The following is a 57,549-nucleotide window of genomic DNA, read 5'->3' on the forward strand; positions in this document are numbered from 1 at the left end:
CGGCGCGCGCCTCCGACGGCGACGGGCCTCAACGACGGCGACGCGTGCCGCGTGCCGCGTGCCGCGTGCCGCGTGCCAGCGCGCCGCGTGCCAGCGCGCCGCGTGCCAGCGCGCCGCGTGCCGGCGCGCCCCTCAGCCGCCGAAGCGACGCGACCGGAGTCCGAAGTCGCGGACGGCCCGGAGGAAGTCGACCTCGCGCAGGTCCGGGTAGAGCGCCTCGACGAAGTAGAACTCGCTGTGTGCGCTCTGCCACAGCATGAAGTCCGACAGCCGCTGCTCGCCCGAGGTCCGGATCACCAGGTCGGGGTCCGGCTGGCCCTGTGTGTACAGGTGGTCGCCGATGAGCTCGGGGGTCAGGACCTCGGCCAGGGTGTCGATCGTGCCGCCACCCGCGCCGTGCGCCTCGACGATGCTGCGCATGGCGTCGGCGATCTCGCGTCGCCCGCCGTACCCGACCGCGAGGTTGATGTGCAGGCCCGTCCGTCCGGCGGTGCGTTCCTCGGCCTGCTCGAGCGCGGAGACCAGCGAGGCCGGCAGCCCCTCGTTCGACCCGACGTGCTGCACGCGCCAGTCACGGTTGTCGGCGAGGACCCCGGCGAGGTCGGCGATGATCCCGACGAGCTCCTCGAGCTCCTCGCCCCCGCGACCCGTCAGGTTGTCGGCGGAGAGCAGGTAGAGCGTCACGACCTCGATGCCGAGCTCGTCGCACCACGTCAGGAACTCGGGGATCTTCGCGGCGCCGGCGCGGTGGCCGTGCGCGGCGGACTCGAGCCCGAGCTGCTTGGCCCAGCGGCGGTTGCCGTCCACGATCATGGCGACGTGCTTCGGCTTCGCTGCGCCCTCGATCTGGCGGCGGATCCGGCTCTGGTAGGCGCGGTAGAGGATCCCTCGTCCTGCCCATCCCACCCTGCCGGTCACGCACCGAGCGTAGTGCACCGTCCATCCGAGGCGCCCGAACGTGCTTCCCCCAGAACTCGTGGCATCCGTTCGGCCGCGGGGCTTATGGTCGGGGGCATGCAGGACGAGCACGAGACCGACACCCTCCCCCACGTCCCGTTCACCGAAGAGGCCGCGACGAGCACCCCGGAACCCCGCCCGGCCTGGCGCGGCTGGATCCACCTCGGCGCGTTCCCGTTCGCCGTCGCGATGGGCATCGTGCTCATCGCGCTGTCGGACAGCACCGCGGCGAAGGTCGGCAGCGCCGTGTTCATGGCGACGTCGCTGGCGATGTTCGGCGTCTCGGCGACGTACCACCGGTTCCCGTGGGGGCCGACGGTGAAGGCCGTGCTGAAGCGCATCGACCACACGAACATCCTGCTGCTCATCGCGGGGACGTACACGCCGATCGCGATCTGCGCGTTGCCACACACGCTCATGGTCGTCGTGCTCTGGGTGATGTGGTCGGGCGCTGCGCTCGGCATCGCGTTCCGGGTGCTGTGGATCGGCGCCCCGCGGTGGCTCTACGTGCCGATCTACCTGGTCCTCGGGTGCGCTGCGCTCGGGCTGCTGCCGCAGTTCTTCGAGGCGAGCGTGCCGATGACGGTCCTGATCCTCTCCGGCGGCGTCGCGTACATCGTCGGTGCGCTGGTCTACGGCTTCAAGCGTCCGAACCCGATCCCGACGCAGTTCGGGTTCCACGAGGTGTTCCACGCCCTGACGGTCGTCGCCTTCGGCGCGCAGTGGGTGGGCGTGCTCATCGTCGCCTTGGACCCCGTGCGCTGACCGGCCCGACGCGCGGTGCGCGGTACGGGCCCGAGGACGCGATGCGTCGACGGCCGGGAGGCGCGGTGCCAGCCGGCACCGCGCCTCCCGGCCCTCAGCAGGTCACGTCAACCGCGTTCGGTGTCGTCCCCGACGTCGGCTCGGCCGTCCTCGGCCGCCCGCCGCTGCGGCTCGTCCGTCGCCGGAGGGTCGACCGCCGTGCCGTTCGCCTCTGCCTCGAGACGCTCGCGGATCTCGGACCGGTACCGGGTCCGGCGGATGCGACGGGTCATGTCGATGACCAGGAAGATCGTCGCGATGGCCACGAGCGCGATCGCGATGAAGCCGACGACCCCGGGGGTGACGTCGACGTCCGGGACGACCGAGGGGCTGGGACTGGGGGTGGCGGCGAGTGCCGCCGCGATGGTGCTCACGCGGTGGGTTCCTTGTCGGCAGGGATCCCGGCGAACAGATCGGTCTCCGGGAGCTCGGTCGGCACGCGGGCCTCCACGAGCTGGTAGTCCTCGGTCGGCCAGACCGTCGCGAGGAGGTCGTTCGGCCAGTAGAAGAAGGGGCTGTCCGGCGGCACCTGACTGGCGTGCGCGCGGAGTGCGGCGTCGCGGTGGTCGAAGTACTCGTGCACGTCGACGTGGGTGGTCGCGAGGTCCGGCCGGTCGGCGAACCGCTCGACCCACTCGCGCAGCTGCTCGACGAGCGGGCTGTCGGCGTCGCGCTCGCGCAGGGCGTCGTAGAAGGCACGGAACCGACGGGGGTTCATGGTGCGCTCGTAGTAGAGCTTCGCGATCGACCACGGGGCACCGGCGTCCGGGTACGCGTCCGGGTCGGCGGCGGCTGACCACGCGGCGACGGACACCTCGTGCGTACGGATGTGGTCGGGGTGCGGGTAGCCGCCGTTCTCGTCGTAGGTGACGAGCACGTGCGGACGGAACCGGCGGATCACCCGGACGAGTGCCTCGGTGCTGTACTCCAGCGGCACGGTCGAGAAGGTGCCAGGGCGGACCGTCTCGCCCTTCTCGGCGTCGGGCAGACCGGAGTCGTGGTAGCCGAGCCACACGTGGTCGATGCCGAGGGCTGCCTGCGCGGCGGCCATCTCGGTGCGGCGGTACCCGGCCATGTCACGGTGCGCACGGCTCGTCGCCGGCTCGCCGAGGTGGTCGTTGAGGATGTCGCCGGCCTCGCCGCCGGTGCAGGAGACGACCAGCACCTCGTTGCCGTCGGCCACGTACTTCGCCGCGGTCGCCGCCCCCTTGCTCGACTCGTCGTCGGGGTGGGCATGGACTGCCAGCAGACGGTACGGCACGTGGGGTTCCTCACTGCGGGTGAGCGGCGTCGGACGCGGGCAGCACACAGCCTCGCGTGAACTACCCTGGGATCAGGATATCCACCCCGGGAGCCCCGAACTGTCCGAACAGCACCACACCGCCACCCTCGACGACCGGTACGGCCGCACGCCGGGCCGAGCGCGCCGCAGCCGCTTCATCGCGATCACCGCCGCGATCGCGGTCGTCGTGGTCTTCGCCGCCTGGGTGATCTGGGCCGGACTCGACCAGTCCGACCGGGGACTCTCCACGGACGACGTCGGCTACCAGGTGCTCTCCGCGCACAGCACCGTGGTGCACTCGCAGGTCTCCGTCGACCCCGGCAACCGGGCGAAGTGCGCCGTGCAGGTCCTCGACAAGAGCTACTCGATCGTCGGCTGGAAGGAGATCACGTTGGCCGCGTCCGAGCAGCGCACCCGCAGCGTGAGCACCGAGGTGACGACGACGACCCGTGGTGTGACCGGCTTGATCCACGACTGCTGGGTTCCCTAGACTGTTGTGATTCGCCTTTCGAGACCGACCACTCGGCCGGTCTCGTTTTTTCATGGTCGAAGGGACAGAACATGAGCAACGACACGCAGGTCACCTGGCTGACCCAAGAGGCGCACGACCGCCTCAAGGCGGAGCTCGACGAGCTGAGCGGCGAGGGCCGTGCCGAGATCGCGCGCCGCATCGAGGCCGCGCGCGAAGAGGGCGACCTCAAGGAGAACGGCGGCTACCACGCCGCGAAGGACGAGCAGGGCAAGATCGAGGCCCGCATCCGCGTCCTCACCGAGCTCCTGAAGCACGCCACCGTCAGCGAAGCGGTGTTCGACGGCACGGTCGAGCCCGGCACGGTCGTCACCGCGGTCATCGCGGGTGACGAGTCGACCTTCCTGGTCGGCAGCCGCGAGATCGTCGCCGAGGGCTCGGACCTCACGGTCTACAGCCCGGTCAGCCCCGTCGGTGCTGCGATCGTCGGGCTCAAGGCCGGCGACAAGGCCACCTACACGGCCCCGAACGGCAAGGAGATCGCGGTCGAGGTCGTCAAGATCGAGCGCTACGAGCCGTAGGCACGGCAGCACTGCAGTCGGACGGGAGGCCCGTGGCGAGTTCGCCGCGGGCCTCCCGTCCGTCGTGGGTGTGTGGGCGCGTGCGTGCGTCGCCCCCGCGGCGACACGAGGTTTCCGACAGTGCACGCGTCGAACGACTCGTGGATCGTCGCAACCGACGTGGGACGACATGTCCGACGTCGTACGACAGCGACGGGGTCGCGTCAGCCGTCGGCGCCAGCCCGGCGCGACCACCTGACGGCCTGGAGGCCCGTGGCGGCCCCGCCCCGCGCCTCCCGGCCGGCGCGCGCCACGTCACGCACGCCGTTTCCGACAGTCCACGCGTCGAACGACTCGTGGGTCGTCGCAACCGACGTGGGACGACATGTCCGACGTCGTACGACAGCGACGGGGTCGCTCCCCCGCGGCGACACGAGGTCTCCGACAGTCCACGCGTCGAACGACTCGTGGATCGTCGCAACCGGCGTGGCTAGTTCTCGAGGAGCTCCGGGCGGAAGCCGACCTCGTGCAGGCGCTGGATGACCTCTTGCGCGTGCTCGGGGCCGCGGGCCTCGATCGACAGGTCGAGCGCGACCTCGTTGATGACGAGTCCCTGGCCGTGCCGGGTGTGCAGGACCTCGACCACGTTCGCGCCGGCGTCGGAGATGACCTGCGCGACGCGGGCCAGCTGCCCGGGACGGTCCGGCAGCATGATGCGGATGCCGATGTACCGCGAGGCGGCGACGAGGCCCCGTGTGATCACGCGCTCCATCATGAGCGGGTCGATGTTGCCGCCGCTGAGCAGGACCACGGTGCGGCCGGTGTCGCGGACGGCGCCGGACATGATCGCGGCGACCCCGACGGCGCCGGCGGCCTCGACCACGAGCTTCGCGCGCTCGAGCAGGACCAGCAGGGCGCGGGCGGTGTCGTCGTCGGAGACCGTGACGATGTCGTCGACGAGGTCGCGGATGATCGGGAAGTTCAGGTCACCGGGACGGGCGACCGCGATGCCGTCGGCGATCGTCGGCGTGGTCGTGATCGTGACCGGCTCACCGGCACGGATCGAGGACGGGTAGGCGGCGGCGTTCTCGGCCTGCACGCCGATCACCTTGATGGGGCGTCCGAGTCGCTCGGCCATGCCCTTCACGGCGAGGGCGATGCCGGCGATCACACCGCCGCCGCCGATCGGCACGATGACGGTCTCGACGTCGGGGACCTGGTCGATGATCTCGAGGCCGAGGGTGCCCTGGCCGGCGATCACGGCCGGGTGGTCGAACGGCGGGATGAACACGGCGCCGGTGTGCGCGGCGAAGTCCTTCGCGGCACTCAGGGCCTCTTCGACGGAGTGGCCGCGCAGGACGACGTCGGCACCGTAGTGGCGCGTGGCCTGGAGCTTCGGCAGGGCCACCCCGACGGGCGTGAAGATGGTGGCGGGGATGCCGAGCTCGCGAGCGGCGAGGGCGACCCCCTGCGCGTGGTTGCCGGCGCTGGCCGCGACGACACCCTTGGCGCGCTGCTCCTCGGACAGGGTCGACAGGCGGTTGTACGCGCCGCGGACCTTGTAGGCGCCGGTGCGCTGCAGGTTCTCGCACTTCAGGTGCACCGGCGAGCCGAGCAGCTCGGCCAGGAACTGCGACGTCTCCATCGGGGTGACCCGGGCGACACCGGAGATGGTCTCGCGAGCCCGCTCGATGTCGTCGAGGGTCGGGATCGTCGGTGCGGTGGTGTCGGTCACGGTCCCATCATCGTCGGTCCGGAGCCTCCTGACGAACCCGTGACGCTCAGTTCGTGCTGGCGGTGCCCTCGGCCGCGGCGGGACCCGGCTTCGTGCCCGGTGCGGGGACGTCGTCCCCGACCTTGTGGCGACGACGACGGAGGAGCTGGATCTGCCCGTGCTGCCCGTGCTTCGGGGTCGCCTCGAGCACGTGGTCGGAGTCGAGTCCACGCCAGCGGCCGCTCGCGATGGTGGTGACCATGGCGTTCAGCGTGGCGATCAGCGGGACGGCGAAGAAGGCACCGGCGATGCCGGCGAGCCCGGACGCCGCGGTGACACCGAGGACCACGGCGAGCGGGTGCACCTTGACGGCGTTGCCCATCACCAGGGGCTGCAGGATGTGGCCCTCGATCTGCTGGACGAGCAGGACGACGCCGAGGACGAGGACGGCGGCGAGGGGCCCGTTGAAGATCAGGGCGACGAAGACCGCCAGGAACCCGGTCACGATCGCACCGACGACCGGGATGAAGGCGCCGAGGAAGACGAACGCCGCGATCGGGATGACCAGCGGCATGCCGCCGAAGAAGAGTCCGACGATGTACGCGCCGAGACCGATGCCCACCGCGTCCACGAACGCGACGAAGATCTGCACCCGGATGAAGCTCGTCAGGGTGATCCAGCCGGCGACCCCTGCACCGTCGACCGCGGCACGCGCCTTGCGCGGGAAGAGCCGGACGGACCAGCGCCAGACGTTCTTGCCGTCGACCAGCAGGAAGATCGTGGTGAACAGGATGATGAAGAGCGCCTCGAAGATGTGGGTGGCACCCGAACCGGCGACGGCGACACCGGAGACGATCGACCCGGAGTTGTCCTGCAGCCACTTGGTGCCGTCGTCGAGCCAGCCGTTGACGTCACCCTGGGTGATGCCGAGGCCGGAGTTCAGGACGAGGTCCTTGATGTTGGCGTACTGGTCCACCGTGCGGTCGCGCAGCGACGGGTAGGACGCGATGATCTGGTCGACGACGAGCCAGATCAGGCCGCCGAGCGCCGCGAGTCCGCCGAGCAGGCTGATGACGATTGCGGCCCACTTCGGCACGTGGTGGCGCTGCATCCAGTTCGAGATCGGGACGAGGAGCGCGGAGATCACGATGCCGATGAGGAACGGGATCAGGATCTGGCTGAACACCGTCATCAGCCAGATGAACACCGCGACCACGCCGACGACGACGAGCGCACGCCAGGACCACGCCCCGGCGATGCGCATGCCCATCGGAACCGAGTCCTCGACCACGGGGTCGGGATGAGTCTGCTTTCTGCCCCATGCCATGGGCCGAGCATATCGATGTGCTTCCCGTCAGGTTCCAGATACGGCATACACCGGGGTACGACGGTGTCGGCGGCGCTCGGTAGGTTCGACCGCATGGTCAGGACGACGCTCTCCGCGGCAGAGGCACGACGGGTCGCACTGGCCGCACAGGGCTTCGGGCGGACGCCCGCCGACGTGGTCTCGACGCGTGCGCTGAACGCCGCGTTCGGCCGACTCGGGCTGCTGCAGATCGACTCCGTCAACGTGTTCGAGCGCAGCCACTACCTGCCGTTGTTCGCCCGTCTCGGCGCGTACGACCGCACCGTCCTCGACCGGCTGACCCTCGGCCGGTCCGGCCCGTACACCGAGTACTGGGCGCACGAGGCGGCGTTCATCCCCCGCGAGGACCTCCGGCTGTTCCGGTGGCGGATGGACGCCCTGCGCGAGCGCGACGCCGGCCCGACCCGCATCGACGGCGTCACGCGGACCGCGGCCGTGCGACGGGAGCTGCACGCACTCCTCCGAGCCGAGGGGCCGATGCCCGCCAGCGCCGTCGAGCACGAGGCGAACGTACGTCGGGGACCGTGGTGGGGCTGGAGCGACGTCAAGCTCGGGCTCGAGCAGATGTTCCGGTGGGGCGAGGCCGTGACCGCCGGTCGTTCCGGGTTCGAGCGTGTCTACGCCCTGCCGGAACAGGTACTGCCCGCCGGCTTCCTCGAGACCGCTCCCCCGCGGTCAGTGGCCGTGCGCGACCTCGTCCGGCACGCCACCCGAGCGCTCGGGGTCGGTACGCGGGCGGACATCGCCGACTACTACCGGCTGCGCACCGACGACACGGCCCTCGCGATCGCGGAGCTCACGGCCGCCGGTGAACTGCTGCCCGTCCGGGTCGAGGGATGGGCGGAGCGCGCTTGGCTCCACCCGGAAGCGCGGGTCCCCCGACAGCTGACCGCCGACGCCGTGCTCAGTCCGTTCGACCCCGTCGTGTGGTTCCGGCGGCGGGCCGAGCGGATGTACGGGTTCCACTACCGGATCGAGATCTACACGCCGGCCCCGAAGCGGGTGTTCGGCTACTACGTCCTGCCCGTGCTGCAGGATGACCGGCTCGTCGGTCGGATCGACCTGAAGAGCGACCGGCAGCGCGGTGTCCTGATGGTCCGGACGGCGTGGCAGGAGCCCGGCGAGCACCTCGACGCCGAACGGCTGGCTGCGACGCTCCGGCGGACGGCGGCGTGGCAGGGGCTCGGTGCGATCGAGGTCACCGACCGGGGGACGGCTGCGGCCGCCGTGGCTGCCGCGCTCGGCGGGAGCGCGACGCTCGGCTAGAACTGGACGCGCGGGGGTTCGGCGATCGCGGCCGGTTCGGCCGTCTCGAAGAACGTCGCCTCGGTGAAACCGCGGTTCTTCGCGAAGGCCGAGTTCGGGAAGACCCTGATCTTCGTGTTCAGCTCGCGGACACCACCGTTGTAGGAGCGCCGAGCGGACTGGATCTTGTCCTCGGTGTCGACGAGCTCCGACTGGAGTTGCAGGAAGCCCTGGCTCGACTGCAGCTGCGGGTAGCCCTCGGCGACGGAGAACACGCTCTTGAGCGCCTTCTGCATGTGTCCCTCAGCAGCAGAGGCCGATCCGGCGTCACCCGCGGTGAGGGTCTCGGCGCGGGCCTTCGTGACGGCCTCGAACACCGATTTCTCGTGAGTGGCGTACCCCTGCACCGTGTCGACGATGGTGGGGATGAGCTCGGCGCGACGCTCGAGCTGGCGGGAGATGTCGCCCCAGGCGTCGTCGACGCGGGTCTTCAGCGTGACGAGGGACTTGTACGTCACCCAGAGGTAGATCCCGATGATCACCAGGACGACCACCACCACTCCGACGACGATGAGCGTCGTGACGAGTCCGGTGTCCATGTGGGCGTACTCCTTTGCGCGTCGGGATCCGCGGTGCTGCTGGTGGCCGAGACGGCCGTCGTGCAGTCTACCGAGGCGGCGGGGGTGCTCTCGTCCGGGGGCAGGGTTCACGGGCGATTCCCGAGTCATGCACACCGGGCGTTCGGGATCCCGCGTCGGATCGCCCCGATGTCGGCAGATCATCCGCGCGGTGTATTGACCAGGGGGCCTCGATCCCGTGGGATGGAGCCGGTGAGCACACGCGGGGTGAACGTGGACGAGCGGGCCGTCGGGGGTGACGGCCCCGTTCGACGTCCCCGCTCCGCCGTCCTCGCAGCGGTCGCGGTGGCCCTCGCGGCCGGGCTCCTGACGACGATCGCGGCACCGGCCGCCGCGGCCACCGGCGCAGCCCCGACGGCACTCGCGGCCACCAGTGTCACCCCGCCGCCCGCCGAGTCGATCGCCCCGCCCACCTCCGGTCGTCCCGGCGCACCGACGCCGACCCCGAGCAACCAGCCCGTCACCGCCCCGACGATCGCCGACCCCGGGGACGTCACGAGCAGCACCGCCCGCTTCCACGGCACCGGCACCGCGCGCCACGTCGTCCGGGTGACCGGTCCGGCGAGCACGGGTTCCGCCGGGTGCACCGCCGTCGTGCAGCCGAACGGCACCTGGTCGTGCCTCGGTACCGTCCGATCGGGGCCCCAGCAGGTCTTCTCCGTGCGGGACACCACCACGCCGTCGCTGCCAGCAGCGAGCGCCCCCGCGTCGGACGTCATCGTCCCGCCGTCGATCGCGTCCGGTGGCACGACGAGCGGGACGGTCGCCGGGTCCGGGTTCCGCGGCTCGACGGTGGTCCTCTCCGTCTCCGGGTCCGCTGCCCAGCAGACCGCGCGGGTGGGCCTGGACGGGCGGTGGGTGGCGACGCTCCCGGCGCGGGCGGACGGCCCGGTCACGGTCACCGCCTCGCAGACCGCCAGCACGGCGGACGGCTACCGCTCCGACCTGCGGAGCGCGTCGTCTGCACCGGTCACGGTCACCGTGGACCGCACCGCCCCCGCAGCGCCGCGCATCACGAGTCCGGGCGCCGGCGAGCGGGTCCGGGCCGGGGCCGTGGTGGCCCGCGGCACCGGCGAGCCCGGTGCCGGCGTGACGGTCTACGTCGACCGTGCTCCGGTCTGCCGCGCCGAGGTCGGAACCAGCGGGGCGTGGTCGTGCTCGAGCGCCGGGTCGACGCTCCGCACGGGGCCGCACGAACTCACCGCGACGCAGCACGACGCCGCGGGGAACTACTCGAAGTCGTCGACGGGCGTACGGGTCCTGGTCGCGACGTCCGGCTCCGGGACGACGGGACAGCCGGGCGACACCGGCACCACGGGCGCCACCGGCAGCCCCGCACCGGGGACGCCAGGAGACGACGGAACCGTCGACGGATCGACGAGCGGCACGGACGACCCGACCCACACCGGCACCGCCGCGGCGGGTGGTGGCGGTGGCACCGGCACCGACGGGCCGGGGAGCAGCACGGAGCCGGACGGCGGCACCACCGACGGCAGCAGCGGCACGCCCGCCGCGGTCGCCGGTGGACACGGCGACTGGTCCGGACCCGCCGGCGACTGGACCGCGGCCACCGCCTACGACGGCACCGTCCCGACGATCCAGACCGCGTTCTCCTGGCGCACGGTGCTCGTCGCCACCGCCGTCGCCGCCGGGTTCCTCGTGCTGATCGCGGCCCCGCTCGCCCTCGTCGCCGCCGTGGCCCGCGGCAGGATCCGCTCGCCGTTCGCCGGACTCCTCGGCCGGAACCGAGCGCGGACCGACCGGACGACGAACGACGACGTCCTGCCGAGTTGGGTGTCGATCGGGCTCGCGGTCACCGTCGCCACGCTCTGCACGCTCCTCGGGGTCGGTGTCGCGCTCGAGGCCCGGTACGTCCGGCTCGCGATCGCGGTGCTGCTCGGCACCGCCGTCCTCACCGCCGCCGTCGTGTTCGCGACGCGCTGGGCCGCGGGCAGCGACCACCGGACCGTCGGCTTCCGGGTCTCGCCGTGGCTGGTCCTGGCGGCGCTCGTCGCGTGCGGCATCACCCGCGCTGCGGACCTCTCCCCTGCGCTCATCGTCGGCGTGGTGCTCGTGCCCTCCGGCCGGCCCGACCTCGGCACCGGTCCGCTCCGGCTCGGATCGGGGATCGCCGCCGGTGCCCGCAGCGCGACCTGGCGGACGATCGGGCTGCTCGGCCTCGCCGCCGTGGGGTGGGTGGTGCACAGCCTGACCACCGGTGACGGCTTCTGGACGTCACTCGTGTCCGAGTTCGCGATCACGCTCTGCCTCGGCGGGGTCGGCGCCGCGGTCGCATCGCTGCTGCCGCTCGCCGGGTCGGCCGGGTCCGCTGTGCTCGCCGCGTCCCGGGGGCGCTACGTCGCGCTCGCGGTGGTGGCCGTCGCGCTGACCGCGGCGGTGTACTCCGGGTCGACGGGGACGCACGCGTCGCCGGTCCTGCTCGGTGCGGTGGCCGGCGGCTGCGTCGCGGCCGCAGCCGGGGTGTGGATCTGGGCGCGCACCACGCGACGGGACGCACCCGCCTGAGCTGCACCGTGCCTCCCGGCCGCCGCACCGCACCACGCGACCGCCGCGCAGCACGCGATCACCGCGCACCGCGCGACACCACCGCACCACGCGACCGCCGCGCACCGCGCGACACCACCGCACCACGCGACCGCCGCGCACCGCGCGACACCACCGCACCACGCGACCGCCGCGCACCGCGCGACGCCCCAGCACCACGCGACCGGACCGCCGGATAAGGTGACGAGCGGTGCCGCACGCACGCCGACCGGCGGTGCGCGACCCACCGCCACGCGTCCCAGGGAGCGACGATGACCGAGAGCCGATCCGACTACGACCCGACACGGTTCCGCGACGTGTTCGAGGGCAGTTACACGTACGCGAACGGCTTCGCCCGGAACACCCATCGCTTCGCCGACCGGCCGGCGCTCCGCGAGCCCGAGACCGACCGCTCGTGGACCTACGCCGAGCTCGGGGACGCCGTCGACCGCATCGGCGGCTGGCTCGTCCGGCACGGTGCAGGGCACGGGTCCGTCGTCATGGTCGAGCTCCTCAACTCCCCCGAGTTCGCGATGCTGTACCTGGCGTGCCACCGGATCGGCGCCGTTTTCTCGCCGACGAACTTCCGGCTCGCCCCCGACGAGGTCGCGTTCATCATCGAGGACTCCGCTCCGGTGGTGATCGTCCACGACGTCGCCCGACGTGGCGAGATGGCAGCGGCGCTCGAGACCGCAGCGCACGCTCCCGAGCACGTGGTCACGGTCGGCGGCGAACGCGACGCAGCCCACGACCAAGGCCAAGCCCAAGACCACGACCGCGACCGCGACCACGACCGCGACCACGAACAAGGCCACGACCACGACCGAGACGCCGCCGCAGCTGCCCCCTCCTTCGCGGACCTGCTCGCCGCAGACCCCGTCACCGCCGACGAACTCGCAGCCACCGAACCGCGCAGCACGTACGACGAGACCACCCGGCTGTACACGTCCGGCACGACGGGACGGCCGAAGCCGGTGCCGCTCCCGAGCCTCGTCGAGGTGCTCAGCGCACACGACGTGATCATGCACTTCCCGCTCAGCCCGTTCGACAAGACGCTCAACATGTCGCCGCTGTTCCACCGTGGCGGCCTGTACTCCGGCGGCCCGAACCCGGTGTTCTACGTCGGCGCGGAGCTCACCACGCTGCGGCACTTCGACGCCGACGTCGTGCTGGACCTGGTCGAGTCCGAGCGGCTGACGTTCCTGATCGGTGCGCCGCCGAACCTCGTGCAGCTCGCGAACGCCCAGGAGCGCCGGCCCCGCGACCTGTCGTCGCTGCACGGCATCGTGACGATGGGGGCACCGCTCGACCGTGCCGCCGCACTCCGGTACCAGGAGCTGCTCTCGCCGCGGATCTTCAACGGCTACGGCACCACGGAGACGTTCTGGAACACGTTCCTCCGACCCGAGGACTTCCCCGACGGTGCCGGCTCGACGGGTCGGGCGTCGACCGACGACGACGTCGCCGTGGTCCGCGTGTACGAGGACCGGCTCGCCGAGCCCACCGACACCGTGCCGAAGGACGGCTCCGAGATCGGCGAGTTCGCGGTCCGGACCGTGAAGTCGGGCTACTCGTACCGGAACCCCGGGCTCGAGGCGGAGAAGTTCGCGAACGGCTGGTTCTACCCGGGCGACCTCGCCACGTGGGACGAGCACGAGCGGGTGACGATCGTGGGCCGCAAGGACGACATGATCATCTCCGGCGGCGAGAACGTGCACCCCGTGCAGGTCGAGGCGGTGCTGCAGGAGCACCCGGGCGTCGCCGACTCGATCGTGGTCGGGGTGCCGGACGAGCGGTGGGGCGAGGTCGTCTCGGCGTACGTGATCCGGGCGCCCGAACGGTTGCCGGAGGACGACGTCGCCGCGGCGGCGGTCCTCGAGGAGTGGACCGGATCGCACCCGGGTCTCGCGCGGTACAAGCGGCCGCGGCGCTACCGCTTCGTGGACGAGCTGCCGTACAACGCGACCGGCAAGAAGGTGCACTACCTGGCGAACGCGACGGCAGCCGAGGACCAGGCGGCCGGCCGGTTCATCGAGGCGTAGCGACCGACAGGCGTAGCGGCCGACAGGCGTCGCGCCAGCAGCGTCGCGACAGCGACATCACGCCGGCGACGTCGCGCCCGGCAGGCGGGACACACCTGCCTGGAGGCCCGTGGCGCCGCCGCCACGCGCCAACCGCCCGTCAGCTGGTCGCGTCCACCCCGCGGCGCGGCGCGTTCCGGGCGAACAGGCCCGGCAGCAGCCCACCGATCTTCGTCCCGATGCACAGGCTGACGAAGGTCGCGAGCGGCGTCGCGAGGGACTCCGGGTCGAAGGTCGCGACCGCCACGAGCCCGACCGTCCCCGGTACGAGCAGCAGGAACGCCGGGAAGAACGACACGGTCGCCGGGATCGCCGGCACGAGCCGTTCGAGCAACCGCGTCGCGACGAACAGCAGCGCGGCCGCGGCGCCGGTCGCGACGACGCTCCCCCACAGCGGCGTCGTCCCACTGACCAGGGCGTAGGCGGTGACCATGACCGCCACCGACACGAGCGTCAGCCGCCACCCGGACCGGAAGACCAAGCCGAGCCCGATCGCCAGGACCACCACGGCGACCCACGACACCCAGTAGGACGGCACCGACTCCCACCCGGCCAGGTCCGTGCCGACGCCGGCGACCTCGCCGACGAGCGCCGCCGAGGACGGGTCGACGTGCAGCCCGGTCAGCGCACTGCCCGAGGCGATGCCGGCGGCCATGAACCCGAGCATGATGAGCCCCTGCACGAGCCGCGAGGAACCGGTGACGATGTCGGCCGCCGTGAGCTCGAGCAGCGCGTTCGTGATGAGCGCTCCGGGGACGAACACCGCGACGGGGGCGCACACCGCGAAGAGCGGGACCTGCTCGAAGCCGGTGCTCGCCGCGACCAGCCCGACGATCGTCGTCGATGCGAAGGCCGCCAGGAACGGGATGATCGCGACGGCCTCGCGGAAGCGTCGGAGCACCAGCCCGATGACGCCGACGAGCGCCCCGACGACGAGTGCGACGAGGATCGCCCACCACGGGCACCGGAACACGACGGCGAGCCCGGCGGAGGTCAGCGCGTTGCCGAGGATCCACGGCAGCGCTGGCGGCGGGACGGTGCCGGCACGGATGGCCCGGACCCGCGCGGGGATCTCGGCGAGGGCGATGGAACCGCTCTCCAACCCGAGCACGACCCGGTTCGCACGGGCGGCCTGCCGGGAGGACAGCTCGACACCCTCGGCGTTCACGATCGTGGCGGCCCCGGTCGAGACCTCGCTCACCATCACGAGCGCCGGCAGCACGCCGATGGCCAGCGTCGGACCGACCCCGGCGGCGTCCCGCGCCTTCTCGAGCGCCGAGCGGACGTCGGTGACGGAGCTGCCGGCGTCGAGCAGCAGCGCGCCGAGCGTGCCGAGGAGCATGCCCACCGGGACGGTCTCGCCGTCGACGACCTCGACGTGGGCCTCGGGCCGACGGAGGGCGTTCTGCAGGTTGGCGAGTGCGCTTCCGAGTCCGACCACGCAGGCGATGTTAGCGATCGAGCGTGGCTTCGATGACCACGTTGTCGACCGATGCGGAGCCGTCGGGTCGTTGCAGGCACGTGATGAGCAGGAGCCGACCGGGCTCGTCCGCCCAGACGTCCGCGTCCGCCGCGACGGTCGCCTTGGTGATCCGCTCCGAGCCGGTCACCGTCCACCGGGCGTCGCCGATCCGGACGCTGCTGCCGACGGCGACCTCGGAACGCTGACCGTCGACGTCGATGAGCAGGTTCCCCGGGCCGATCGCGCCGTTCCGCAGCGAGTGCATCACGACGAACACGGTGCCGTCTGCGCGGTCCGCGAGGCCGACGCCCGTGTTCCGCACGCGGTATGCCTCGCTGAACCCCGGCGGGGTGATCTGTCCGTCGACCGCGTCGAGTTCGCCGAGCGGGACGTCGAGTCCGACGGACGGGACCTCGAGCCGGTCGCCGGTGTCCGTGACCGCGTTCGAGGCCGTTGCCGCTCCACCGGACTCCCCAGGGTCGAGCGTGACGTGCTTGCCGTCGAGGGACGTCCCGGTGATCGCCGTCGGCGACGCGGATCCGGTCGTCGCGGTCACGACGCCCACCACGCCGACGACGAGCGCGGTGACCGCGACGGTGGCGACGCTCCAGAGCAGCGCACCGCCGCGACGGCGGCGGTCGCTGCGCGACGTGGTGGGTGGCGTGCTCATGGTGCGTTGGTCCTCATGGTGCGTGGGTGCTCATCGTGCGTGGGTGCTCATGGTGCGTTTCCGGGGTGGTGACCGATGTGTCGGACGGGAGGCGCGCCTCCCGTCCGACACGAGCGGTACGGGGTCCGCGGGGCGGGCTGCACCGCCCTGCGGACCCCGGTGGGTCAGTGCTGCTGGGTGACGCGGCGGCGGTACGCGACGAACGCGACCGAGCCGAGGGCGATGACGCCGAAGGCCGACAGCCCGATCCACGGCAGCGCCGAGGTGCTGCTGGCGACGGTGCCGCCGGTGTTCACGGCCGCGCCGGTGGTGACGGCGGTCGTGGTGTCGACCGGGTCGATGACGACGACGCCGTCAGCGGTGACCGTGATGGCGAGCGAGACGACCGCGGTGCCGTCGGAGGACTCCACCGCGATGGTGTGCGTGCCGGCCGGGGTCGCCGTGGGGATGACGACCGAGGTCGCGAACGCACCGTCTGCGTCCGTGGTGACCGAGCCGAGGACGACCGGGTCACTGTGCAGCACGATCGAGTACCCGGTGTCGGCAGGCAGGCCCGCGGCGCGCAGCGGCACGGCGTCGCCGACCGTGAAGGTCGTGGTGCCGCCGGTGCTCAGCGACGGGGCCGGCGCGGGTGCCGGGGTCGTCGGGTCGGTCGTCGGGGTCGTGCCGGGCTCGCTGGGCTCGGTCGTCGGCTCCGGGTCCGTGGTGGGCTCGGGATCCGTGGTGGGCTCGGGATCCGTGGTGGGCTCCGGCGCGGTGGTGGGCTCCGGGTCCGTCGTCGGCTCCGGCGTCGTGGTCGGCTCCGGGGTGGCTGGCTCCGTCGTCACGGGCGTCGTCGGCTCCGGGGTGGGCTCCTCGGCTGCCGTGTACGTGATCGCGATCGGCTGCGGCTTCTTGGACGCGGCGTCGTTCGCACCCGAGCTGTACCAGTACGAGCTCTGCCCGGTCTCGTTCTGGAAGTCGATGAAGTCGGCGGGCCACGAGCCCCAGTCGGCGTTCGTCTTGTTGATGGTCGTCGCCGAAGCGGGCTCGACGCCCTTCCAGTCGGGGCTCACGGTGATGCCCGTGCTCGTGACGTCCACGTCGGTCAGGGTCGCGAGGTGCACCGTGCGCGGGGTCAGCGGCGCCCAGGAGCCACCGTCGCGCGAGGCCGCGTAGCCGGAGGCCGTCGCGGTGAGCTCGCCGGTGCCGTCCGCGGCGACGTGCAGCTGCGGGTCCTCCGCCGACCAGTACGTCATGCCACCGTAGAACGCGACCGTGAAGCCGCCGTCCCAGGCGATGTCCGCAGTGCCGGCCGCGGCGTCGACGGTGCCCGTGCCGTCGGCCAGGGTCAGCACGCCACGCGTGGTCGTCGCCGGGGTGACGGTGGTGCCGTCGCCCGTCTGGCACTTCGTGGCGAAGGTCGGGGTCGTCGTGCCGCCCGCGCTCGTCGGGTAGGCGATGGAGACGTTGCCGGCCGACGCGGCGTACCCGGGCGACGGGTTCGTCGCGGTCCACGGGGCGGAGGCACCCGAGTTCCCAGCGACCCCGGCGGACAGGAAGTTGCAGCCGCCGAAGTAGGCGCCGGCGTTCGCCTCGTTGCTGAGGCTCCAGGACAGGGACGCGTCGGTGACGTCGGCGGAGGCGGCGTTCGCCGGGGCGGCGCCGATCGCGGCGGCTGCGGCGATCGTCGCGCCGAGGGCGACGGCGGTCGCGCCGGCGGCCAGACGCCGGGCGCGCGGTGTGGACAGGTGCATTCGGGTGGTCTCCAAGTTTGGGTAGCCTTACCTAACCCCCTGAGCATATGGACAGAAGTAAGGTAAGGCAAACCTAATCTCGACACAGTCGGGCATGCGAGTGCGCCCTGGTCGCTCTCGCGAGACGCGTGCTGGTACCCCCGGAGGGACTCGAACCCTCAACTCAGCGATTTTAAGTCGCGTGCCTCTACCGATTGGGCCACGGGGGCGGGCCGCAACAGCCTACCGACGCACGAGAGGCGGCCACCCACGAAGGGTGACCGCCTCTGATGCGAGCGAGACTGCTACTTGACGTCGGCCTTCACCGGCTCGGCGTCGTTGGAGACGTCCTTCGCGGGCTCGCCGTACGCGGGACCAGCGGCACCGGCGGGCTTGCCCTCTTCAGGAGCAGTCGTGGGCTTCGCAGCCTCGACCGGAGCGGCAGGCGCCTCGGCAGCGGGCTTCGGACGGGACGCGAACGCCTCGAACGCGGCACGGGGGGTCTCACGGTCGTCGAGCGACGCGATGTCGCGGCCGAGGAAGAAGCCGCCGACCCAGTCGCCGATGACGCGCCACTTGCGCTCCCACGAGGGCATCGCCATGCCGTGGTAGCCGCGGTGCGCGCCCCAGGCCAGGAAGCCCTTCATGGCGAACTTTCCGGACTGGAACACACCGATACCGAGACCGAGGCCCGCGACGGCGCCGAGGTTCTCGTGCTTGTAGTCGATCGTCGCCTCGCCACGGAGGGTCGCGACGACGTTCTTCGCGAGCTGCTTCGCCTGACGGACGGCGTGCTGGGCGTTCGGCACGCAGAAGCCGCCGACGCCACCACCCGTGAGGTCCGGCACGGCCGCGACGTCGCCGCAGGCCCATGCGTCCGCGATCACGCCGTTGTCGTCCACGACGCGGAGGTCGGGCTGGACACGGATGCGGCCGCGCTGCTCGAGCGGGAAGTCGGTGCCCTTGACCATCGGGTTCGCCATGACGCCAGCGGTCCAGATGATGAGGTCGGACGGGATCGTCTCGATCGCGCCGTCGCTGGTCTTCAGCTCGCAGATGCCGCCGACGGCCGAGGCCAGCTGCGTCTCGAGGTGCACGTTCGCACCGCGCTGCGCCAGGTTCTTGAGCACCCAGTGCGAGGTCTCCAGCGAGACCTCGGGCATGATGCGGCCCATCGCCTCGACCAGGTGGAAGTGCGTGTCGTCGAAGGACAGCTGCGGGTAGCTCTTCAGCAGGTCGGTGACGAATGAACGGAGCTCGGCGAAGACCTCGATGCCGGCGAAGCCACCACCGACGACGACGACGGTCAGCAGGCGGTCACGCTCGGGACCGGCCGGCAGGTTCGCCGCCTTGTGGAAGTTCGTGAGGATCTTGTCGCGGATGGCCGCGGCTTCCTCGATGGTCTTGAGGCCGATCGCCTCGTCCGCGACGCCCGGGATCGGGAACGTGCGCGACACCGCACCGGCGGTCATGACGATCTGGTCGTAGGACTCCTCCCACGCCTCACCCTCGGACGGGGTGATCGTCGCCGTCTTCGTGGCGTGGTCGACCTTGGTGACCTTCGCCGTGACGACGCGGGTGTGCTTGAGGTGGCGTCGGTGCGACACGACCGCGTGACGCGGCTCGATCGAACCGGCAGCGACCTCGGGCAGGAAGGGCTGGTACGTCATGTACGGCAGCGGGTCCACCATGACGACCTCGGCTTCGCCCTGGCGAAGGTGCTTCTCGAGCTTCCATGCGGTGTAGAAGCCGGCGTAACCGCCGCCGACGACGAGGATCTTGGGCACGGGGGATGATCTCCTTGGGTGGGGGTTTCGGAGTCGAGTCAGACTTCGCCGCCACCCGCCCCGACTCCAGCGTCTGCACCGTCATCATACGCCCGGCACTCACACCGGGAGGGCGACCAGTCCGCGCGCTCGAGCGCGAGGTCGCCGATGGGGTTGACGCCGGGTCCGGCGGCGAGGGCGTGACCGACGAGCGCGTGCAGGCACTTCACGCGGGTGGGCATCCCACCAGCGCTGATGCCGACGATCTCGTCGACGTGTTCGATCGACTCGCGATCGGCCAGGTAGGCCTCGTGGGCCGCGAGGTACGCGGCCGCGGTGGTGTCGTCCTCGAGCAGGGCTGCCAGCTCGGGCATCACCTGGTTGGCCTCGAGGGTGCTGACCGCAGCGGTGGCCGCGGGGTGGCACAGGTAGTAGAACGTCGGGAACGGGGTGCCGTTCGACAGCCGGGGCTTCGTGGAGACGACCGTGGGGTTGCCACAGACGCAGCGTGCCGCGATCCCGATGACGTCGCGCGCCGGTCGGCCGAGCTGCGCCGACACGACCTGGACGTCGCGGTCGGAGGGCGGGTCGAAGGGAGGGGTCGTCACGGGAACGTGAGCCTACCGGAGTCGCGGCGCCCCTCGCACCGTCGCGCTGGACGGCTTACTTGCTCTCGCCCGTGCCGGACACGTCGGGGGCGACGAGGTCCGCCGCGGTCTCGTCGGTCAGACCGGACTGCAGCACAGAGGACAGCATCGCCTGCACCCAGTCGACCTTCGGCGTCTGCACCGTGCTGCTGACCGGGGTCCCGGAGTCGGTGGTCGGCGTGGCCTCGGCCTTCCGGTTCTCGGTCCCCATCACGAGGTAACTCTCCTCGCCCGGGTACACGTAGAGCAGCCGGTCACGGGCCTGCGCCTCGATGTAGGCCGGGTCGTCCCAGCGTGCGACGTCCTTCTTCTTCTGCGTGACGTCGGCCTTCTGGCTGGCGACCTCGCGCTGCTGCTGAGCGATCTGCTCCTGCTGCTGGATGAGCGTCCGGAGGGACGGGGCGAGCACCACGACGAAGAGCACGATGATCGCGAGCATGAGCAGGCTGAAGCCGGAGAAGTGGATCGAGCGGTACCAGGGCTGCGCGGACGTGCCGCCATCGGGCATCGCCACGGGGACGCGGCGGACGCGGGGCTTCTGGTTCGGCACGTTCCGACGATAACCCGGCGGTGGCGGTCGGCGCGCCACCGACGCGGCCGTTCGGCGCCCTCTCAGCGTCGCGCGGCGTCCGGTCGAGGCAGCCGGGAGGCGCGGCTCCGACCCGCCCGTCCGTCCCGCACCTGGAGTGGTCACCACACACCGCCCGGCGCACGTCCGGTGGTCACGTCCTGTCGGCCGGGCCCGGGCCAACCGACGACTCGTGACCACTCGACGCAGCGCGCGCGGCACGTCCTGACCGCTCGGCACCTCGGGGCCGCACACACGACGAGACGCCGCCCTCCCGGAGGAGGACGGCGTCTCGGTGCTGCTGCGGGTACTGCTGGCCGGGCTGGTTACAGCGCGGCGGCGCGGGGGAAGGCCGAGCGACCCGCGTAGACCGCGGCGTCGCCGAGCTCTTCCTCGATGCGGAGGAGCTGGTTGTACTTCGCGACACGGTCCGAACGAGCCGGGGCGCCGGTCTTGATCTGGCCACCGTCGACCGCGACCGCGATGTCCGCGATCGTGGTGTCCTCGGTCTCACCCGAGCGGTGCGACAGGATCGAGGTCAGGCCGTGGCGGTGCGCCAGCGAGACCGCGTCGAGGGTCTCGGTGAGCGTGCCGATCTGGTTCACCTTGACGAGGATCGAGTTCGCGGCCTTCTCGTCGATGCCCCGCTGCAGACGCTTCGGGTTCGTGACGAACAGGTCGTCGCCGACGATCTGGACCTTGTCGCCGAGCTCGGCGGTCAGGTGCGACCAGCCCGCCCAGTCGTCCTCGGCCAGCGGGTCCTCGATCGTGACGAGCGGGTAGTTCGCGACGAGGTCGGCGAAGTACGCGGTGAACTCCTGGCTCGAGAGCTGCTTGCCCTCGAACGAGTACTTGCCGTCGTGGAAGAACTCGGTCGAGGCGACGTCGAGGCCGACGGCGATGTCCTTGCCCGGCGTGTAGCCGGCCTTCTCGATCGCGGTCAGCAGGAAGTCGAGCGCCGCGCGGTTCGACGCGAGCTCCGGCGCGAAGCCGCCCTCGTCGCCGAGGCCGGTCGCGAGGCCCTGCTTCTTCAGCTCGCCCTTGAGGGCGTGGTAGGTCTCGACACCCCAGCGGAGCGCCTCGGAGAAGCTCTCGGCGCCATAGGGCACGAGGAAGAACTCCTGGATGTCGACGTTGGTGTCCGCGTGGGCACCACCGTTGACGACGTTCATGAGCGGAACGGGCAGCGTGTGCGCGTTCGGGCCGCCGAGGTACCGGAAGAGCGGCAGGTCGGCAGAGTCGGCGGCGGCACGGGCCACGGCGAGCGACGCGCCGAGGATCGAGTTCGCGCCGAGGCGGGACTTGTTCTCGGTTCCGTCGAGCTCGATGAGCGCGGCGTCGACGAGGCGCTGGTCGGTGGCGTCGAAGCCCTCGAGCGCCGGGCCGATCTCGTCCAGGACGGCGTCGACGGCCTTGAGCACGCCCTTGCCGCCGTACCGCGAGGCGTCGCCGTCGCGGAGCTCGTACGCCTCGAAGGCGCCGGTGGAGGCGCCGGAGGGGACCAGGGCGCGGGACACGACGCCGTCGTCGAGGAGGACCTCGACCTCGACCGTCGGGTTGCCTCGGGAATCGAGGACTTCGCGTGCGCCTACGGCATCGATCAGGGCCACGGGGTACTCCCTACACATTGGTTGTGGTGATTGCGGAACCGATCCTAGCGAGCCGCGGTGGACACGACGTCGACGATGACGTGACGCTGTGGAGAACTCAATCGAGCGGGCGGAACTCCACACCCTCGAGCGACGCCGTGTCCGCACCGATGGTCGCGAAGGCCGAGAACCCCTGCGTGGCGAGGCCGGCGAGCAGGTTCTTGGTGTTCTTGGTCCGACGTTCGAGCCGTACCCGCCGGTGCACCGCGAGCGCCTCGGTCTTCAAGGCGGCGAGCCGGACCGGGTCCACGTCCTTGTCGTACACGAGCACGACCGCGTCGGACTCGGCGGACTCCGGGAGCGTCACGAGGTCGACGAGCCGCTCGAAGCCGAGCGAGAAGCCGACGGCCGGGACTTCCTGTCCGAGGAACCGGCCGATCATCCCGTCGTAGCGACCGCCACCACCGAGGCTGTAGCCGAAGTCGGGGTGCGCGACCTCGAAGATCGTCCCGGTGTAGTACCCCATGCCGCGCACGAGCGTCGGGTCGAAACGGAGGTCCACCCCCGGGAGTGCCGCGCGCAGCCGGAGCAGGTCGGCGAACGCGTCGGCGTCGAGCCAGTCGGCACCGTCCACCGAGGACCAGTCGGCGGCCTCGAGCGCCCGGATGGTGTCCTCGAGCCCGGGGAGCTCGACCCCGACGGAGGCACGGAGTTCCGCCGCCACCCCGCCCGGACCGATCTTGTCGAGCTTGTCGATCGTGATGAGCGCGCGGTCCGCCGCGGTCGGGTCGGTGATCCCCCAGGAGGCCAGGAGCGCGAGGAGGATCCGTCGGTCGTTGATCCGGATCGTCGTCCCGGTCACCCCGAGCGCGTCGAGCGCGGCCGTCGTCGCGCGGATGAGCTCGATCTCGGCGAGCTGCCCGGGCTCACCGAGGATGTCGATGTCGCACTGCACGAACTGCCGGTACCGGCCCTTCTGCGGGCGCTCGGCACGCCAGACCGGCGCGATCTGCACGGAGCGGAAGACGCTCGGGAGCTCAGCGCGGTGCGAGGCGTAGAAGCGCGCGAGCGGCACGGTGAGGTCGAAGCGCAGCCCGAGGTCCGCGAGGTCGAGCGGCGCCTCGGCTGACCGCAGGTCCTCGGTGCTGAGTCCGCGCTTCATCACGGCGAACGCGAGCTTCTCGTTGTCCCCGCCCAGTCCGGAGTGGAGCCGCGCGGCGTCCTCGACCACCGGGGTCTCGATCTCGTCGAACCCGTGGCGGGAGTACACGTCACGGACGACACCGAGCACGTGTTCGCGCCGGGCCTTGTCCGCCGGGAGGAAGTCACGCATGCCACGGGGTGCCGTCACGGTCGTCGCCATGCGGTCAATTCTGGCAGACGGCGAAGTCAGGGTTGCGCGTGGTCCGACCCACTGATACATTGAATGCAGAACCTCGGTCCAGAGAGTGCCTGATCCACTCTCCAGATCGATCGCGTGGGCACCGTGCTGCAGTGTGCCCCGCGGTTCGAGTGGGCTCTTGTCGACACCTCTTCCCTGGTGGTGCCGCTGCCCACTCACGGGCGTCCTCCTTTTTTCGGGTTAGGAGGGCGCCCGTTCTCCGTTCCCGGAGGGTCTCCAGTCCTGGAGGCTCTCCGTTTCCTGGACCCTCGCGACTCGACCGCCAGTCACTCCGCCGCCGGTCACTCCGCCGCGCGACCCGCTGCCTCGAGCGCGGTGACCGCAGCCCGCAGACTCGCGACCGGATCGATCCCGTCGCCGACCGCCGCGGCGACCGAAGCCAGCATCGCGGTCCCCCACGCGGGGTCGACGGTCCCCACCCCGTCGACCGCAGCCGACGCTCCGGACGCAGCACGGGCCTCCCGGCCGGCGCCCGACCCGACGACCGACGCGACCACCGCGTCGACGTCCCCACGCTCCTGCAGCCGTTCCAGCAGCTTCACCGTCCGCTCCAGTGGGGGCATCGCCCGCGGCACTCCGTCGAAGGCGCTCCGGCGCGCGGACTTCTCGGCGGACTTCGCGGCGCGCCACACGCGGACGACCTCGTCGACGGTGTCCGCGGTCTCCTCGCCGAAGACGTGCGGGTGCCGCCGGGTCATCTTGTCGCGGACCCCGGCGGCGACGTCCTCGAGGGTGAAGTCCCCCGCGCGTTCGGCGATCCCGGCGTGCAACACCACCTGGTAGAGCACGTCGCCGAGTTCCTCACGGACGTCGTCCGGGGTGCCGTCGTCGATCGCGTCGACGAGTTCGTACGACTCCTCGACGGCGTACCGGGCCAACGAGGCGTGGGTCTGCGCACGGTTCCAGACGCAACCACCGTCCTCGGCGAGCAGGCGGTCGACGACGGTGACGAGGTCCGAGACGGCGGTCATCGCGCCATCGTGTCACGCTGCACCCCCGACCGGTCGGTGTCGGTGGACGGCCGGTATGCTGTACGTGGCGTGTCGGGAAGTCTGGTCGACGGACCATCACCCGACCCATCGAGACGGAGTTCCATGTCGTCAGTCATCCGTTCCCCTCGGTTCAGCGCCGTCGCCCTCCTCACCGCAGCGGTGCTCGGCCTCGTCGTCGCGAACACCGCGCTCGGCCCCGGACTCGAGCGGCTCCTCGATGCGCACCTGCCGCTCGGCGCCGTCGGCCTCGACCTCTCGATCGCGCACTGGATCAGCGACGGGCTGCTCGCGGTGTTCTTCCTGCTGGTCGCGGTCGAGCTGAAGCACGAGCTCGTCGCCGGTGAGCTGTCGAACCCGAAGACCGCGATCGTGCCGGCGATCGCCGCGGTCGGTGGCGTGCTCGTCCCCGCCGGGATCTTCCTGCTCGTGACGGCCGGCACGCCCTTCACGCACGGTTGGCCGATCCCGACGGCGACGGACATCGCGTTCGCGCTCGGGGTCCTCGCCATGTTCGGTCGCGGCCTGCCGTCGGGCATTCGCGTGTTCCTGCTCGCGTTGGCCGTGCTCGACGACCTCATCGCGATCCTCATCATCGCCGTCGTGTTCGCGCACGACACGGACTTCCTGGCCTTGGTCGGCGCCGCGGTCGCCCTCGTGCTGTTCTGGCTGCTCGGCCGGATGCTCCGTCCGGGCCGTGCCGGTCAGACGTGGATCATCGTCGCGATGGTCGTGCTCGGCATCGCGACGTGGTGGTTCGTCTACCACTCGGGTGTGCACGCGACGATCGCCGGCGTTGCGCTGGGGCTCGTGCTCCCCCGCCGTCCGGGACACACCCTGCACGAGAACGTCGAGCCCTGGTCGAACGCGATCGTGCTGCCGGTGTTCGCGTTCGCGTCGGCCGCGGTGATCATCCCGTCCGTGGGTCTCGGCGAGCTCTCCCCCACCTTCTGGGCCGTCGTCATCGCGCTGCCGGTCGGCAAGGTGATCGGCATCACGCTCTTCGGCGCCGTCGCCGCCAGGCTGTTCCGGACGCCCGGTCGGTCGTCGCTGTCGTTCTTCTCGATCATCACGGTCGGGGTGCTGGGCGGCATCGGGTTCACGGTGTCCCTGCTCATGAACGAGTTGGCGTTCGCCCGCAACGAGGAAGTCCTCGACGAGGGTGTGCTCGCCGTCCTGGTCGGCTCCGGGATCGCGATGGTGGCGTCGGCCGTCGTGGTGACCCTGCGCGCGCGGGCGTACCGCGGTCGGCGCGAGCTGTCCGAGGCCGAGGCGACGGAGTAACGCGGGCCGCCGCGGCGCGGCGCGCTGGCGCTGGCGCACACCCGCTTTGCGACAGAACACGCGTCGATCGCGTCGTGCTTCGTCGCGAACCGCGTGTACGTCGCGCACGCACCACGCACCACGCACGCGCCCCACTACCGGACTGGAGGCGCGGTGCGGGCCCGCCCCGCGCCTCCAGGCCGGCAGCGACTCGCGTCTACGCGGCCGGGGCCTCTGCCGGGGTCGTCGCGCCGTACACGGCGGTCAGGATGCTCTCGACCCACTGGATGAGTGCGTCGTCCGGCAGCGCCTGGTCGTTCGGCCGGGGCAGCGGGATGCTCGCCGCGTTCTGCTGCGGGAACCACCGTGCGCCCGGGAACATCCGCTTGAGCCGCACCTGTGACGAGTCGGCGAGCTCCTTGCCCGCGACGCGCAGGTTGGAGCCCATCACGACGACGTCGGACAGGCCGACCTGCTGCGCCATCCGACGCAGACGAGACACCTCGACCAGCGTCTGCACGGCCTGCGGCGGCTGTCCGTAGCGGTCGGTGAGCTCGTCGAGCACCATGTCGATGGCGTCCCGCTGCGCCGTCGGGGCCGAGGCCGCCGAGAGCTTCTGGTACGCCTCGAGGCGGAGCCGCTCGGACTCGACGTAGTCCTCCGGGATGTGCGCGTCGACGGGGATCTCGAGCCGGAGCTCGGTCTGCCCCTCGGCCACGTCCCCGCGGAACTGCGACACCGCCTCGCCGATCATCCGGAGGTACAGGTCGAACCCGACGCCCGCGATGTGGCCGGACTGCTCGCCACCGAGCAGGTTGCCGGCGCCGCGGATCTCGAGGTCCTTCATGGCGACCTGCATGCCAGCGCCGAGCTCGTTGTTCGCGGCGATCGTCTCGAGGCGGTCCTGTGCGGTCTCGGACAGGGGCTTCTCGGAGTCGTAGAGGAAGTACGCGTACCCACGCTCGCGGCCACGACCCACACGGCCGCGGAGCTGGTGGAGCTGCGACAGGCCGTACTTGTCGGCCTTGTCGATGATGAGGGTGTTCGCGTTCGCGATGTCCAGGCCGGTCTCGATGATCGTCGTCGACACGAGGACGTCGAACCGACGTTCCCAGAAGTCGACCATGACCTGCTCGAGGGTGCTCTCGGACATCTGCCCGTGCGCCACGGCGATGCGGGCGTCCGGGACGATCTCGGCGAGGTGCGCCGCGACGCCCTGGATGTCCTTCACGCGGTTGTGCACGTAGAACACCTGGCCCTCGCGGAGGAGCTCACGGCGGATCGCTGCGGCCACCTGCAGGTCGGACTGCGGCCCGACGAACGTCAGGATCGGGTGCCGGTCCTCTGGTGGGGTCGCCAGGGTCGACATCTCGCGGATGCCCGTGACCGCCATCTCGAGCGACCGCGGGATCGGGGTGGCCGACATCGCGAGGACGTCGACGTTCGTCTTGAACTTCTTCAGCTGGTCCTTGTGCTCGACGCCGAACCGCTGTTCCTCGTCGATGATGACGAGCCCGACTTCCTTGAAGGTGATGCCCTGCGACAGGATCCGGTGGGTCGCGATGACGATGTCGACGGTGCCGTCGGCGAGCCCGGCGATGGTCTCCTTCGATTCCTTCTCGGACTGGAACCGGCTGAGGGCGCGGAGGTGCACGGGGAACCCGGCGAACCGCTCCTGGAAGGTCTCCATGTGCTGGCGGACGAGCAGGGTCGTCGGCACGAGCATGACGACCTGCTTGCCGTCCTGCACCGCCTTGAACGCGGCACGGATCGCGACCTCGGTCTTGCCGTAGCCGACGTCGCCGGACAGCAGGCGGTCCATCGGGATCGGCCGCTCCATGTCGCGCTTGATCTCGTCGATCGTGGTGAGCTGGTCAGCGGTCTCGGCGAACGGGAACGCCTCTTCCAGCTCGCGCTGCCACGGGGTGTCCGGGCCGAACGCGTGCCCCTTCGACGCCATCCGCGCCGAGTACAGCTTCACCAGGTCGACGGCGATGTCGCGGACGGCCTTGCGGGCCTTCGACTTGGCGGCGGACCAGTCCGAGCCTCCCATCTTGGACAGGGTCGGGGACTCACCACCGACGTAGCGGGACAGCTGGTCGAGCTGGTCGGTCGGCACGAAGAGCTTGTCGCCCGGGTAGTTCCGCTTCGACGGCGCGTACTCGAGCACGAGGTACTCGCGCTGCGTCTTCACGGCGTTGCGCCCACCGGAGCTGACCTCGCGGCTCACCAGCTCGACGAACTTCCCGATGCCGTGCGTGGCGTGCACCACGACGTCGCCCGGCTTGAGCTGCAGCGGGTCGACGACGTTCTTGCGTCGGCTCGCGAGCTTCTTGACCGTGCGGGCGCCCTGCTGGACGCTCCGGCCGTAGAACTCCGCTTCGCTGAGGACCGCGATGCGCGGATCCGGGGTGGCGAAGCCGTGCTCGACGGTCGCGGTCGTGACGATGGCCACACCCGGCTCGGGAGGCGCGGTGAGGGCTTCGGCACGGGCTGCGACGCCGGCGTCGGCGAGGACCTGCACCGCCCGCTCGACCAGACCCTGCCCCTGAGCGGTCACCACGACCGCCCACCCGTCATCGGTGAGCGCCTTGACGTGCGCGATCGCGCCGTCGGCGCTGCCCGCGAAGCTCGGCACGGCCTCGGCGCGGACGCGGATGTACTCCCCCGCCTCGGCTGCCGCCTCGGCGTCGGTGAGGACGCGCGCGGTGTCGCCCTCGTCGAGCCCGGAGTCGAACGGGGACACCGTCCACCAGGTCCGCTGCCCGCGGGTGTTCTTGAGCTGCTGCACGGTGAGGAAGTTGCCGGCGTCGAGGTCGATCGGCGCCTGGGCCCCGGCGACCGCTGCGCTCCACGCGGCCTGCAGGAACTCGGTGTTCGTCTCCGCCAGGCTGTTCGCCCGGCCGTTCACCCGCTCGGGCGAGAACACCGCGATCGTGGCGTCCTCGGGCAGGTACGACGTCATCGGCACGAGGTCCTGCACGAGCGCGGGGGCGAGGGACTCCATGCCCTCGACCGGGATGCCCTCGGCGATCTTCGCGAGCATCTGGGACAGGTTCGGGAACTCGTGCAGCATCTCGCGCGCCCGCTGTCGGACGTCGTCGCTGAGCAGGAGTTCGCGCGAGGCGGTGAGCTCGACCGAGCCGAGGTCGTCCTCGGTCGTGCGCTGGTCGGCGACCGAGAACGCCTTGATGGCCTCGATCTCGTCGCCGAAGAAGTCGACACGCACGGGGTGGTCCGCGGTCGGCGGGAAGACGTCGAGGATGCCGCCGCGCACCGCGAACTCCCCGCGTCGGGTGACGAGGTCGACCCGCGCGTACGCCATGTCGACGAGCTTCGCGGCGATGGCGGCCAGGTCGTTGCCGCGCGAGTCGGTGCGGAGCAGCACCGGCGCGAGCGAGGTGAGGTTGGCGGCGATCGGCTGCAGCGCTGCGCGGACGCTCGCGACGACGATGGTGGTGCGGCGATCGGCAGCGTCGGCCGCCGACCACGCTGCGAGCCGCCGCAGCGTCGCGATCCGGGTGCCCACCGTCTGGGCGCTCGGGCTGAGACGCTCGTGCGGCAGGGTCTCCCACGCCGGGAACTCGAGGACGTCGGCTTCGGGGACGTAGCTGCCGAGGGCGTCGCGGACCGCCTCGGCCTCACGCCCCGTGGCGGTGATGACGAGGACGCACTGCGGGCCGTTCCGCTCGGCGATCAGGGCCCCGAGGAGCGGGACCCGCAGACCGTCGACGACCGAGAAGTCGGCGTCGCGAGGCGCGGCGCGGAGCACGCGATCGAACGCGGAGGCGCGCGAGAGCGCAGGGATGATGCCCGAGATCGTCACTCAGGAGATGGTACCGGCCACGACCGACAGTGCTCGCGACGGACTCAGTACTGGCCGGGTTCGAGGTCATCCGGCGGGGACGTCGGCGCGGCGTCGCCGTCCCGCCGCGCGGCGCCGCCGTTCCGCCGCGCGTCGTCGCTGTTCTGCCGCGCGTCGTCGCTGTTCTGCCGGATGACCCGACGCGTCAGGATGCGCGCGGTGATCGCGAACGTCAGCCCGATCACGGCCACGATGATGACGGCCACGTGCTGCACCGGACCGGTCGTCGCCAGGACCACAGAGCCCACGCCGTGCATCAGGACGGGGCGTGCACGCGCTGCTGGGCGGCGAGGAGTCCGACCTCCGCGATCGCCTCGACGGCGTCGGCCGCGTCGGACAGCAGGTTCGGCAGCGTCTTCTTCTCGGCTGCGGCGAAGTCACGCAGCACGTAGTCGGCGGGGTCCTGACGACCGGGGGGACGACCGATCCCGACCCGCACCCGCATGAACTCGTTCGTGCCGGTGGCCTTGATGATGTCGCGCAGCCCGTTGTGCCCGCCGTGACCCCCGCTGCCCTTGAGGCGGACGGTGTCGAACGGCAAGTCGAGCTCGTCGTGCACGACCACGAGGTCGGCCGGCGTCGCGCTGTAGAACCCGAGCACCGAGGAGACCGGCCCACCCGAGGTGTTCATGAACGACCCGGGCTTCGCGAGCACGAGTCGTGTGCCGCCGGGCACCAGGCGTCCCTCGGCGACGTGGTTCGGCGTCTTGTGCTTCTTGAACGTCGCGCCCATGCGGGCAGCGAGTTCGTCGAGGACCATCTGGCCGACGTTGTGGCGGTTGCCGGCGTAGCCGGGCCCGGGGTTCCCGAGCCCGACCACCACGAGCGTGTTGCCCGTCATCAGCACTCCGCCATCAGCGTCGACCAGATGTCCAGCGACTGGTGCTTACTCGGAGTCCGCGGCGCCCTCGGCACCCGACTCGGCGCCGGCCTCGGCCGAGGCCTCGTCGGCGGCGTCGTCGTCAGCGGTGCCACGCGGGGTGACGATCGCGACGACGAGTGCCTCGGCGTCGGTCTCGAGCTCGGCGCCCTCGGGGAGCTCGAGCTGGGCGGCGTGGATCTGCACGCCGTCCTCGAGGCCCTCGACGTTGACGACGACGTGCTCCGGGATGTCGGTCGCGAGGACGAGCAGCGAGACCGTGTTCAGGTCCTGCACGTGGATCGTGCCGGAGAAGGACTCGCCCTCGATGACGACGGGCACGTCGACCGTGACCTTCTCGCCGCGGCGCAGCACCACGAGGTCGATGTGCTCGATGATCTGGCGCACCGGGTCACGCTGGACGTCCTTGACGAGGGCGAGCTGGGCAGCACCCTCGATGTCGAGGTCGACGACCGCGTTGGCGGTACGGACGAGCAGCATGGTCTCGTGACCGGGCAGCGAGATGTGCTGCGGCTCGGTGCCGTGGCCGTAGACCACTGCGGGGATCTTGTCGGCGGCGCGGAGCTTGCGCGCTGCACCCTTGCCGAACTTGGTGCGGACGTCCGCTGCGAGCTTCGTGTAGTCGGCCATGGTGCCTCCTGGTCTCGGGGGTCGACACCGGCGGTCCGGCGTCGTGGGGGTCTGTGGTGTTGCAACTCGAACGCGTGCACGCGTGAGGAACGTTCCCTGGACTGGGCCGGGTCTCCCACCGCGTCGATCACGGCTGCGCGTGCGCAGCCCTCGCCGAAGTCAGTCACCGAGTCTAGCAGGGTCGTTCCGGGCGTGTCGTACCGTCAGCGGCCGAGGCTCCGACGGTGCTTCTGAGCCGCCGCCAGGAGTTCCCGCGCCTCGTTGCTCGCCGCTTCGGCATCGTCGCGCGCCCGTTCGGCCCGCTCGACGTCGGCCTCGGCCTGCTCGAGTTGTCGCTGGAGGTCTGCCCGGTGGTCCTCGGCCTGCTCGAGGGCGGTCTCAGCGGCGTCGAGTGCGGCGTCGGCGTCACGGGACTCGGCTCGCGCCGTCGTCTCGGCCTGGCGTGCGGCCTTCCGGTCGGCGGCCGGGTCGCGCTTCGGCTCTGGTTCGGCTTCCGGCTCGGGTTCGTCCTGTGGTCGCGTCCCCGTCGGCCTGGAGGCGCGGCTCGCCTTCCGCGCACCCCTCGCCTCCGAGATGGGGATGGGTGGGGCATCGCTGCCGGACCAGGCGTCCGGCACCGCGTCGGGATCCGCGAGCGCCCCGTCCAGGTCGACCTCGTCGAACCCCACGCTCTCCAACGGCGTCACGAGCAGCCCCGACCGCACGGCCGCGCCCGCGTGTGGGTCCGCCATCGCCGCCTCGATCGTCGCGCGCACCTGGTCGAGCACGGCAGGGGTCACCGGGTGTCCGGCGTCGGAAGCCAGGTCCGCCCCGGCCTGCGCGAGGGCGTCGACCACGCCCGAGCGCTGCTGCCGGAGCTTCCGGATCTCGCCGGGGTCGGCATCCTGCTGGGCCTTCCGCAGGGCCGGCCCGAGATCGACTGCCTCGTCGAGGGCGCCCTCGTGCGCGAGCAGGTCGATCACCCACGCCGCGGGCGCCGGCTTCCGGAGCTTCCCGATCGCCGTCGCCAGGTCGCGGTCGTCCTTCCGCGCGGCCCGTTGCCGTGCCGTGCGCTCGGCGACGAAGTCCCCCGGCGCGACGAGCAGCAGCTCCCTGGCGACGTCCTCGAACTCCATGCCCTCCAGCTTGCCCGCTACCAGTCGTGGACGGTGCCGTCGGCCAGGCGGTTGAACGGCAGGTAGGCCTGCTCGTAGGGGTACTTGCCGGCCTCGTCGACGTCGAGGCTGACCCCGAGGCCCGGCTCGTCACCGGGGTGCAGGTAGCCGTCGGTGAAGGTGAACGTCTGCCGGAACACCTGGTTCGTCTGCGGGCCGTGCTGCATGTACTCCTGGATGCCGAAGTTGTGGATCGCCATGCCGAGGTGCATCTGCGCCGCGAGGCCCACCGGCGAGATGTCGGTCGGCCCGTGGAACCCGGACTTGATCTGGTACATCGCGGCGTAGTCCATCGTCTTCTTCAGCGGGGAGATGCCGCCCATGTGCGTGACGGCGCCGCGGACGTAGTCGATGAGCTGGTCGCGGATGATGTCCTTGAAGTCCCAGATCGTGTTGAAGACCTCGCCGATCGCGAGCGGCGTCGTGGTGTGCTGCCGGACGAGCTTCAGTGCCTCCTGGTTCTCGGCGGGGGTGCAGTCCTCGAGCCAGAACAGGTCGTACGGCTCGAGCGACTTGCCGAGCTTCGCGGCCTGCAGCGGCGTCATCCGGTGGTGGCCGTCGTGCAGCAGCGGCAGTTCGGGTCCGAACTCGTTGCGGACGGCCTCGAACACGGTGGGGACGTGGCGCAGGTAGGCGCGGGTGTCCCAGTCCTCCATGGCGGGGAAGGCTCCGCGCTGGGCCGGTTCGAAGTCGTAGCGGACGCCGCTGTTGCCCTCGGTGGTCTTGTTCGACGCGATGCCGTAGATGCTCTCGAGGCCGGGGACGCCGGTCTGCACGCGGATCGAGCGGTAGCCCTCTTCCTGGTGCTCGCGGATCGAGTCGAACAGCTCGGGCAGCTCCTTGCCGGAGGCGTGCCCGTACGCCATGAGCCCGGTGCGGGATGCCCCGCCGAGCAGCTGGTAGAGCGGCATCCCGGCGACCTTGGCCTTGATGTCCCAGAGCGCCATGTCGACCGACGCGATCGCGGCCATCGTGACGGGACCGCGACGCCAGTACGACGAGCGGTACAGGAACTGCCAGGCATCCTCGATGCGGCTGGCGTCGCGGCCGATCAGCAGCGGGACGACGTGCTCGGACAGGTACGCGGCGACACCGAGCTCGCGGCCGTTCAGCGTCGCGTCGCCGAGGCCCGTGACACCGTCGGCCGTCGTGATCTTGAGCGTCACGAAGTTCCGGTTCGGGCTGGTGACGATGACCTCGGCACGCTCGATGAGCTGGCCGCGATCGGCCGACGCCCACGTGTCCGGACGCCCGGAGGTCGCCCCGGTCGCAGCGCCGGTGTCGGTGGCGCCCGGCACCGGTGCCGCGGGGTTCGTGGTCGTGTCGGTCATGCGTGGACTCCTTCGTCGGTGCTGGTGGTGGTGCGTGCGGCGGTGCCCGCCGCCCGGATGTCGTCGGCGGCCGCGATGATGGCGGCGACCACGGGGGTGGTGTCGAGGTCGGGGCCGATGACGCGCAGCACGTCGTGCACGTCGTGCACGTCGTGCACGTCCGAGTCTGCCCCGGGTGCTCCGTCGTCGTCCACGAGGTCCGGCTGCGTCGTGACGTGGAGCCACCACGCCGCGATCGCGGTCGCGGCGCCGGGCCCGATGCCGGCGGAGGGGTCCCGCTCGAGTCGGTGCCGCACGACGTCGACCACCCGGACGGGCAGCTTCTGCGACCCGCCGGAGGCGATCTGCCGCAGGGTGTGCCGGATGCGGGGGTTCGCGAACCGCTCGACCAGGGCGCCCCGGGCTTCCACGACCTCGGCAGCGGGCAACGGCAGTTCGAGGGCGGCTTCGTCCCACAGCTGCTCGACGGCGGCGCGGCACACCGGGTCGTCCATCGCCTCGGCGACGGTCTCGTGCCCGAGCAGCGGGCCGAGGTACGCGAGCAGCGAGTGCGACCCGTTCAGCAGCCAGAGCTTCCGTTGCTCGTACGGGGTGACGTCCTCGACGATGCGTACCCCGGCGGTCTCCCACGCGGGGCGGTCGATCCCGTCGAAGGCGTCCTCGAGCACCCACTCCGCGAAGGGCTCGGTGACGACGGGCACCCGGTCCCCGGCGAGGGCACCGGGCAACGCCGCGAGGTCCGCGACGTCGGCGTCGGTGGTGGCCGGCGTGATCCGGTCCACCATCGAGGACGGGAACGAGACGTGCTCCTCGATCCACGAGCGCAGGTCGGTGTCGGTGGCGGCACCGAGCACGGCCTCGCGGAGCACCGACCCGTTGTGCGTCAGGTTGTCCAAGCTGACCAGCGCGATGCGCCCAGCCCCGGCGGCACGCCGGGCGTCGAGCCCCGCGACCAACCGAGCTGGGACGTCGGAACCGGACCGGTAGCCCTGCTCGGTGACCGTCAGCGTGACGATGGTCGTTCCCGGGGACGCGACCACGTGCCTCCAGGCCGTGTCGTCGCTGCCCGGGTGGGCGGCCACGATCGTGTCGACCACCTCGGCGTCGTCGCCTGCTGCGCCACGCGTGATGAGCGTGTACCGGCAGTCCTGCGCGGCCAGCGCGTCCGCCGCCGCTGGCGACCGACCGGTGAAGGCGGTGATGCCCCACGGCTCCCCCGACGCGTGCGCCGTATACCAGGCGAGGTGGGCGCGCGCGAACGCGCCCACTCCCACATGGACGATGCCCGGTCGGCGATCGGTCATGCCGACACCGGCACGAGGGACCGCAGGTACGCCAGGTTGTCGGCGGTGCGGGCCTCGAGCGGCAGGTCGGTGGAGAAGTCCTCGATGGTGACCCAGCCGTCGTAGCCGACCTGGCGGAGCGCGTCGAGGTACTCGGAGACCGACGCCTGCCCGGTGCGCAGCGGCGCCCACTCGTTCTGCCAGATCGTGCTGCCGTCGGCGCGGGTGTCGCCGGTGTCGACCCAGCGGGCGTTCTTCACGTGGGCGTGCGCGAGGTACGGGCCGAGGAGCTCGAACGCGGCGAGGTGGTCCTCCTGCCCCTCGATGACCAGGTTGCCGAGGTCGTGGATGACGCCGATGTGCTCCGGGTCGAGGCCGTCGACGAGCCGCAGCGCTGCCGAGGCGGAGGGCGTGATCGTCATGTGGTGCAGCTCGACGAGCGCCTTGACGCCGAGCTCGGTGGCCCGGGTCACCGCCCACTCGAGGTCGGCGCGGGTGCGGTCGAAGATCTGCCCGTACGTCTCGCCGGTGCGTTCCTTCTCCTGCCGGTACATCGGCATCGAGACCCGGACCTGCCGGGCGCCGAGTTCGCTCGTGACCCGGAGCATCGTGTCGACGCCCTCGTGGTCCGACGCCTGCTGGTACCCGCCGATGCCGGAGTACTCGAGGCCGGCGCCGTCGGTGATCCGGGCGATCTCGCCGACCTGGTCCTGGATGCCGGTGAACTGCCACGTGGAGTTGTTGCCGGCCCAGAACGAGCGAGCAGCGGGGACGGTCTCGCCGGATGCCGGGCGGTCGTCGACGATGCGCCACTCGATGCCGTCCCAGCCCTGTTCGGCCAGGGTCTCGGCGGCTTCGGCAGGGGTCCAGTCGGGGGTGGAGGCGGTGAACACGGAGAACTTCATCGGGTGGCTCCTTCAGTTGCGGTGGCGGTGTCCGACGTTGTTGCGACGCCGACGACCGGCACCACCTCGTCGTACTTGCCCTCGATCACGTCGTCGATCCGGACGGGCTGCCCGAGCGTCGCGCTGACGTACAGCCCACGGACGGTGGCGAGCGACACGAGGGCTGCGTCGACGGTGACGCCTGGCTCACGGCCCTCGCGGATCGCGGCCACGATGTCGGTGTACTGCCGACCGTGCCCTGCGGCGAAGTGGTCGGGTTCGGCCGGACCGCCGACGACGTGCTCCGGCGGGACGACGTCGTCCTTCTGGTCGACGGCGCCCGCGACCGCCGAGGCGTTCGAGGTGGTCGACGCGGACTCGAGGGTCGCGGCGTCGGGTGCGATGTGGAAGTAGGCCAGGCGGTCGTCGTCGACGATCGCGGACCCGTGCGTGCCGTAGACGGCGTAGCGAGCGGAGAGCCCCGGGTACGCGGCGGTCGTGCAGTGGATGACGCCGAGGGCACCGCCGGCGAACCGGACGGTGGCGACGGCGGTGTCCTCGACCTCGATGCGGTCGTGCGCGAGCAGTCCGGTCTGGGCCGAGATCTCGACCGGACGGCCGAGCGCCCAGACGAGCAGGTCGACGGTGTGCACGCCCTGGTTCATCACGGCGCCACCGCCGTCGAGTGCCCAGGTGCCGCGCCAGTCGCCGGAGTCGTAGTAGCCCTGCGACCGGTACCAGGCGACGCTCGCGAGGCCCGAGGTCACGGTGCCGAACCCGCCGTCGTGGGCGGCTGCGGCGACGGCGGCCGAGGCCGGGTCGAAGCGGTGCTGGCTGATGACGCTCGTGACGAGTCCACGCTCGCGCGCCGATGCGGCGAGCGCCGCGATCTGCCGAGCCCTGGGCATCGTGGTGTCGAGCGGCTTCTCGATGACGACGTGCTTGCCGGCGGCCAGGGCGGCCTCGGCGAGCTGCACGTGCATGCCGGACGGCGAGCAGATCGCGACGACGTCGATGTCGGTCTGCGCGATCGCCTCCTCGATGGTCTCGGTGGTGATCGGGCGGTCGACGCCCATCGCCTCGACCTCGTCGGCGGCGCTCGTGGCGGCGGCGGGGATCGCGTCGACGAGGGCGACGACCTGCAGGTCCGGGTGGTGGACGGCGACCTTGGCGTGGTGGCGTCCGATGACGCCGGCGCCGACGACTGCCAACTTCAGTGGGGTGGTCATCGCAGGGTGACTCCGATCTGGTCGGTGAGGGTGCGGAGGGCACGGCCGGCGCGCCCGAAGGCCGCGGGGCCGGAGAACCCGCCGAGGGAGGTGAAGTCGCTGAGGTGCGGCTCGAGGGAGGCGTAGCCGGAGTACCCGGCGTCGCGGAGGGCGGTGAGGGTCTGGAGGAGTTCGCCGTCGCCCTCGCCCGCGGGGACCACCGACGAGTCGGCGGCCAGGGCGTCCTTGACCTGCAGGTAGTCGACGTAGGGCGCGAGCTGCGCCCAGCCGTCGGTGAACGGCTTGACGCCGCACTGCACGTAGTTCGCGTTGTCCCAGGCCAGTCGGAGCGCCTGGGACCCGACGCTCTCGACGATGTCGAGCACGCGCGAGGGGACGTCGCCGTAGATGTCCTTCTCGTTCTCGTGCAGCAGGGTCACGCCCTCGCGCTCGGCGAGGTCGGCGAGGGCGCGCATCCGGACGAGGACGTCGTCACGGACGTCCTCCGGCTGCCGGCCCTCGAAGTAGAACGAGAAGATCCGGATGTACTTCGTGCCGAGGGCGTGTGCGGCGCGGATCGCCCGGCCGAGCCGTTCGACCTCGTGCTCGACGGGCTCGTCGACGGAGACCTTGCCGATCGGCGAGGCGATGGCGGACACGGTCTGTCCGCGCTCCTCGAGCAGGCGGTGGAGGCCGGAGAGCTGGTCCTCGTCGAGGTCGACGACGTTCACGCCCCAGGCGCTGCGGACCTCGATGGCGCTCGCGCCGAGCGCCTGCAGGACCGCGACCTGGACGACGGGGTCCGAGTCGATCTCGTCGCCGAAACCGGAGAGTTCCCAACTGGGCTGGTCGGTCATGGTGTCCTTTCGTGTCGGACTGGAGGCGCGTGGCGGGGCCGCCACGGGCCTCCAGTCCGGTTCTTGGTTGCTTGCTACTTCACGGAACCGGCGGTCAGACCGCCGACCAGGTAGCGCTGGAAGATGAGGTAGAGCGCGACGACCGGTACGGCGCAGACGATCGAGGCGGCCATCATCTGGCCGTAGATCGGGACCGCACCGCCCTCCTGCGTGGTGCCGAGCACCTGCAGGACCACGGCCACCGTCCTGGTGTTCGGGGTCGTCATGATCGTGGAGAACAGGACGTCGTTCCAGCCGAGCAGGAAGGCGAAGATCGCGGAGACGACGATGCCGGGCCACGACAACGGCAGGACGATCTTCGTCAGGATCTTCGTGCTCGAGGCGCCGTCGATGCGCGCCGCTTCTTCGAGCTCCTTCGGCAGACCACGCAGGTAGGTGACCATCACCCACGTCGAGAACGGCAGGGCGAACGTCAGGTACGTGACGAACAGGCCCCAGCGGGTCCCGATGATCTGCACGCCCGTCGCGCTGGCGATGTTCGAGAAGACCACGAACACCGGCAGGAGCAGGAGCGTGCCCGGGATCGACTGCAGGGCGAGGAGCCCACGCAGGATGGTCAGGCGACCGAGGAACCGGAAGCGCACGAGGACGTACGCCGTCGACACCGCCAGGGCAGCACTGGCGACAGCGACCGCGCCGGCGGTGAGGATGCTGTTGACCAACCCCTCACCGAGCGCGACGGTCGACCAGATCTCGACGTAGTTCGACAGGGTGAACTCGGACGGGAAGTACTCGCCGCGGGCCACCGCGACGTCGGAGTTGACCGATCCGAACAGGATGTAGAGCACCGGGACGGCGATGAACGCGACGATGACGGCGATCACCACGATGAGCAGCCAACGCGGCAGCAGCCGGGTGACGTCGGTGTCGTACGGACGCTTGTGCCGGCGACCGGCGGGGGCCGTGATGCTCTCGGTGAGCGTCGCGGTGGGGCGGGTCCTGGTCGTGAACGTGCTCATGCGCGTGCTCCGTCGATGTCGGCGGCGGTCGGGGCGGCGGCGAGCGTGGCGCGGTCGGCGCGACGCTGCTTCCGGTTGGGGCCCGCGTCGTCACCGGTGTCGAGCTTGACGGCCCGCAGGTAGACGAACAGCGGGATGGCGACGATCACGAGGGAGCAGATCGCCATCGCCGCGGACAGTCCGAAGCGGAACGACTGGAAGCTCGCGATGTACGTCAGGACGGGCATCACCTCGACGCTCGAGGGCAACGGGATGCCGAAGAGCACGAACGGCAGGGTGAAGTTGTTGATGTTGTGCAGGATCGCGATGATGACCGCGAGGCTGAGGGGTCCGCGCAGGTACGGGAAGATGATGTAGCGCAGCTTCGCCCACCAGGTCACCCCGTCGAGTGCGGCGGCCTCGTGCACCTCGTTGTCCACGGCCTGCAGCCCGGCCAGGGACAGCAGGTAGACGAACGGCCAGCTCGTCCAGATCATCACGCCGGCCAGCGCCCAGTACGACGCGGAGCCGTTCAGCCAGAGCACGTCGGTGTGCAGGATCGAGTTCACGACGCCCTGCGGCTGCAGCATCGTGCGGAAGAACGTACCGACGACGAACGCGGGCAGCACGTAGGGGATCAGGTAGATCGAGCGGACGAGCCCGCGGCCCGGGAACCGGTTCTGGGTCGAGATCGCCGCGGCGACACCGATCGGGACGGTGACCGCGGTGACGAGCACCGACAGCGAGACCGAGATCCAGATCGAGTGCAGCAGCGGCGAGTTCGTGAAGGCCTCGACGAAGTTCGCGAACCCGATGAACGGGGCGCTGAACCACTGCCGGAGCGTGTACTGGTCCAGGTCGAGCATCGCGATGTAGAAGCCCACCAGGAGCGGCACAACGATGACGGCGAGCATGAGGACGCCGCCGGGCAGGAGCATCCAGAGCGGACGCTCCTTCTTGTAGAGCGGGGTCTTGCCGGCCGGTCGGACGGTCTGCGGCGCCGGCTGGCGCGGACCGGTCTGCGGCTTGGTCTGCGTGCTGGTCATCACAGACCTCCGTTCTTCTGACGGTTCAGGGTGGCTTGGGCGTCCTTCTGGGCGTCCTGCAGGCGCTTCCGGAGCTGGTCGTCGGTCACCTCGCCGGACTTGAGCGACGGGATCGACTGGACGACCACGTCGACGAGGGCGAGCTGGATGTCGGACCACGCGCCCGTGAACGCCGTCGGCTTCGACAGGCGGCCGGCGTCGATGATCGGCTTGAGCTGCGGGTTGTCGGCCGCGAGCTTCGCGGCCGCGTCGGCGTTGGTCGGCAGGTTGCCGAACAGGTCGTAGTACTCGAGCTGGGCCTTCGGCGCGCTGAGCTGCTTGATGAAGTCGAACGACAGGTCCTGCTTCGTGCCGTAGTCGGCCACGACCCAGTTGTCGCCGGACAGGATGCTCGCGGCCTCGATGCCGTCGGCCGGCCGTTCACTCGCACCCGGCGGGACCGTTGGGAGCAGTGCGAACTCGTACTCGCCGTCGACCTTGGTGTCCTTGAACGAGTTGATCGCGGTCGTGGTGGTCATCGGGAAGAAGGCGGCCTTGCCCTCGGTGAACTGCGCGAGCGCCTGGGCGTTGTTCCACCCGATCGCCGCCTTGTCGACGACGCCGTCCTTCGTGACCCAGTCGAAGTAGGTGCGGTAGGCCTGCTCGACGGCGTCGCTGTCGATCTCGGCCTTGCCGTCGTCGGAGACGATCGTGTTGCCGGCGTTCTGCGCCATGCCCCAGACGAACTTCCACGGGTCGAAGCCGTCGGCGTACGCGACGGCCAAGCCGTGCCGGCCGTCCGTGGTCGTCGCCTTCGCGTCCGCGGTGAGCTCGTCCCACGTGGTCGGCATGTCGGTGATGCCGGCCTTCGCGAGCAGGTCCTTGTTCACCGCCATGACGAACGGGCGGCTGGCGAACGGGATGCCGATCTGCTTCGAGGCACTCGGACCCGAGATGCCGAACGACGCCGGGTCGAACTGGTCCTTGCCGCCGATGGCCTTCCACTGCTTGCTGCCCATCTCGACGAAGGCGCCGGTGGCGTACGCGGTCGGGGTGAAGGTGGTGCCGATGGCGTAGACGTCGGGGCCCTGGCCGGAGATCACGCTGGTCTGGATCGCGGTCAGTTCCTCTTGCGCGGAGGAGTAGGTCTCCCACTGGATGTCCGCGCCGGTGGTGCGCTTGAACTCGGCAGCGGTGTCCTGCTGCCACTGCTTGCGCTCCTTGGGGTACGTGGTGTCCGCGCCCATCATCACGCGGAGGGTGTTCGGGTCGTCGCCGCTGCCGTTCACGACGGCGCAGCCCTGCAGGGAGAGTGCGGCGAGGGCGACCACCGCGACGGCACCGACGAGGGTGCGGGACTTCACTCGTGTTCTCGTGCTGCGCGTTGCCGCGCTTCGCGTCTTCATCCGGGGGTTTCCTCCTCGAGACCTCCTCCGGGCGGCACTGCCCGGTGGCACCACTGTTCCGCGGGTGGCAACATGCGGCAACCGGTTGCCACTTGTTGCCAGACGCGAATACGGTCGGCCTCGTGAGTGAGACAGACACGGACGTCGGCAGTGCGGCCGACACGGACGTCGGCAGTGCCGCTGGTGACGGCGCGGCCGGCGGTGCTGCTGGTGGTGGCGCGGCTGGCGGCGGCGCGGTCGGCAGTGCCGCTGGTGGCGGCGGCGGCTTCGGCGGCGCTCGGCGCGTGACCATCCGGGACATCGCCGACGCGACCGGCGTCGCGCCGTCCACCGTGTCCCGTGCCCTGTCCCTGCCGGACCGCGTGAACCACAGCACCCAGGAGCGCATCCAACGAGCCGCCCGCGAGCTCGGCTACGTCGCCAACTCCCAGGCCCGTGCACTGACCTCCGGCCGCACCCGGGCCGTCGCCGTGCTCGTCTCCGACATCACGAACCCGTTCTACTTCGACGTGATCCGCGGCACGCAGCACCAGCTCGCCGGCGCCGGGTGGACGCAGCTGCTCGTCGACACCGAGGAGTCCGCCGACGCCGAGATGGCGACGCTCAGTGCCATCGGCGCGAAGGCCGACGGCGTGGTGCTCACCGCCTCGCGCCTGTCCGACGCGCAGATCGCCCGGTTCGCGGAACGCATCCCGCTCGTCGTCGTCAACCGCCGGCCCGCCGGGGTGCCCTCGGTGCTCATCGACACCCCGGGCGGGGTCGAGCAGGCCGTGCAGCACCTCGTCTCCTTGGGCCACCGCGACGTGCTCTACGTCGCCGGTCCGGACAGCTCGTGGTCGAACGAGCGTCGGTGGAAGGCGCTCGTGCGGGTCGCGAAGCGCCTCGGGGTCCGCGTCGCCCGCATCGGCCCGCACGCGCCCTTCGTCGACTCCGGAGCCGCGGCCGCCGACGCCGCCGTGCACGCCGGGGCCACCGCCTGCATCGCCTTCAACGACCTGATCGCCATCGGCATGCTCGCGCGGCTGCGGGAGCGGGGCGTCCGCGTCCCCGAGGACATGAGCATCGTCGGCTGCGACGACATCTTCGGTGCCGACTTCTGCAACCCACCGCTCACCACGATGACCTCGCCGATCGAGCGCGCCGGCCGCGTCGCGATCCGGATGCTGCTCGGCCGCCTCGGTGCGATCCCCGCCGACGAGTTGCCCGGCGAGCACATGACCGGCGCCGTCGCGCTGCCCACCCACCTGACCGTCCGGGAGTCGACGGGCCCCGCTCCCGCCTGACCGGTCCTGACCCGCCGACGTCCCCTGTCCCCGCTGTCCCGCCGTCCCGCCGTCCCGCCGTCCCGCCGTCCCGCCGTCCCGCTGTCCCCGCTGTCCCCGCTGTCCCCGAAGGAGTCGATGATGACCCAGACCACGACCGCCACCCGCCTCGCCCCGCACCCCGATCGTCTGCTCCCCGCGGACCCCGGTGCGCGCCAGGTCGCACGGACCGTCTACGACGCAGTCAAGGACGCACCGATCATCTCCCCGCACGGGCACGTCGACGCAGCCCTCATCGCTTCGGACCAGCCGTTCAGCGACCCCGCGTCCCTGCTCATCACGCCGGACCACTACGTGCTCCGCCTGCTGCACGCGAACGGGGTGGACCTGGCCGCGCTGGGACGCGCGGACCTGTCGGGGACCCACGCCGCGCCTCCCGGTCGCGCCATCTGGCGGAACCTGGCGGACCACTGGGACGACTTCCTCGGCACCCCCGTCCGCTACTGGTTCGAGACCGAGCTGCACGACGTCTTCGGGCTGACGGAGCAGCCGTCGGCGGCGAACGCCGACGCCCAGTACGACCACATCGCCGGCCTGCTCGCCTCCCCCGCCTTCCGTCCGCGTGCCCTGTTCGACACCTTCGGCATCGAGGTCCTCGCCACCACCGACGGCCCCGCCGACGACCTCGCCGCGCACGCGCAGCTCGCCGCCGACCCCACGTTCACCGGCCGGGTGGTCCCCACCTTCCGCGCGGACGCCGTGTTCGACCCGTCCCGGCCGGACTGGAGGCCCGTGGTCGCGTCCATCGGACAGGCATCCGGCATCGACACGGGGACCCACGCCGGGCTGTTGGCAGCACTCCGCGCACGTCGCCAGTACTTCATCGAGCACGGCGCGACCGCCACGGACACGGGAGTGCTCGATGCTGGCTCGTCGCCGTTGTCCGCCACGTCGCGCGAGCGTATCCACGCCGAGGCGCTCCGCGACCCGTCTTCCGTCTCCGAGGCGGACGCCGCCGCGTACCGGCACGACATGCTCTACCGCTGGGCCGAGATGAGCGTCGAGGACGGCCTCGTCATGCAACTGCACCCCGGCGTGATACGGAACCACCACGCACCGACGCTCGAACGCTTCGGCCCGGACACCGGCCACGACCTGCCCGCCGTCGGGTCCTTCACCACGCCGCTGCAGCCGCTGCTCGAGTCGTTCGGGACCGCACCCGGCTTCCACCTCGTGCTGTTCACCGTCGACGAGACCGTGTTCTCGCGGGAGATCGGCCCACTCGCCGGCTTCTACCCCGCCGTGTACGCCGGAGCGCCGTGGTGGTTCATCGACACCCCGGCGGCGATCGGGCGCTACCGCTCCGCCATCACCGACTCGGCGTCGTTCACGAAGACCTCCGGGTTCATCGACGACACCCGGGCGTACTGCTCCATCCCCGCGCGGCACGACATGGCCCGTCGGGCGGATGCTGCCTACCTGGCGTCGCTCGTCGTCACGCACGAGCTCTCCGAGGAGGACGCCGTCCGCACGGCGAAGCGCATCGTGTCCGACATCCCGCGGGCGACGTTCAAGTTGTAGGGGCGCGGGCGGGCGGGCCGGCGCCGGGCGGGCGGGCGGCGGGCGGCGGGCGGCGGGCGGCGGGCGGCGGGCGGCGGGGCGCCAGGCGGGCGCAGTGTGCGAGGTTCCGCGCCTGGTGCGAGGCTCGCGGGCTCGCACGCTCCGCGGAACCTCGCACCGTCAGGGTGGCGGGCGGGTGCCGGGCGGGTGCGCGGTGCCGAGGGGTGCCGGGCGGGCGGCCGGCCGCAGTGTGCGAGGTTCCGCGCCTGGTGCGAGGCTCGCGGCGTCGCACCGCGCGCGGAACCTCGCACGGTCCGGGCGGTGACCTCGCACCGTGCGGGCGGTGACCTCGCACCGTGCGCACGGTGACCTCCCACGGTGCGGGCGGTGACCTCGCACCGTGCGCACGGTGACCTCCCACGGTGCGGGCGGTGACCTCGCACCGTGCGCACGGTGACCTCGCACCGTGCGAGGTCAGCGCGCGAGAGCCGCGCGGGCCTCGCGGACGCGATCCAGTGCGCTGCGGATCTCCGACTCGGCGACGGCAGGGTCGCCGGACCACCGGCACTCGAGCGACACCGAGCCCCGGTAGCCGCCGTCGTGCACCGCGACGAGGAACTCGCGCCAGACCTCGTCGACGCTGCCCGGTGGTCGCCGGTCCGGGTCGCTGAGGTGCACGTGTCCGATGCGGTCGCCGTGACTGCGGAGGACCTCGAACGACTCGCCCTCGTTCCGGATGTGGAACAGGTCGGCGACGACGCGCACCCCGTCGAGCTCGGCGGCGTCGAGGAACGCGATGGTCTCGGCGACGGTGTTGAGCACGTTCGTCTCGGCACGGCTCAGCGGCTCGACGACGATCCGCAGGTCGTTCGCGGCTGCTACGTCCCGAGCGGTCCGGACCACCTCGGCGAAGCGTCGGAGGGCTTCGTCGGTGCCCATGCCCTCGGGTGCGCGCCGCGCGGTTCCCGAGCCGAAGACGATCGTCGCGTCGGGTTCGGCGACCGACCGGACGATGGGCAGGACCGATTCGAAGAAGCTCCGGACGGTGTCGAATTCCGTCGTCAGCAACGGCAGGTCGCCCGGCACCAGGATCGCGAAGGACGGGAACCGCGCTCCGGCGTAGACCTCGTTGCGTGTCCATTCCGTTCCGTCTCGGAGGACGAGGTTCCCCGCGATCGTCGGTTCGACGTGGTCGGCACCTGCGCGGCGGACGGCTTCGGTCAGCTCTGCTCCGGCGACGACGCCGAGTCCCCTGGACGACATGCGGTCAATGCAACTCGTCCGGCTCGGGCTCGGCTGCTGTTGCCACTCGTTGCCAGAACCGTCAGGTCACCGACACCAATGGGCGCAACGCGGCGGCGATGTCCGGTACGGCGTCGAGCTCGCCCTCCGCGATCGCGATGATGAAGTCGTGGGCTTCGTCGTTGGTCGCGTGCAACCGGCGACCGTTCACGCCGAGGAAGACCACCAGCAACATGAGTCCGAGGCGCTTGTTGCCATCGATGAGCGCGCGGTTGCGGACTACTGAGTGCACCAACGCGGCGGCCTTTTCGAGCAACGACAGGTAAGCGTCCCGACCACCGACTGACGTTGCCGGCCGGGCAACTGCTGCTTCGAGGAGCCCGACGTCGCGGACCACGAAATCGTCACCCAAGGTCCGGCTCGCGATGTGCAGTGCCTCTTCGATCGTGAGGTGGATCATCGGCCGAGGCGTTCAAGGGCCTCGGCGAACTGCGGCAACTCCCGGTCGAGGATCCCGTCGATGAGGTCCTGACGGCTGTGGTGCTCGATGTACTCACGGATGGCTGCCCGTGCGATGTCCTGCATGGACCGAGCCTCGAGGTCGGCGCGCTTGCGGAGCGCGGCCGCCTCGGCGTCTTCGAGTCGGAGGGTCATTGCCATGCAGAAAATGGTATCAGGCGTGATACCAGCCGGGTCGAGGAGTCGCATCAGGGCTGCCAACCGGGAGTGACGAGGCCGGTCTCGTAGGCGAAGACCACGAGCTGTGCGCGGTCGCGGGCGCCGAGCTTGATCATCGAGCGGGAGACGTGGGTCTTCGCGGTGAGTGGGCTGACGAAGAGGCGTTCGGCGATCTCGGTGTTCGTCAGTCCGACCGCGACGAGCTGCATCACCTCGCGCTCGCGGTCGGTGAGGACGCCGAGCTCCGGCGCGAGGGCCGAGGGCTTGGCGTGGGTGGCGTACGCCTCGACCAGGGAGCGGGTTGCCCGCGGTGAGAGCAGGGAGTCCCCCGCGACGACGGTCCGGACCGCTCGGAGGAGCTCGGCGGGCTCGGTGTCCTTCACGAGGAAGCCGGCCGCCCCGGAGCGGATCGCCTCGAACACGTAGTCGTCCTGCTCGAAGGTCGTGAGGATGACGACGTGCACGCCGTCGAGGTCCACGTCGGCGCTGATCTGCCGTGTCGCGGAGATCCCGTCGGTGCCGGGCATCCGGATGTCCATGAGCACGACGTCGGGCCGGAGACTGCGGGTGAGCCGGACCGCAGCATCACCGTCACCCGCCTCGCCCACGACGGTCATGCCCGGCTCGGCGTCGACGAGGGCACGCAGACCGGCACGGACCAGGACCTGGTCGTCGACGAGCAGGACGGTGATCGCGGTCATGCCGTGCTGCCTTCCGGGGCGATCTCGGTGGTCTCGGTGGTCTCGGTGGTCTCGGTGGTCTCGGTCGAACCGTCGGTGGCGACCGGCAGCCGTGCGGTGACCCGCCACCCTCCGTCCGTCGTCGGCCCCGCGGTCAGGTCGCCCCCGACCGCGGCGGCACGTTCCCGCATCCCGATGATCCCGTTGCCGGTGGCACCGAGCCCGACGGACCCGTCAGCTCCGTCGGGAGTCCGCTGTGGCGAGCCGGCCACCCGGTGGTCCTCGACGAGGAGCTCGACGACGTCCGCCCCGACCGTGACCAGGATCCGCGCGTGGTGGCCCGGGGCGTGCTTCATGACGTTCGTGACGGACTCCTGGACGATCCGGAACGCGCTGCGGCCGCTGGTGCCGAGGACGCTCGACGGATCACCGCGGACCTCGAGGTCGATGGGGACGCCGGCCGCCCGCGCACGCTCGACGAGGTCCGGCACCCGCTCGAGCCCGGGGACGGGGCTGCGGTCGGGCTCCCCTGCTCCGCTCACCCCGCCGTCGACCGAACGCAGCACGCCGAGGATGGTCCGGAGCTCGACGAGGGCCTCACGACTGGAGTCGCGGATGTTCGTCAGGGCATCGCGGGTCTGGTCGGGGAGCTCCGCGCCGAGGTGCAGCGCCACGCCCGCCTGCAGGCTGATGAGCGACATGCTGTGGGCGACCGAGTCGTGGAGCTCGCGGGCGATGCGGACTCGTTCCTCGCCCGCACGACGCCGTTCGGCCTCGGCTCGCGCACGGCGACGCTCGGCGACCCGTTCGATCCGTACACGCACGAGTTCGGCGACCGCGATCGTCACGGTCAGCCACGCCACGCAGAGCAGCACCGCACCGAGGTCGAGCGCCGGCGATCGACCGAGGACGACGTCGGCCGTGGGGAGCACCGCGACCGCCACCACCGCGGCGACCGCAACGGTCCGGCGGTGGCCCCGGAGCCACGCGTTCGCGATCGCCATGGTCAGCGCCGCGACGAAGGGGCCGCGTGGGCTGACCACGATCACGTACCCGACGGTCGTCGCGAGGGTGACGAGGAGCACCGAGCGCGGCCACCGCCAGCGCCACGGCAGGACCACGATGCCGGCCACGAGCAAGGTGATCGCCAGCGGGCCGAGCACGACCGGATCGACGGCGCCGACAGCCGCGTGGCGCGCCCACGGTGGACCGCCCGAACCGCCCGAACTGCCCGGACCGCCGAACGCGAACCGGGATGCCACGAGCGTGCCGACGATCTGCAGGAACGCGACCGGCACGACCCGTCCGAACCGCGCGAACCGCGGACGCCCCTGCCACCGGGCAGCAGCCCGGTCGAGGTCGTCGCTGCGCGGTGCCGTCGTCATGGGTCGAGCCTAGGGTCGGCCGTCCTCACGGGCATCGGCCGGACGACGAGCTGTGGACTACTCCTCCGGGAGTACCTGTCTGTGGAGGAGAACCCGGTCTACGACCGCGGGAGGAGACGGAAGTGCGGCTCGGAGGCGGACGCGTGACGGGCCTCCAGGCCGAACGATTGGAACGTCGCGACAGCGACACCGAAACCGATCTCTGGAGGTCCCCATGTTCACGACCATCACGGCAACCGCATTCACCTCGGCGGCGGCGTACGGGCCGCACTGGCAGGGCGGCGGGTTCCCGTTCTTCCTGTTCCCAGCGTTCTTCTTCTTCGCGTTCCTCGTCGTGTTCGTGGTGTTCGGCGTGCTCCGCCGGGGAAGCTGGCGCGCCCGTTCGGACGCTCGCGGTGTGCTCGCCGACCGGTTCGCACGAGGCGACATCGATGCCGAGGAGTACCGCGCACGACTCTCCGAGCTCAGCCGGAAGTGACCGACAGTGCGGCGAGGATGGTCGTCACCGTGTCGTCGACCGAACCGTCGATCGACACGTCGACGGCGGCCTCGTCGGGCTGCGGGCGCTCCAGGGTCGCGAACTGGGAGTCCAGCAGCGAACTCGGCATGTACTCGTGGTGTCGGTGCGCCTGCCGGTCCGCGATGAGGTCGTGGGACCCGTCGAGGAACGCGATGACCAGGTCGGGTGCTGACGCCCGGAGCCGATCGCGGTAGACGCGCTTCAGGGCCGAGTTCGCCATCACGCAGCGGCTCCCGGAGGCCTCGACCGCGGCGATCCGTTCGGCGCACGCGTCGAGCCACGGCCAGCGGTCGTCGTCCGTGAGCGGGATGCCCTGCCGCATCTTCTCCTTGTTCGCGGCCGGGTGCAGGTCGTCGGCATCGACGAAGACCGTGGGCTGGCCCTGGTCGGCGAGCGCATCGGCCAACGCCTGCCCGATCGTGGACTTGCCGGAGCCGGAGACGCCCATCACGAGCACGGGCGGGAGGACAGCGGGGTCGGTCATCCCTCCACAGTATTGAGGCGGTGAACAGTCATCCCCAGTTGCCGTAACACCCGTGCGGTGCCAGGGGCGGACTCGTAGGTTGGTCCCAGACGTCAGGACAAAGGAGACTTTCGTGGCAGACAGCACTGGTCAGGCGAACATCGGGGTGATCGGCCTCGCGGTGATGGGGTCGAACCTCGCACGCAACCTCGCTTCGCGTGAGGGCAACACGGTCGCGGTCTACAACCGCACGTACGCCCGCACCGAGGAGCTGCTCAAGGAGCACGGCGACGCCGGGTTCATCGCGTCCGAGGACATCGACGGCTTCGTCGCCTCCCTGTCGAAGCCGCGCACGGCGATCATCATGGTGCAGGCAGGCAAGGGCACCGACGCCGTGATCTCGCAGCTCGCCGAGAAGTTCGAAGAGGGCGACATCATCGTCGACGGCGGCAACGCCAACTTCCACGACACCATCCGGCGCGAGCACGACCTGCGCGAGAAGGGCCTCAACTTCGTCGGCACCGGCATCTCCGGTGGTGAAGAGGGCGCGCTCAAGGGCCCGTCGATCATGCCCGGCGGCTCGAAGGAGGCCTGGGAGACCCTCGGACCGATCCTCAAGTCGATCGCCGCGGTGGCCGAGGGTGAACCCTGCGTGACCCACATCGGCACCGACGGCGCCGGACACTTCGTGAAGATGGTGCACAACGGCATCGAGTACGCCGACATGCAGCTCATCGCCGAGTCCTACGACCTGCTCCGTCGCGTCGGCGGGCTCTCGGTCGAGGACCTCGTCGCGGTGTTCCAGGAGTGGAACGGCGGCGACCTCGAGTCCTACCTGATCGAGATCACGGTCGAGGTCCTGAAGCAGCAGGACGCCGACTCGGGCAAGCCGCTCGTCGACGTCATCCGCGACGAGGCGGGCTCCAAGGGCACCGGCGTGTGGACCGTGCAGAACGCGGTCGGTCTCGGCATCCCGGTCTCCGGCATCGGTGAGGCGGTGTTCGCCCGTGCGGTGTCGTCGAAGCCGTCGCAGCGTGCAGCCGTCCAGAAGTCGATCACGAACCGTCCGTCCATCGTCGAGGTGCCGGACACCTTCGCCGACGACGTCCGCGCGGCGCTCTACGCGTCGAAGGTCGTCGCGTACGCGCAGGGCTTCGACCTGATCATCGCCGGGGCGAAGGAGTACGGCTGGGACATCAACCTCGGCAACGTCGCGAAGATCTGGCGTGGGGGCTGCATCATCCGCGCCCAGTTCCTCAACCGCATCGTCGAGGCGTACGACAAGAACCCGAAGCTCGAGTCGCTGCTCGTCGACCCGTACTTCGCGAACGCCGTGGCCGAGGGCGAAGCCGCATGGCGTCGCATCGTCGGCATCGCGGCGGCGTCGGGCGTGCCCGCACCGGGCTTCTCGTCCGCGCTGTCGTACTTCGATTCGCTCGCGTCCGAGCGGCTGCCCGCGTCGCTCATCCAGGGGCAGCGCGACTTCTTCGGTGCGCACACCTACCAGCGCATCGACAAGGACGGCACCTTCCACACCCTGTGGTCCGACGACGACCGCCGCGAGGTCGAGCAGGAGCCGTCGACCCACTGACCGCGGCACGACCGCACCCTCGAAGGGCTCCGCCGATCGGCGGGGCCCTTCTCACGACCGAACGAGCGCGCACGTGGCGTCGCTACGAGGTCCGCCAGCGCGTGGCGCTACGGCCAGCGCGCCGCGCTACCGCCGGGCGCGCCCGCGCGTCGCGTCACGCCGCTCAGGCGACGATGCGCTCCCGCGCCAGGTCTGCGACGAGCCGCTCGAGCCGCGGACCCCGCCCGAGGAGCCTCCGGGCGCCCGGTGCCGTCCGCACGAAGAACGTCGCCACCGCGGGGGTGTCGTCCGGCCGCACGTAGTGGATCGCGATCGCACACGCGGCACGAGCACGCCCCTCGGACGACTGCCGGTGCGTGTCGTCGAGGCCGACGTGCACGACACGGCTCCACCGGACCACGAGCAGTCGGGTGGCCCGACGATCGTCGAGTTCCCACAGGGACGCCTCGGTCGCACCGAACGCCCACGTCACGCGGGCACCGAGGGCGACCTCTGGTCGGAGTTCCTCGACGGCGCTGCGGAGTTCCGGGGTCGGCGCCGCGGGGACGAGCCACACCGTGGGGTCGATGCGACGGATCGCGAGGGCGAGGGCCTCGTCCGCGTGGCGACGCCGGGCCGCTGCGGCTCGGACGACCGCGACCACGATGATCGCGACGCCCAGACCGATCGCGGCGAACTCGACGATTCCGTACCAGGACAGGTCGGCGTCGGGAGCCGTGGACACCACGACGATGCGCGCCGTGAGGAGGACCGCCCAGAACCCGACGATCACCCAGCGCAGCGTGGAGAGTCGGCGAGCGGCCGACATCGGCGTGCGGTGGTGGGTGCGGCGGGCGCGGCCGAAGCGCGGAACACGATCGGGACGCCTCAGCACACCCCGATCCTCGCACGTCGCGATCGGCAGGTGCTGGCCGGTGACGATGAATGCTCGTGGAAGCGCTCTGGACGTGCCCGCGGCGTTCTGCGCCGCAACATGCACAGCCCGCGCGCGGCACCCGAGACCTAGGCTCAGGCGGTGACCTCCCAACCGACCGTCGAACCGGCCGTCGAACAGCCAGCCGAGCCGACCTCCACGCGCCGTTGGGCGATGTTCGCGGCGTGCGTCGGGCTGGTGGCAGCGGCGGCGTTCCTCGGTGTCGCCGAGTTCGGCGCGCTGCTCCTCGGCGGCGCCGGGAGTCCGTTGGTCGCCGTCGGCTCGGCCGTCATCGACCTGGCACCGGGCGGCGCGAAGGACCTCATGGTCGCCCTGTTCGGCACCGGCGACAAGGTCGCGCTGTTCGTGCTCATGACCGTGATCGTCGCGGCCGTCAGCGCGGGGGCCGGCATCCTCGAACGGGCACGCCCGCCCTTCGGCGCCGTCGTCTTCGCGGTCGGTGGCGTGCTCGCCCTCATCGCCGTCAGCACCCGCTCGGGCAGCGGCACGTTCGACGGTGCGCCGACGGTCTTCGGTGTCGCTGCCGCCGTGATCGTCCTCCGACTGCTGCTCCGGCGGCTCCGCCGGTGGGAGGCCGCCGAGGCCGTCCCGTCCGCTGCACCGCGACCCGCCTCGGCGGAGCGCCGCGCGTTCCTGGCCTGGGGTGTCGCGACCGCAGCGGTCGCCGTCGTGGTGGGCACTGCCTCCAGGCTGGGGTCGTCCGCGATGCAGGCGGCCGCTGCTGCCAGACGAGCCGTCCGCCTGCCGGCTGCGGCGACCGCAGCTCCGGCGGTGCCGGCCGGGGCGTCGCTCGACGTCGACGGCATCACCCCCTACGTCACGCCGAACGCGGACTTCTACCGGATCGACACCGCGCTGCGCGTCCCCGCGGTCGACCCCGCCGACTGGTCGCTGCGGATCCACGGCGCTGTCGAGAACGAGGTCACGCTGACGTGGGACGAGCTGCTCGCGCTGCCGCTCGAGGAGCACATGGCCACGCTGAGCTGTGTGTCGAACGAGGTCGGCGGCGACCTGATCGGCAACGCCCTCTGGCTCGGATACCCGATCCGAGAGCTCCTCGCCCGCGCGAAGCCGACCGGCGACGCCGACATGGTGCTGTCCACGAGCGTCGACGGGTTCTCCGCCGGCACCCCGCTCGACGTCCTGCAGGACGACGGCACCGCAGCACTGCTGGCCGTCGGCATGAACGGGGAGCCGCTACCGGCGGAGCACGGGTTCCCGGTGCGGATGGTCGTGCCCGGGCTGTTCGGGTACGTCTCCGCGACGAAGTGGGTCACGGAGCTCGAGGTCACCCGCTTCTCCGACGCCGAGGGGTACTGGACGCCTCGGGGCTGGTCGGAGCGCGGGCCCGTGAAGCTCGAGTCGCGCATCGACACCCCGCGGAACGGCTCCTCCGTGACGGTCGGCAAGGCCGTGGCGATCGCCGGCGTCGCGTGGCAGCCGCACACCGGCGTGAAGGCCGTGCAGGTCCGGGTCGGCAACGGCGACTGGCAGCAGGCGGAACTCGCGGACTCCGTGTCCGCGGACACCTGGCGGCAGTGGGTGCTGCGGTGGACGCCGACCGAGGGTTCGCACCGCATCGAGGTGCGCGCGGTCAGCGCCGACGGCGAGGTCCAGACGAGTGTCGAGCGGCCGCCCGCGCCGAACGGTGCGTCGGGCTGGCACTCGGTGACGGTCGACGCACGCTGAGGGAGCGGGAGGGACGGCGCGGGGCGGCGCAGGGCGGCGCGATCGCGCCCGGTGGTCCCGCGAGCGGTCGCTCGCGAGAGGTCACGACACGCCGCGTGCGCGGCGCCGAAGTCGCACGAAGCGTCGGTTTGCGAGCGCTGAACCGACAGGTCGTGCGACCTCGGCGGACGTGAGCGGCGTGTCGCGCGACCTCGGCTGGTCGACGCGGTCGGCCTGGAGGCGCGGGGCACGCCCGCCTCGGGCCTCGCGAGCGGTCAGGACACGCCGCGTGCGCGGCGCCGAAGTCGCACAAAGCGTCGGTTTGCGAGCGCTGAACCGACAGGTCGTGCGACCTCGGCGGACGTGAGCGGCGTGTCGCGCTACCTCGGCGAACGTGAGCGCCGGCGCGCAGCGCCCGCCGTCGCGGCTCAGGCCGGCAGCGTCGCGACGACGCAGGTGCCGTCGACATCGGCATCGTGCTCGACCACGGCGGAGAACCCGGCCGCAGCGAACGCCGCCGCCGACATCTCTGACTGCGCCTCGGAGACCTCGATCACGACCGCACCCCCGGGACGGAGCCACTCCCCCGCGCCCGCTGCGATGCGACGGTGCAGGTCGAGACCGTCCTGCCCTCCGTCGAGCGCGACGCGGTGTTCGTGGTCACGCGCCTCGACCGGCATCGTCGCGATCGACGCCGTGGGCACGTACGGCGCGTTCACCGCGATGACGTCGACGACGCCTCGGAAGCGATCGGGCAGCGGCGCGAACAGGTCCCCGGCCACGACGATCCCGCGGTCGCCGATGTTCTCGGCGGCGACGTCGACGGCATCCGGGTCGATGTCCGCGGCGACGAGGTCGAGCGCGCCGACACGACCGAGCAGTCCGACCGAGATCGCTCCGGCGCCGCAGCACAGGTCGACGACGCGGTCGTAGCGGTGCAACCGTCGGGCCGCCTGTTCGACGACGACGGTGGTGCGGGCGCGCGGCACGAACACGCCGGGGGTCACCCGGATGCGGTGTCCGTCGAAGGCCGCCCAACCGAGGACGTACTCGAGGGGTTCGCCGCCGAGCCGACGCTGCACCAGGGTGCGGAGCCGGACGGGTTCACCGGCCCCCGCTTCGAGCAGGAGGTCGGCCTCGTCCTCGGCGAAGACGCTCCCCGCGGCCCGGAGCCGAGCCGCGAGGGCGTCACGCGCGGGGTGGGTCAAGCGGCGCCGTCGAACATCGACGTGACGGAACCGTCGTCGAAGACCTCGTGGATGGCGCGGGCCAGGAGCGGGGCGATCGGCAGGATCTCGAGACGGTCCCAGCGCTTCTCGACCGGCACGGGCAGGGTGTCGGTGACGACGACGCGGTCGATGAACTCGCTCTGCAGCAGCTCGGTGGCCGGGTCGGAGAAGACGGCGTGGGTCGCGGCGACGACGACGCCGATCGCACCGGCTTCCTTCAGCGCCTCGGCTGCCTTGGCGATCGTGCGCCCGGTGTCGATCAGGTCGTCGACGAGCAAGCACCACCGGCCGGAGACGTCACCGACGATCTCGTGCACCGTGACCTGGTTCGGGACCAGCGGGTCGCGGCGCTTGTGGATGATCGCGAGCGGCGCACCGAGCTTCTCGGACCAGATGTCAGCGACGCGGACGCGGCCCATGTCCGGCGAGACGACCGTCAGGATCGACGGGTCGAGGATCGCCTTGAAGTGCTCGAGCAGCACCGGCATGGCGAAGAGGTGGTCGACCGGGCCGTCGAAGAAGCCCTGGATCTGCGCGGCGTGGAGGTCGACGCTCATGATCCGGTGCGCGCCAGCGGCCTTGAACAGGTCGGCGACGAGGCGGGCCGAGATCGGCTCGCGGCCGCGGCCCTTCTTGTCCTGACGGGCGTAGGGGTAGAACGGCGCGACGACGGTGATGCGCTTGGCCGACGCGCGCTTGAGGGCGTCGACGATGATGAGCTGCTCCATGAGCCACTCGTTGATCGGCGCCGTGTGCGACTGGATGACGAAGGCGTCGCACCCGCGGACCGACTCGTCGAAGCGGACGTACAGCTCACCGTTCGCGAAGGTCCGGGCATCGGTGGGGACCAGGTCGACGCCGAGTTCCTCTGCGATCTCGGCCGAGAGCGCCGGGTGTGCTCGCCCCGAGACGAGGACGAGTCGTTTCTGGCCGGTTGTCTTGATTCCGGACAAGTGCGGTGCTCACTCCCTGACCCCGCGTGGGGTCGATGTCGACGACCGGAGTCGCCAGGATCTATTCGCCGTTCGCGTGCCGAGCAGCCTCGGCCGCCGGAGTACCGGGTCGGTGTTCCTCGACCCATCCGTCGGTGTTGCGCTGTGGGGCGTAGCTGATCGCGAGCGATCCGGCTGGGACGTCCTTGCGGACGGTCGTCCCGGCACCCGTGTACGCGCCGTCACCAATCCTAACCGGGGCGACGAAGACGTTGTGCGAGCCTGTCCGAACGTGGGACCCGACCTCGGTGCGGTGCTTCGCCACGCCGTCGTAGTTCGCGGTGATCGTGTTGGCCCCGATGTTCGAGTCCTCGCCCACCTCGGCGTCACCGATGTACGACAGGTGCGGCACCTTGCTGCCCCGGCCGATCTTGGCGTTCTTGGTCTCGACGAAGGTGCCGATCTTGCCGTTGTCGCCGAGGATCGTGCCCGGTCGCAGGTAGGCGAACGGTCCGACCGACGCCCCGTCGCCGATGACCGCGAGCGTCGCGTCGACCCGGTTCACGGTGGCGCTGGCCCCGACCTCGGTGTCGCGCAGCGTCGTGTCCGGCCCGACCACGGCACCCCCGGCGATGGCGGTGGCACCGAGGAGCTGTGTGCCGGGGAGGATCTCGGCGTCGGGCTCGATCGTGACGTCGAGGTCGATCCACGTGGTCGCCGGGTCCTGCACGGTCACACCGGCGAGCTGGTGCCGTCGGACGATGCGGGCGTTGAGCACACGGGCCGCGTCGGAGAGCTGCGCACGGTCGTTGATGCCGGCGACGAGCCACGGGTCGGTGAGGGTGACGACGTCGATGATGCCGCCGCGGTCCGCGATGAGCGTCGGGGCGTCGGTGATGTACTTCTCGCCCTGCGCGTTCGCGGTGGTCAGCGACGGCAGCACGGCACGCAGGTGTGCGACGTCGAACGCGTAGATGCCGGCGTTGGTCTCGGTGATGGTGAGCTGCTCGGCCGTCGCGTCCTTGTGCTCGACGACCCCCACGAACGCACCGGAGCCGTCGCGCACGACACGACCGAGCCCGGTGGGGTCCGGCGCGATGGCACTGACGAGCGTGACGGCGTTCGCGGCCCCGACGTGCGCGTCGACGAGGGTGCGGAGCGACGCGGCGTCGAGGAGCGGGACGTCGCCGGAGAGCACCACGACTGAGCCGTCGAAGTCCGAGGGCAGGGCGGCGACGGCGACCTCCACCGCACGACCGGTGCCGGGCACGTCGTCCTGGTCGACCACGATGGCGTCGGCTGCACGCTCGGTGATCTCGGCCGCGACCAGGTCCCGCTCGTGCCGCACGACGACGGCGACGTGCTCGGGTGCGAGCGACTCTGCCGTGCGCAGGACGTGCGCGATGAGGGGCAGCCCGGCGAGCCGGTGGAGCACCTTGGGCGTGGAGGACTTCATGCGCGTGCCCTGCCCGGCGGCGAGGACGACGACGGCGATCCGCTGGTCGGTCATGCACCCATCCTGGCGCACGCGCGCCGGCGAGGCGGGCCGAACCACGGCCCTGTGCGGAACCGTGCGCACAACCGCAGCCTGTGGACGAGCGTGCACCGGGCCTCCTGGCCGGCGTCAGCCGAGGTCCGCTGCGACACCCGCCCCGCAGTGCGAGACGCCGCTGAGACTCGACTTCGTCGTCGCTGCGCCGAACTGGATGCGAGCACCGCGGCCCGACGTGTCACCGGCCGGGCGCGGCCACCGCCGGCTCCCGCTTCACGAACGCCATCAGCACCAGCCCCGCGACGAGCACCACCACGACGCCGATGATCCCGAAGCGCGTCGAGCCCCCGATCGTCACCGCGACCCCGAACAGCGCCGGCGCCAGGAACGACGCCGCACGCCCGGTGGTGGCGTAGAGGCCGAAGAGCTCGCCCTCGCGTCCGGGCGTCGCGAGCCGCGCGAGGTACGCCCGCGACGACGACTGCACCGGTCCGACGAAGAGCGCCAGGGTCAGCCCGAGCACCCAGAACCACTCGGTGGCGTTCCCCGCGGCGAGCACCCCGAGCCCGCAGAGCGAGAGCCCGACGAGCGACACCATGATCAGCGCCCGGGACCCGAACCGGTCGTCGAGCCGTCCGGACAGGTAGGTGGCGATGCCTGC

The 57,549-nt window shown here is 71.3% G+C and carries 51 protein-coding genes and 1 tRNA gene (1 of these 52 cut by a window edge); 12 read left to right on the forward strand and 40 right to left on the reverse strand.

Annotation, left to right across the window (positions count from 1 at the left end; translation table 11 throughout):
• Positions 1–132 precede the first annotated feature (132 nt).
• Positions 133–918 carry an isoprenyl transferase gene (locus tag EDF19_RS02640; RefSeq protein WP_185022635.1) on the reverse strand — a complete coding sequence of 262 codons (786 nt, stop codon included), beginning with the start codon at positions 916–918 and terminating at the stop codon, positions 133–135.
• Between the two features lie 96 nt (positions 919–1,014).
• Between EDF19_RS02640 and EDF19_RS02645 the strand changes: the two genes are divergently transcribed.
• On the forward strand, positions 1,015–1,722 hold the full coding sequence (locus tag EDF19_RS02645) for a hemolysin III family protein (protein ID WP_260216863.1): 708 nt from the start codon (positions 1,015–1,017) through the stop codon (positions 1,720–1,722).
• A gap of 107 nt (positions 1,723–1,829) precedes the next feature.
• Here the strand turns inward: EDF19_RS02645 and EDF19_RS02650 are convergent, their stop codons facing one another.
• Positions 1,830–2,135 carry a hypothetical protein gene (locus EDF19_RS02650; RefSeq protein WP_123679369.1) on the reverse strand — a complete coding sequence of 102 codons (306 nt, stop codon included), beginning with the start codon at positions 2,133–2,135 and terminating at the stop codon, positions 1,830–1,832.
• The gene (mca, locus tag EDF19_RS02655) at positions 2,132–3,022 is read right to left on the reverse strand and encodes a mycothiol conjugate amidase Mca (RefSeq protein ID WP_185022636.1); all 891 of its coding nucleotides are present in this window, start codon (positions 3,020–3,022) and stop codon (positions 2,132–2,134) included. Before mca ends, EDF19_RS02650 begins: the two co-directional genes overlap by 4 nt.
• A 19-nt stretch (positions 3,023–3,041) precedes the next feature.
• On the opposite strand from mca, the gene EDF19_RS02660 reads away from it, so the two are divergent.
• Together EDF19_RS02660 and greA are read left to right on the forward strand one after the other, a co-directional pair.
• A complete protein-coding gene (locus tag EDF19_RS02660) occupies positions 3,042–3,533 on the forward strand; it encodes a DUF4307 domain-containing protein (RefSeq protein ID WP_185022637.1) in 492 nt (163 codons plus the stop codon).
• A 71-nt stretch (positions 3,534–3,604) separates the two neighbouring features.
• Positions 3,605–4,093, forward strand: coding sequence for a transcription elongation factor GreA (greA, locus tag EDF19_RS02665; protein ID WP_123679370.1), 489 nt, complete (start codon positions 3,605–3,607; stop codon positions 4,091–4,093).
• Positions 4,094–4,562: 469 nt separating this feature from the next.
• Here greA and ilvA read toward each other — a convergent pair whose 3' ends face one another.
• Positions 4,563–5,807 (reverse strand): threonine ammonia-lyase, encoded by a 1,245-nt coding sequence (ilvA, locus tag EDF19_RS02670; protein WP_123679371.1) that lies wholly within the window; start codon positions 5,805–5,807, stop codon positions 4,563–4,565.
• 46 nt (positions 5,808–5,853) lie between these two features.
• Positions 5,854–7,113, reverse strand: coding sequence for an AI-2E family transporter (locus tag EDF19_RS02675; protein ID WP_260216866.1), 1,260 nt, complete (start codon positions 7,111–7,113; stop codon positions 5,854–5,856).
• A gap of 93 nt (positions 7,114–7,206) precedes the next feature.
• On the opposite strand from EDF19_RS02675, the gene EDF19_RS02680 reads away from it, so the two are divergent.
• The gene (locus EDF19_RS02680; protein ID WP_123679373.1) at positions 7,207–8,418 is read left to right on the forward strand and encodes a winged helix-turn-helix domain-containing protein; all 1,212 of its coding nucleotides are present in this window, start codon (positions 7,207–7,209) and stop codon (positions 8,416–8,418) included.
• Here EDF19_RS02680 and EDF19_RS02685 read toward each other — a convergent pair.
• Positions 8,415–8,996, reverse strand: a complete 582-nt coding sequence (locus EDF19_RS02685) for a LemA family protein (protein WP_123679374.1) — start codon at positions 8,994–8,996, stop codon at positions 8,415–8,417. The genes EDF19_RS02680 and EDF19_RS02685 overlap by 4 nt on opposite strands.
• A gap of 231 nt (positions 8,997–9,227) precedes the next feature.
• Here EDF19_RS02685 and EDF19_RS02690 point away from each other — a divergent pair, with 231 nt between their 5' ends.
• Both EDF19_RS02690 and EDF19_RS02700 read left to right on the forward strand, forming a co-directional pair.
• On the forward strand, positions 9,228–11,561 hold the full coding sequence (locus EDF19_RS02690; protein ID WP_148071012.1) for an Ig-like domain-containing protein: 2,334 nt from the start codon (positions 9,228–9,230) through the stop codon (positions 11,559–11,561).
• 290 nt (positions 11,562–11,851) lie between these two features.
• A complete protein-coding gene (locus EDF19_RS02700; RefSeq protein WP_123679376.1) occupies positions 11,852–13,621 on the forward strand; it encodes a class I adenylate-forming enzyme family protein in 1,770 nt (589 codons plus the stop codon).
• A 139-nt stretch (positions 13,622–13,760) separates the two neighbouring features.
• Here the strand turns inward: EDF19_RS02700 and EDF19_RS02705 are convergent, their stop codons facing one another.
• The 10 genes from EDF19_RS02705 to EDF19_RS02750 form a co-directional block, all read right to left on the reverse strand.
• Positions 13,761–15,101 carry a threonine/serine exporter family protein gene (locus EDF19_RS02705; protein WP_123679377.1) on the reverse strand — a complete coding sequence of 447 codons (1,341 nt, stop codon included), beginning with the start codon at positions 15,099–15,101 and terminating at the stop codon, positions 13,761–13,763.
• A gap of 10 nt (positions 15,102–15,111) precedes the next feature.
• Positions 15,112–15,792: a class F sortase gene (locus EDF19_RS02710; RefSeq protein WP_123679378.1), complete on the reverse strand. Its 681-nt coding sequence runs from the start codon at positions 15,790–15,792 to the stop codon at positions 15,112–15,114.
• Positions 15,793–15,956: 164 nt separating this feature from the next.
• Complete coding sequence (locus EDF19_RS19340) at positions 15,957–17,543, reverse strand: procyclic acidic repetitive family protein (protein WP_260216867.1); 1,587 nt, start codon at positions 17,541–17,543, stop codon at positions 15,957–15,959.
• Positions 17,544–17,660: 117 nt separating this feature from the next.
• A tRNA-Leu gene (locus tag EDF19_RS02720) sits at positions 17,661–17,737 on the reverse strand.
• Between the two features lie 75 nt (positions 17,738–17,812).
• Positions 17,813–19,294 carry an NAD(P)/FAD-dependent oxidoreductase gene (locus tag EDF19_RS02725; protein WP_123679379.1) on the reverse strand — a complete coding sequence of 494 codons (1,482 nt, stop codon included), beginning with the start codon at positions 19,292–19,294 and terminating at the stop codon, positions 17,813–17,815.
• Between the two features lie 38 nt (positions 19,295–19,332).
• The gene (locus EDF19_RS02730; RefSeq protein WP_123679380.1) at positions 19,333–19,881 is read right to left on the reverse strand and encodes a DUF501 domain-containing protein; all 549 of its coding nucleotides are present in this window, start codon (positions 19,879–19,881) and stop codon (positions 19,333–19,335) included.
• Positions 19,882–19,936: 55 nt separating this feature from the next.
• Entirely contained in the window at positions 19,937–20,470 is a 534-nt protein-coding gene (locus EDF19_RS02735; RefSeq protein WP_123679381.1) for a septum formation initiator family protein, read from the reverse strand.
• Positions 20,471–20,814: 344 nt separating this feature from the next.
• A complete protein-coding gene (gene eno / locus EDF19_RS02740; protein ID WP_123679382.1) occupies positions 20,815–22,098 on the reverse strand; it encodes a phosphopyruvate hydratase in 1,284 nt (427 codons plus the stop codon).
• Between the two features lie 97 nt (positions 22,099–22,195).
• A complete protein-coding gene (gene hisS / locus EDF19_RS02745) occupies positions 22,196–23,440 on the reverse strand; it encodes a histidine--tRNA ligase (protein WP_123679383.1) in 1,245 nt (414 codons plus the stop codon).
• Between the two features lie 320 nt (positions 23,441–23,760).
• On the reverse strand, positions 23,761–24,450 hold the full coding sequence (locus tag EDF19_RS02750; RefSeq protein ID WP_123679384.1) for a MazG family protein: 690 nt from the start codon (positions 24,448–24,450) through the stop codon (positions 23,761–23,763).
• A 123-nt stretch (positions 24,451–24,573) separates the two neighbouring features.
• Between EDF19_RS02750 and nhaA the strand changes: the two genes are divergently transcribed.
• A complete protein-coding gene (gene nhaA / locus EDF19_RS02755) occupies positions 24,574–25,752 on the forward strand; it encodes a Na+/H+ antiporter NhaA (protein ID WP_123679385.1) in 1,179 nt (392 codons plus the stop codon).
• A 196-nt stretch (positions 25,753–25,948) separates the two neighbouring features.
• On the opposite strand, the gene mfd is transcribed toward nhaA, so the two are convergent.
• From mfd to EDF19_RS02820, 13 genes are all read right to left on the reverse strand, one after another.
• Complete coding sequence (gene mfd, locus EDF19_RS02760; protein WP_123679386.1) at positions 25,949–29,557, reverse strand: transcription-repair coupling factor; 3,609 nt, start codon at positions 29,555–29,557, stop codon at positions 25,949–25,951.
• Positions 29,558–29,601: 44 nt separating this feature from the next.
• Positions 29,602–29,844 (reverse strand): hypothetical protein, encoded by a 243-nt coding sequence (locus tag EDF19_RS02765; RefSeq protein WP_148071013.1) that lies wholly within the window; start codon positions 29,842–29,844, stop codon positions 29,602–29,604.
• Positions 29,845–29,852: 8 nt separating this feature from the next.
• Positions 29,853–30,437: an aminoacyl-tRNA hydrolase gene (gene pth / locus EDF19_RS02770; protein WP_123679388.1), complete on the reverse strand. Its 585-nt coding sequence runs from the start codon at positions 30,435–30,437 to the stop codon at positions 29,853–29,855.
• A 45-nt stretch (positions 30,438–30,482) separates the two neighbouring features.
• A complete protein-coding gene (locus EDF19_RS02775; RefSeq protein WP_123679389.1) occupies positions 30,483–31,106 on the reverse strand; it encodes a 50S ribosomal protein L25/general stress protein Ctc in 624 nt (207 codons plus the stop codon).
• Positions 31,107–31,309: 203 nt separating this feature from the next.
• A complete protein-coding gene (locus EDF19_RS02780) occupies positions 31,310–32,221 on the reverse strand; it encodes a hypothetical protein (RefSeq protein ID WP_123679390.1) in 912 nt (303 codons plus the stop codon).
• 17 nt (positions 32,222–32,238) lie between these two features.
• Entirely contained in the window at positions 32,239–33,591 is a 1,353-nt protein-coding gene (manD, locus tag EDF19_RS02785; protein ID WP_260216871.1) for a D-mannonate dehydratase ManD, read from the reverse strand.
• On the reverse strand, positions 33,588–34,895 hold the full coding sequence (locus EDF19_RS02790) for a mannitol dehydrogenase family protein (protein ID WP_123679391.1): 1,308 nt from the start codon (positions 34,893–34,895) through the stop codon (positions 33,588–33,590). Before EDF19_RS02790 ends, manD begins: the two co-directional genes overlap by 4 nt.
• The gene (locus tag EDF19_RS02795; RefSeq protein WP_123679392.1) at positions 34,892–35,779 is read right to left on the reverse strand and encodes a sugar phosphate isomerase/epimerase; all 888 of its coding nucleotides are present in this window, start codon (positions 35,777–35,779) and stop codon (positions 34,892–34,894) included. The genes EDF19_RS02790 and EDF19_RS02795 overlap by 4 nt, the downstream gene beginning before the upstream one ends.
• Entirely contained in the window at positions 35,776–36,987 is a 1,212-nt protein-coding gene (locus EDF19_RS02800; RefSeq protein WP_123679393.1) for a Gfo/Idh/MocA family protein, read from the reverse strand. Before EDF19_RS02800 ends, EDF19_RS02795 begins: the two co-directional genes overlap by 4 nt.
• The gene (locus EDF19_RS02805) at positions 36,984–37,823 is read right to left on the reverse strand and encodes a sugar phosphate isomerase/epimerase (RefSeq protein WP_123679394.1); all 840 of its coding nucleotides are present in this window, start codon (positions 37,821–37,823) and stop codon (positions 36,984–36,986) included. Before EDF19_RS02805 ends, EDF19_RS02800 begins: the two co-directional genes overlap by 4 nt.
• Positions 37,824–37,897: 74 nt before the next feature.
• The gene (locus EDF19_RS02810; RefSeq protein WP_123679395.1) at positions 37,898–38,842 is read right to left on the reverse strand and encodes a carbohydrate ABC transporter permease; all 945 of its coding nucleotides are present in this window, start codon (positions 38,840–38,842) and stop codon (positions 37,898–37,900) included.
• Complete coding sequence (locus EDF19_RS02815; RefSeq protein ID WP_123679396.1) at positions 38,839–39,867, reverse strand: carbohydrate ABC transporter permease; 1,029 nt, start codon at positions 39,865–39,867, stop codon at positions 38,839–38,841. Before EDF19_RS02815 ends, EDF19_RS02810 begins: the two co-directional genes overlap by 4 nt.
• Positions 39,867–41,210, reverse strand: a complete 1,344-nt coding sequence (locus tag EDF19_RS02820; RefSeq protein WP_260216872.1) for an ABC transporter substrate-binding protein — start codon at positions 41,208–41,210, stop codon at positions 39,867–39,869. Before EDF19_RS02820 ends, EDF19_RS02815 begins: the two co-directional genes overlap by 1 nt.
• Before the next feature lie 326 nt (positions 41,211–41,536).
• Between EDF19_RS02820 and EDF19_RS02825 the strand changes: the two genes are divergently transcribed.
• Both EDF19_RS02825 and uxaC read left to right on the forward strand, forming a co-directional pair.
• Entirely contained in the window at positions 41,537–42,535 is a 999-nt protein-coding gene (locus tag EDF19_RS02825; protein WP_123679903.1) for a LacI family DNA-binding transcriptional regulator, read from the forward strand.
• Between the two features lie 120 nt (positions 42,536–42,655).
• Positions 42,656–44,095 (forward strand): glucuronate isomerase, encoded by a 1,440-nt coding sequence (gene uxaC / locus EDF19_RS02830; RefSeq protein WP_123679397.1) that lies wholly within the window; start codon positions 42,656–42,658, stop codon positions 44,093–44,095.
• A gap of 453 nt (positions 44,096–44,548) precedes the next feature.
• Here uxaC and EDF19_RS02835 read toward each other — a convergent pair whose 3' ends face one another.
• The 5 genes from EDF19_RS02835 to EDF19_RS02855 form a co-directional block, all read right to left on the reverse strand.
• Positions 44,549–45,337: a sugar phosphate isomerase/epimerase gene (locus EDF19_RS02835; protein ID WP_123679398.1), complete on the reverse strand. Its 789-nt coding sequence runs from the start codon at positions 45,335–45,337 to the stop codon at positions 44,549–44,551.
• Positions 45,338–45,398: 61 nt separating this feature from the next.
• Entirely contained in the window at positions 45,399–45,776 is a 378-nt protein-coding gene (locus EDF19_RS02840) for a type II toxin-antitoxin system death-on-curing family toxin (RefSeq protein WP_123679399.1), read from the reverse strand.
• Positions 45,773–45,976, reverse strand: coding sequence for a ribbon-helix-helix protein, CopG family (locus EDF19_RS02845; RefSeq protein WP_185022638.1), 204 nt, complete (start codon positions 45,974–45,976; stop codon positions 45,773–45,775). The genes EDF19_RS02840 and EDF19_RS02845 overlap by 4 nt, the downstream gene beginning before the upstream one ends.
• A 47-nt stretch (positions 45,977–46,023) precedes the next feature.
• Positions 46,024–46,695: a response regulator transcription factor gene (locus EDF19_RS02850; protein ID WP_123679401.1), complete on the reverse strand. Its 672-nt coding sequence runs from the start codon at positions 46,693–46,695 to the stop codon at positions 46,024–46,026.
• The gene (locus EDF19_RS02855; protein ID WP_123679402.1) at positions 46,692–48,059 is read right to left on the reverse strand and encodes a sensor histidine kinase; all 1,368 of its coding nucleotides are present in this window, start codon (positions 48,057–48,059) and stop codon (positions 46,692–46,694) included. The genes EDF19_RS02850 and EDF19_RS02855 overlap by 4 nt, the downstream gene beginning before the upstream one ends.
• 214 nt (positions 48,060–48,273) lie before the next feature.
• On the opposite strand from EDF19_RS02855, the gene EDF19_RS02860 reads away from it, so the two are divergent.
• Entirely contained in the window at positions 48,274–48,537 is a 264-nt protein-coding gene (locus tag EDF19_RS02860) for a hypothetical protein (RefSeq protein WP_123679403.1), read from the forward strand.
• Here EDF19_RS02860 and EDF19_RS02865 read toward each other — a convergent pair.
• Positions 48,524–49,063 carry a gluconokinase gene (locus EDF19_RS02865; protein ID WP_123679404.1) on the reverse strand — a complete coding sequence of 180 codons (540 nt, stop codon included), beginning with the start codon at positions 49,061–49,063 and terminating at the stop codon, positions 48,524–48,526. The genes EDF19_RS02860 and EDF19_RS02865 overlap by 14 nt on opposite strands.
• A gap of 112 nt (positions 49,064–49,175) precedes the next feature.
• Here EDF19_RS02865 and gndA point away from each other — a divergent pair, with 112 nt between their 5' ends.
• Positions 49,176–50,633 carry an NADP-dependent phosphogluconate dehydrogenase gene (gene gndA, locus EDF19_RS02870; RefSeq protein WP_123679405.1) on the forward strand — a complete coding sequence of 486 codons (1,458 nt, stop codon included), beginning with the start codon at positions 49,176–49,178 and terminating at the stop codon, positions 50,631–50,633.
• A 163-nt stretch (positions 50,634–50,796) separates the two neighbouring features.
• Here the strand turns inward: gndA and EDF19_RS02875 are convergent, their stop codons facing one another.
• Positions 50,797–51,441, reverse strand: a complete 645-nt coding sequence (locus tag EDF19_RS02875) for a hypothetical protein (RefSeq protein ID WP_148071014.1) — start codon at positions 51,439–51,441, stop codon at positions 50,797–50,799.
• Positions 51,442–51,648: 207 nt separating this feature from the next.
• On the opposite strand from EDF19_RS02875, the gene EDF19_RS02880 reads away from it, so the two are divergent.
• Complete coding sequence (locus EDF19_RS02880; RefSeq protein WP_395859395.1) at positions 51,649–53,256, forward strand: molybdopterin-dependent oxidoreductase; 1,608 nt, start codon at positions 51,649–51,651, stop codon at positions 53,254–53,256.
• Positions 53,257–53,663: 407 nt separating this feature from the next.
• Here EDF19_RS02880 and EDF19_RS02885 read toward each other — a convergent pair whose 3' ends face one another.
• From EDF19_RS02885 to EDF19_RS02900, 4 genes are all read right to left on the reverse strand, one after another.
• A complete protein-coding gene (locus tag EDF19_RS02885; RefSeq protein ID WP_123679407.1) occupies positions 53,664–54,443 on the reverse strand; it encodes a putative protein N(5)-glutamine methyltransferase in 780 nt (259 codons plus the stop codon).
• The gene (locus EDF19_RS02890) at positions 54,440–55,417 is read right to left on the reverse strand and encodes a ribose-phosphate diphosphokinase (protein ID WP_123679408.1); all 978 of its coding nucleotides are present in this window, start codon (positions 55,415–55,417) and stop codon (positions 54,440–54,442) included. The genes EDF19_RS02885 and EDF19_RS02890 overlap by 4 nt, the downstream gene beginning before the upstream one ends.
• A gap of 61 nt (positions 55,418–55,478) precedes the next feature.
• Positions 55,479–56,906: a bifunctional UDP-N-acetylglucosamine diphosphorylase/glucosamine-1-phosphate N-acetyltransferase GlmU gene (gene glmU / locus EDF19_RS02895; RefSeq protein ID WP_123679409.1), complete on the reverse strand. Its 1,428-nt coding sequence runs from the start codon at positions 56,904–56,906 to the stop codon at positions 55,479–55,481.
• 220 nt (positions 56,907–57,126) lie between these two features.
• Positions 57,127–57,549, reverse strand: partial view of an MFS transporter gene (locus EDF19_RS02900; protein ID WP_123679410.1) — the final stretch only. Its footprint extends 966 nt past the window's final position; 423 of the gene's 1,389 nt are visible here — the last part of the coding sequence; the start codon falls outside the window, past its right edge; the stop codon is at positions 57,127–57,129.

This window comes from Curtobacterium sp. PhB115 (assembly GCF_003752025.1).
Lineage (GTDB): Bacteria > Actinomycetota > Actinomycetes > Actinomycetales > Microbacteriaceae > Curtobacterium.

What these genes read in the sequence shown, in the direction of transcription:
- pth (WP_123679388.1), bottom strand. Translation starts at nt 30,437, where the DNA reads ATGACGGGCAACACGCTCGTGGTGGTCGGGCTCGGGAACCCCGGGCCC.
- EDF19_RS02685 (WP_123679374.1), bottom strand. Translation starts at nt 8,996, where the DNA reads ATGGACACCGGACTCGTCACGACGCTCATCGTCGTCGGAGTGGTGGTG.
- glmU (WP_123679409.1), bottom strand. Translation starts at nt 56,906, where the DNA reads ATGACCGACCAGCGGATCGCCGTCGTCGTCCTCGCCGCCGGGCAGGGC.
- EDF19_RS02865 (WP_123679404.1), bottom strand. Translation starts at nt 49,063, where the DNA reads ATGACCGACCCCGCTGTCCTCCCGCCCGTGCTCGTGATGGGCGTCTCC.
- manD (WP_260216871.1), bottom strand. Translation starts at nt 33,591, where the DNA reads ATGACCGACACGACCACGAACCCCGCGGCACCGGTGCCGGGCGCCACC.
- EDF19_RS02810 (WP_123679395.1), bottom strand. Translation starts at nt 38,842, where the DNA reads ATGAGCACGTTCACGACCAGGACCCGCCCCACCGCGACGCTCACCGAG.
- nhaA (WP_123679385.1), top strand. Translation starts at nt 24,574, where the DNA reads ATGTCGTCAGTCATCCGTTCCCCTCGGTTCAGCGCCGTCGCCCTCCTC.
- EDF19_RS02805 (WP_123679394.1), bottom strand. Translation starts at nt 37,823, where the DNA reads ATGACCGACCAGCCCAGTTGGGAACTCTCCGGTTTCGGCGACGAGATC.
- EDF19_RS02750 (WP_123679384.1), bottom strand. Translation starts at nt 24,450, where the DNA reads ATGACCGCCGTCTCGGACCTCGTCACCGTCGTCGACCGCCTGCTCGCC.
- EDF19_RS02780 (WP_123679390.1), bottom strand. Translation starts at nt 32,221, where the DNA reads ATGGAGTTCGAGGACGTCGCCAGGGAGCTGCTGCTCGTCGCGCCGGGG.
- EDF19_RS02855 (WP_123679402.1), bottom strand. Translation starts at nt 48,059, where the DNA reads ATGACGACGGCACCGCGCAGCGACGACCTCGACCGGGCTGCTGCCCGG.
- EDF19_RS02680 (WP_123679373.1), top strand. Translation starts at nt 7,207, where the DNA reads ATGGTCAGGACGACGCTCTCCGCGGCAGAGGCACGACGGGTCGCACTG.
- uxaC (WP_123679397.1), top strand. Translation starts at nt 42,656, where the DNA reads ATGACCCAGACCACGACCGCCACCCGCCTCGCCCCGCACCCCGATCGT.
- EDF19_RS02645 (WP_260216863.1), top strand. Translation starts at nt 1,015, where the DNA reads ATGCAGGACGAGCACGAGACCGACACCCTCCCCCACGTCCCGTTCACC.
- greA (WP_123679370.1), top strand. Translation starts at nt 3,605, where the DNA reads ATGAGCAACGACACGCAGGTCACCTGGCTGACCCAAGAGGCGCACGAC.
- EDF19_RS02850 (WP_123679401.1), bottom strand. Translation starts at nt 46,695, where the DNA reads ATGACCGCGATCACCGTCCTGCTCGTCGACGACCAGGTCCTGGTCCGT.
- EDF19_RS02875 (WP_148071014.1), bottom strand. Translation starts at nt 51,441, where the DNA reads ATGTCGGCCGCTCGCCGACTCTCCACGCTGCGCTGGGTGATCGTCGGG.
- EDF19_RS02840 (WP_123679399.1), bottom strand. Translation starts at nt 45,776, where the DNA reads ATGATCCACCTCACGATCGAAGAGGCACTGCACATCGCGAGCCGGACC.
- EDF19_RS02775 (WP_123679389.1), bottom strand. Translation starts at nt 31,106, where the DNA reads ATGGCCGACTACACGAAGCTCGCAGCGGACGTCCGCACCAAGTTCGGC.
- EDF19_RS02790 (WP_123679391.1), bottom strand. Translation starts at nt 34,895, where the DNA reads ATGACCGATCGCCGACCGGGCATCGTCCATGTGGGAGTGGGCGCGTTC.
- EDF19_RS02795 (WP_123679392.1), bottom strand. Translation starts at nt 35,779, where the DNA reads ATGAAGTTCTCCGTGTTCACCGCCTCCACCCCCGACTGGACCCCTGCC.
- hisS (WP_123679383.1), bottom strand. Translation starts at nt 23,440, where the DNA reads ATGGCGACGACCGTGACGGCACCCCGTGGCATGCGTGACTTCCTCCCG.
- EDF19_RS02800 (WP_123679393.1), bottom strand. Translation starts at nt 36,987, where the DNA reads ATGACCACCCCACTGAAGTTGGCAGTCGTCGGCGCCGGCGTCATCGGA.
- EDF19_RS02815 (WP_123679396.1), bottom strand. Translation starts at nt 39,867, where the DNA reads ATGACCAGCACGCAGACCAAGCCGCAGACCGGTCCGCGCCAGCCGGCG.
- EDF19_RS02845 (WP_185022638.1), bottom strand. Translation starts at nt 45,976, where the DNA reads ATGGCAATGACCCTCCGACTCGAAGACGCCGAGGCGGCCGCGCTCCGC.
- EDF19_RS02700 (WP_123679376.1), top strand. Translation starts at nt 11,852, where the DNA reads ATGACCGAGAGCCGATCCGACTACGACCCGACACGGTTCCGCGACGTG.
- EDF19_RS02835 (WP_123679398.1), bottom strand. Translation starts at nt 45,337, where the DNA reads ATGTCGTCCAGGGGACTCGGCGTCGTCGCCGGAGCAGAGCTGACCGAA.
- EDF19_RS02710 (WP_123679378.1), bottom strand. Translation starts at nt 15,792, where the DNA reads ATGAGCACGCCACCCACCACGTCGCGCAGCGACCGCCGCCGTCGCGGC.
- EDF19_RS02675 (WP_260216866.1), bottom strand. Translation starts at nt 7,113, where the DNA reads ATGGCATGGGGCAGAAAGCAGACTCATCCCGACCCCGTGGTCGAGGAC.
- EDF19_RS02860 (WP_123679403.1), top strand. Translation starts at nt 48,274, where the DNA reads ATGTTCACGACCATCACGGCAACCGCATTCACCTCGGCGGCGGCGTAC.